Raw genomic sequence first — 57,547 nt, 5'->3', positions numbered from 1 at the left:
GCCGGAGGGCGGTTGGCCGATCGTCTCCATCGGCCATGGCACGACGGGTATTTCGGACGACTGCGCGCCGTCGGCCTCGCCGACCCTGTTCGGCACGATCGGCCTGGTCGCGCCGTTCCTCGACTCGGGATACGTGGTCGCTGTCTCCGACTTCGAGGGCCTCGGCACTCCGGACCCGCATCCTTACCTGCAACCGGACACCGCGGCGTTCAACGTCATCGACGCGGTTCGAGCGGCGCGCAACGTCGTTCCGGACACCTCGACTCGTTGGGCAACTCTGGGGCTGTCCCAAGGCGGGCAGGCATCCTGGGCGGCAGCCGAGGAAGCCGACACCTACGGCGACGGACTCGAATTCGTCGGTGCAGCAAACCTGTCCCCGGCAGCGGACATCTCGCCGATCATCTCGAGTGATTCCGAGGTGAATCTGTCACTGCCTCAGCAACTGCTGCTGCCCTATGTACTCGAAGGGCTGTCCCTCACCCATCCGGACCTCGAACGAACCGACTACGTGCGCGGCGCATTCGAGCAGAACTACGACCTGCTCACCTCGTGCCTGACCTCTCGGGCGACGGAGAAGTTGGGTCTGGTCGGAAAGGTGACGCCCGCCGACACGCGGCCGGCTACCGCCGAGGATGCGGACCGAATTCACGCGTGGCTCAGCGACGTTGCTCTTCCCCGTCAACGCGCGAGCGGTCCGATGTACGTAGTCGTCGGTACCAATGACAACCTGATCCGTCCGGAATGGACCGAGGCGGCGGTCGAACGCGCCTGCGCCGGCGGTGACGTCATCGAATTCCAGGCGCGACCGGGTGAAGGTCATGCGGACGGCGCCGCTGTGCCGGGAGCTGTCGCGTGGGTGAAGGATCGATTTGCAGGTGTTCCGGCACCGAACACCTGCGGGTCGTGAATCGATGAAGGCCTCGGCACGAATCCGCGCTCTTGCACTGGCATTGCCGGAGGCGACCGAGCGGGTCAGCCACGGTGAAGCGTCGTGGTTCGTGCGCAAGGCGCCGCAGTTCGTCACCATGGCAGATCACCACCACGACGATCGCGTCGCGATCTGGGCCGCGGCCCCACCTGGGGCGCAGGCAGATTGGGTCAGTCGTGATCCGTCGAGGTTCTTCGTCCCTCCGTACGTGGGTGGCCGGGGATGGATCGGCGTGTACCTCGACGTTCCGAGTGCCGACGAGACCGAGGACGAGAAATTCTGGAACGACGTAGCCGACGTCGTCGAAGATGCGTACCGCACGGTGGCTCCGAAAACACTGATACGGAAACTGGACGAGGACTCGCGTTGAGTCCGGCCGTGGTCGCGCTTCTCAGCGTGCTGATTCTCGCAGTGGCCGGGGCGCTGACGGCTGTGTGGATGCGCACCAGACGTGAGGTGACCACCCCCACCGAACGTGCCGTCCATGCCGCTCTCCATACGGCTTCGCTTGCCGCGCGGCCACTTCGGCGTGGACTCGACGAGAATTCGGCCGCCGAGGCGGCGCCTCACCTACGTGAGCTGACCGGCGGCTCCGGTCTGGGCCTGGCAGACGCGTCGGGAAACCTGTTGGCGTGGGACGGCCGTCACGAAGCGTTGTCCGAACAATTCCACGACGCCGCCATTCGTGCGATCGAAGGCGAACGCCGGGTACTCGTCACGCACTCGGACCTGGTGCGCGGACCGAGCGATCACCATGTGCGAGCGCTGATCGCTCAGCCCCTGCTGATCGAGGACATCGGCGTGGTCGGCGTACTGGGAATCGTCACCAGCGAGGACCCGTGGCCGGGAATGCTCGGAGCGGTCACCGAGGTGGCACGATATGCCTGCAGTCAGATCGAACTCGCCGACCTCGACGCGTCCAGAGCCCTGTTGGATCGAGCCGAAGTGCGTGCCCTGCGCGCACAGATCAGTCCTCATTTCATCTACAACGCGCTCAACACGGTCGCATCGTTTGTTCGAACCGATCCGGCGCGGGCCAGAGAACTGATCCTCGAGTTCGCGGACTTCACGCGGTACTCGTTCCGATCTGCGGGTGAGTTCACCCTGCTTGCCGACGAGCTGCGCAACATCGATCGTTACCTGACCCTCGAACGCGCGCGATTCGGGGAGGCTCTGAACGTCCGCCTTCAGATAGCACCCGAAGTGCTCAACGTGGTTCTTCCTTTCCTTGCCCTCCAGCCGCTGGTCGAGAACGCGGTTCGTCACGGCATTTCGAGTAAGCCGGAGGGCGGGACCGTGAGCATCGTGGCCGCGGACGAGGGACCGGACTGCATCATCAGCGTCGAGGACGACGGTGTGGGGATGGACCCCGAACTACTGCGCTCCGGTTCGCTCGACGCCATCGAGTCGGGATCGGGGCGACCCAGCGCACGAGAAGCTGCTCACGTCGGTTTGGCCAACGTCGACGACAGACTTCGTGCCGCGTTCGGCAACGACTACGGACTCGTGGTGGAGACAGCGCCGGGTGCCGGTACGAAGGTCAGCATGCGTGTTCCCAAGTTCAAGCAGGGTATTCACGTCTGATTCTCGCCTTCGATGATCAGGCTGAAACCGTCGTGGGAACATGGACCTGTTGTGAACGAGACTGACACTGATGCCCAGCTGACCGTCCTTGCCGTCGACGACGAGAAACCAGCCCTCGACGAGCTGGCCTTCTTGCTGCGCGCCGAGGACTCGGTGGCGCACGTTCACACGGCATCGGATGCGACGACAGCGTTGCGGATACTGCGCGGTGGAAGCATCGACGCGGTGTTTCTCGACATCAACATGCCCGGACTCGACGGTCTCGAACTGGCAGGCATCCTCTCCAATTTCGCGACGCCACCGCCCGTGGTGTTCGTGACAGCGCACGACGATCGAGCGGTTGACGCATTCGATCTCGGCGCCGTCGACTACCTACTCAAACCGCTCCGGGAGGAGCGTCTCGCTCAGGCCGTTCAGCGGATCGTGGGACTCGCCGGGCGCACCAAGAGTGAGAGCAAACCCGAAGCTGCGCCCACGGACGAGGTGATCCCGGTGGAACTGGGCGGTGTAACGACGCTCGTTCAGCGTTCCTCGGTGGAGTGGGTGGAAGCCGACGGGGACTACGCGCGTTTGCACACCGCTGGAAAGTCGCACCTGGTGCGCATCCCGATCTCGACGCTCGAATCACGCTGGGCCGACGCGGGCTTCTTGCGTGTGCACCGCTCCTACCTGGTGTCTCTGGCGCTGGTCACCGGCATCCGCACAGTAGGCAGCGGTTTGGTGGTCTGTCTGCGCCCGCACGGCGACAAGCCTCCCGTCGAGCTTCCGGTCAGTCGCAGACACACCCGTGAACTCAAGGATCGACTGGTTCGTGCGCCCAAGCAGAGTTGGTTGTCGCGGTGACGTCGCAGTCCGATCCTCCGCAGCGTGAGCGCGTTGTGTTGGCGCAACGTAGTGGCGCACGGATCGTGCGAACACGGGTGGAGGTGCAGGAACAGACCGAAGTCGGTGACGCCATGATCCGCGGTCTCGTTCGCGCGCAGTTGGGACTGGCGATTCGCCTTGCCGTCGTCGCAGCCGGGCTCCTGTGTGCGGTGCCGCTGCTGACGCATCTCTTCCCGACGCTCTCGGAGGTCGCGGTCCTTGGCATCCGGTTGCCGTGGCTCGTGATGGGCGGCGCCGTGTATCCCTTGCTGTTGACGACCGGTTGGGTGTTCGTGCGTCGTGCGGAGCGAAACGAGCAGGACTTCAACGACATCGTGGACGACTGAGCGCGGCACTGTGGGAGGACAACCTATCCCGGTGTTGACGGTGCTCGGCATCGTGGCAGCAGCTGTCGCGACGGTGGCTATCGGAATCTACGGCGTTCGGCTCGCTCGTACCACCTCGGACTTTCTCGTCGCGTCCAGAACCGTCAGTGCGCGGTGGAATGCGACGGCCATCTCCGGCGAGTACCTCTCTGCCGCTTCGTTTCTCGGTGTTGCGGGGCTGGTCGCCAAGTACGGCGCCGACGCACTCTGGTATCCCATCGGCTTCACCGCCGGATACCTCGCCCTGCTGCTGTTCGTCGCAGCGCCGCTTCGGCGTTCCGGTGCGTATACCGTCCCCGATTTCGCCGAGTTCCGTCTCGGCTCACCGCGATTGCGCAAGCTCGCGATGCTCGTGGTCGCGATGGTGTGCATCCTGTATTTGATTCCACAGTTCCAAGGCGCGGGACTGACGCTCAATATCTTGCTCGGGGTTCCCAGTTGGATCGGCGGCGTAGCGGTCGGGGTCATCGTCATCGCCAACGTCGTCGGCGGCGGGATGCGCTCGATCACCTTCGTTCAGGCCTTCCAGTACTGGCTGAAACTGACTGCCGTCGCGATTCCCGCTGTGGCACTGACCTTCTACTTCTTCGGCGATCACCACGACGTCGGCGCGTCGATGCCGCCGACGGTCACCACTGCGACGACCGTCGACATCACCACCGACGTCGTCGTCCAGGTGTCCGAGCCGGTGACGGTCAGCGGCGGCACAGTCGACGGGCGAGCGGTCGAAGGCACGATGACCCTGGGGCCGGGGGAGCACACTCTCGGTGAAGGCATGTCCATGGTCCTCGACGCGGGAGCCGCTGTCCCTGTCGTCGCCGGAGCGCCCGCGCAGAACTCTGACTGGATCACCCCGGGTTGGGGTTTCGGTGGGCCGCACCCGATGTACCAGGTGTACTCGCTGATGCTCGCGACCTTCCTCGGAACGCTCGGCCTTCCTCATGTTCTCGTCCGGTTCTACACCAACCCCGACGGCCGGGCAGCCCGTCTGACGTCGCTCGCCGTTGTCGGTCTGGTCAGCGTGTTCTACCTGTTTCCGACACTCCTCGGTGTTTTCGCTCGACTGTACGTCCCGCAACTTCTGATCACCGGCACCTCTGACGCGGCGGTGCTGCTGTTGCCGGGCTCGGTGTTCTCGGGGTGGGGCGGACAACTGCTGGCAGCCCTCGTGGCGTCCGGTGCCATCGCCGCTTTCCTGTCGACGTCGTCCGGATTGCTCGTCAGCATCGCCGGCGTCGTCAGTACCGATGTTCTCCGTGGTCGAGTTCGAGACTTCCGTATTGCAGCGCTACTGGCCGGGGTCGTTCCTCTCGTGCTGTCGCTGGCGGTGGTGTCGGTCGACCTCTCGAGAACCGTCGGTTTGGTGTTCGCAGTCGCTGCGTCGACGCTCTGCCCACTGCTCGTATTGGGTATCTGGTGGCGCGGTCTGACTGCCGTCGGCGCGGGGGCGGGGATGGTTGTCGGTGGATGTGTTGCGGGCACTGCCGCTACTGTCGCCGTCCTGGGTGGTTTGTCGGAGGACGTCCTCGGTGGCTGGCCGGCAGCCATTTTCGCGTTCCCGGCCGCGGTGAGCGTGCCGCTGGCGTTCCTCACGATGATCGTCGTGAGCAAGGTGTCGTCGAAGCAGATACCGGCAGATATTGCGCGAATCTTCACGCGGATGCACGCCCCGGAACGTCTCGGAATGGGCTCCGATCGCGAAGACGATCTTCGCCAACCCTGACTTTCACCGCCCGAACCCTCTGCCGTTGGTCGCGCCTGCCTGACCGTTCGGCGCAGCGCGCGACTGCTCACCGTGTGACTGACGCCACAGCGTCTTCATGTGACTCCGATCTCACTAACGTCTGTGCGTAGTTCACTTCACACGCGAGGCGAGGAGCCGGCAGTGTCCACAGCAGAAATCAGTGAGGGGTCGCCGCAAGAGCGACGCACCCCGGATGCCCAGGCATTCATAGACATGCAAGCGAGTCCCGAATTCCAGGAACTCCGAACGCGTCTGCGCAAGTTCGTTTTCCCCATCACTGCATTCTTCCTGCTCTGGTATGCGGTGTACGTCGTCCTGGCTACCTATGCCCACGACTTCATGGCCACCAAGGTCCTCGGCAACATCAATCTCGGCATCATCCTCGGCCTCGGGCAATTCGTCACGACCTTCGCCATCACCGCGTGGTACGTGAAGTTCGCCGGTCGTGAGCTCGATCCCCGCTCCGCCGCCATCCGTGAAGAACTGGAAGGTCCCGCACAGTGATCACCACACTCGCCGCGTCCGGAACGGACGTAGGAAACCCAGCCTTCAACATCGCGATCTTCCTCGCGTTTGTCGTCGTGACCATGACGCTGGTCATCCGCGCCAGCCGGACCACCAAGAAGGCGTCCGACTTCTACACCGGTGGTGGGCAGTTCACCGGCCCGCAGAACGGGTTCGCCATCGCCGGTGACTACCTCTCGGCGGCATCGTTCCTCGGTATCGCAGGTGCGATCGCCGTGTACGGCTACGACGGCTTCCTGTACTCCATCGGCTTCCTTGTCGCCTGGTTGGTTGCACTGCTCCTGGTCGCCGAATTGCTCAGGAACACAGGCAGATTCACGATGGCCGACGTGCTGAGCTTCCGACTCAAGCAGCGTCCGGTGCGCATGGCGGCGGCCCTGTCCACTCTGGCCGTTTCCCTCTTCTATCTTCTTGCCCAGATGGCCGGCGCCGGTGGACTTGTCGCGCTGCTGCTCAACATCGACGGCAAGGTGGGACAGTCGATCGTCGTCGCGATCGTGGGTGTGCTGATGATCGTGTACGTCTTGGTCGGCGGCATGAAGGGCACCACCTACGTACAGATGGTCAAGGCAGTTCTGCTGGTTGCCGGAGCCGGAATCATGTTCGTACTCGTTCTGTGGGCAGTGCGCGGCAACTTCTCTCAGTTGCTCGCCAATGCGCAGGACATGGTCAACAGTTCCACCACCAAGGGTGTGCAGGGACGTGACATCCTCGGGCCCGGTGCCAAGTACGGTCTTTCCGGAATGACGAAGCTCGACTTCATCTCTCTCGGAATCGCTTTGGTGCTCGGCACGGCGGGCCTGCCGCACGTGCTGATGCGCTTCTACACGGTGCCCACTGCCAAGGAAGCTCGCCGCTCGGTGACCTGGGCGATCGCGCTGATCGGTGCCTTCTACCTGTTCACACTGGTTCTCGGCTACGGCGCGGCCAGCATGGTCGGACCGGACAAGATCTTGGCAGCGCCTGGTAAGGAGAACGCGGCCGCTCCGCTTCTCGCCTTCGAGCTCGGTGGCACCATCTTCCTCGGCATCATCTCCGCGGTGGCGTTCGCGACCATCCTCGCCGTCGTTGCCGGTCTCGCGATCACTGCTTCGGCGTCGTTCGCTCACGACATCTACGCCAGTGTCATCAAGCGCGGCAACGCAACCGAGGAGCAGCAGGTTCGAGTTTCTCGAATCACCGTCGTGGTCATCGGACTCGTCTCCATCGTTCTCGGCATCATGGCGATGGGGCAGAACATCGCCTTCCTGGTGGCCCTCGCCTTCGCAGTGGCGGCCTCGGCGAACCTGCCCACCCTGCTGTACTCGCTGTTCTGGAAGAAGTTCAACACCACCGGTGCGCTCTTCAGCATCTACGGCGGTTTGGTCAGCTGCTTGACGCTGATCGTGTTCTCCCCGGCAGTGTCGGGCAAGCCGTCGTCGATGTTCCCGAACTCCGACTTCGCCTGGTTCCCGCTCTCGAACCCCGGCATCGTCTCGATTCCGCTGGCATTCGTCCTCGGCATCGTCGGTACGTACATCGGACGTAACAAGATCGAAGATCCGGCAAAGCAGGCGGAGATGGAAGTTCGCTCCCTCACCGGCGTCGGCGTCGAAAAGGCTGTCAGCCACTAAGAGGGGCAAAGCCCCGTGCGTCTTTCTGGTACCTCTGGTTACGGAAAAGGCGCACGGGGCTTATTGTTCTGCCATGGCAAAGCTCACAGTGAAAATCGACGTTCCGCTTCCTCCTCAGGAAGTGTGGGACAAGGCGTCCGATCTCAGTGGATACGAAAACTGGCTCGTGGTTCACGACGGATGGCGCAGTGAACTTCCCGAACAACTGGGTGTCGGCACCGAGATCAGGTCGGTCGTGACCGTGAAGGGCCTGCGCAACCGCGTTCGGTGGACCATCAAGAAGTACGACGTTCCGAAGGCGATCTCGCTCAAGGGAGACGGCAAGGGCGGGGTCAAGCTCGGTCTCGAACTCGACGTGAAGGCAAAGGGCGACGGGTCGGAACTCGCGCTGACAGTCGAGTTGGGCGGCGCGCCGTTGTTCGGCCCGATCGGTTCGAGTGTGGCGCGGGCGCTCAAAGGCGATGTGGAGAAGTCGCTGGCCCAGTTTGTCCAGATCTACACCTAGTTGTGGAGATTTCCACATCGAGCTACTTCACCGCTAACATGAGTTAGGATTCTTTTCGGCGGGATAAACCGGGCATCGGTTGGTTATTGATGCGGGTCCCGCCGGAAAGGATTCGATCAATGTCGTCTCGTCATGGGTACGGCGCACCACCTGCGTCCATGCCTCGATCCGTGCAGGTTCTGATCGGACTCTTGGCAGTAGTCGCAGTCGGTGGAACCGCAGCATTCGCCGTGACGTTCAAAAGCGTCAGCGACAAGGGAGAACTCGGTGCGAGTGCTGTCACAGCTGCGACGGCAACCAGCTGTGAGAACCCGGAAACCGTGACCGTGGCCGCCGATCCGTCGATCGCCTCGGGACTCGAAGCTGTCGCCGCTGCCATCCCCGCTACGGAACTCGGGTGCAGCTCGCTCAGTGTGACGCCGCAAGATCCCGTGCTCACCGTCGCGGCGATCGCCGACGGTTCGGCACCCGCACTGTGGATCCCTGATTCGAGCGAATGGTTGGACAAGGTTTCGGCTAGCGGGCAGGAGATTCGCCGGATCAGCAACTCGGTCGCGTCCACCCCTGTTGTCACTGTCTCGGCGCCGGGAAGCGAGGCACCCGCCGCTTGGACGGATGTCCTCGGCGCTCCAGCACTGCACATCGGCGATCCCCTCACCAGTGCCGTCTCCAGCGCACCGATCGTGGCAGCCTTTGCCGAGGCCCAGTCGCGGGGCGGGGACCTCACGTCCATTTCGGCAGCCCTGGTCCCGGTGGCGCAAGCGCAGTACGGAAATCTGAAGGAAACCGGTTCGACCGGACGCATCCAAACCGTGGACGCGGACGGCGGGACCGCGGTGACGACCGAGCAGACCTTCGAGGCTTATCTCGCCGCACATGCGGACAGTCGACTCACCGCGTCGGTACCGTCTTCCGGTTCGGTCTTCATGGACTACCCGATGGCAAGTGTGGGTGCAGACTCGTCGGCGGCGGACGACGCCGGCAAACTGCTGGCGGCAGCGCTGGCATCGGACACCGGGCGCTCCGTACTTGCCGGCTTCGGGTTCCGCGGCGCGGATCAGGCCCCGCCGGTCGCCGGTGGAGTGGGAAAGGTTGGCTCGCTGGTGCCGTCCGATCCGTCTGTGGTCACCAAAGCGCTTGCGCGGTACGAGATTCTGTCCAGGCCTTCCCGTGCACTGGCAGTTGTCGACGTCTCGGGGTCCATGGACTACATGCAGGACGGGGTCACTCGAATGGCCGCGACGGCGCAGGCCGGTGACATTGCGATCCGAATGTTTCCCGCCAACGCACAATTGGGTCTCTGGGCATTCTCCGTAGACCTCGGCGAGGGCACGGACTACCGCGAACTCGCACCTGTCGCCCGTATGGATGCAACTGAAGGCGACACGGATCATCGGAGCAAACTGCTGTCTCGGATCGACAGCCTCTCTTCGATCGTCGGCGGCGGAACAGGTTTGTACGACAGCGTTCTCGCCGCGTATCGGTCCATGCAACAGACTTACGATCCGGCCTCGATCAATTCGGTGATTCTACTGACCGACGGTGCGAACGATGATCCGTCGAGTATCTCGCTGCAGGAACTTCTCGACACCCTGACTCGCGAGCAGGACCCGACGCGGCCGGTACCGATCATCACCATCGGTGTCACCGATGACGCCGATACCGATGTGCTCGAGCAGATTTCGGCTCTCACCGGCGGCAACAGCCACTTCGCTCCGACACCGGCAGACATCCCGAAGGTCTTCGTCGGCGCGATCAGTGGGCGCGCCGGCTGAACTACTCGAGGACTGGCGCGTCGGCGCTGTCCGTGATCCATTCGGTTGCGAGTCTCTCGAGGGTGCCGTCGGCGTAGAGCGCATCCACGGCGGCAGAGACGCACGCCGTCAGAGGACTGTTCTTCTCGAGCACGAACCCGAAGAATTCGGTGACCGCGTTGGGCCGCGGAAACTGACCCACGATGACCGACCCGGGCAGTTCGTTCTCGGTGATGTGAAATCCGGTCGGGATGTCGACGACCAATGCGTCGATCTCGCCCGCGGCCAGCGCAGCTTTCGCGTCGTCCGTGGTCGCGAACTCGCGTGGCGCAGTGGTCGGAACAATCGTGTCGGTGATCGCCGCGAGGCTGGTGGAACCGGTCTGAGCGCCCAAACGGTAGCCGGCCAGATCCGCAAGATTCTTTGCCTCAGCGGCTTTGCTCCCGCGCGAGGCGATCACCGACTGCGCCACTGCGTAATACGGCGAGCTGAAGTCGACGTTCTCGCGGCGATCCCCGGAAACCGTGAACTGATTGACGTCGAAGTCGAAATCCTTGGGGCCTGGTTTCAGTGCGTCGTTGAAGGCGACCGTGGTGAAGCGAACCTGATCGGCGTTGTACCCGAGTTTGTCGACGACGGCCCGGGCCACCGCCCCCTCGAAGCCCTTGCCGTTGGACGGAGTGTTGTCGACGAACCACGGCGCGTACGCCGGCGAATCGGTGGCGATGGTCAAGACACCGTCTTCGAGGGTGGTCCCGCTCTGGGGTCCGCACTTGTCCACGGCGGTGGTCGAGGGCAGTTTGGTGAATGCCTCGGGAACCGTGGTCGTGGTGTCCGCTGCCGCAGGTGCCTCCGGCTGCGACGAACACGAGCCCAACAAGATCGAGCAAGCGAAGATCGCGGTCACGGCAACAGCGCGTCGTGTCATAGGCACAAGGCCATCTTGCCTGTTTGTCCGGTACGGACGTGACGGGGGTCTCGTGTGAGCGGAGTTCACGCAGCTGAGCGTCGTAGTGCAAGGCGCTCCGACGGTGTCGTCCCACCCCATACTCCGTGTGGTTCAGCGGTGTCGAGTGCAAAGGTCAGGCAGTCCCGAATGACCGGGCAGCGGAAGCACACCTGCTTCGCGGAACTCTCCCGTGCAGCCCGATTGCGTCCGCGCTCTTCACCCGGCGAATAGAACACCGCCGGGTCCACTGTTTTACAGGTGGCGAACACCCGCCAGTTGTTGTCCACCAACGGCTCCACGGAACTGCGAACTGTCATCGTGGTCTCCTCTCCCATCGAGAATCCAGTCTTGCCCGTGGCCTGGCGCAGCGGCAGGTTTCCGATCCATCAGATTTCTACTGCCAGACGCAGCGCTATCCAGCACAATGAGGAGATGGCAACGACGGATCGGGGTCAGATCACGCTCGATGGCACAACGGTGTCCGTGACCAATCTGGGCAAGATTCTCTACCCCGAGAGCGGCACCACGAAGGCCGAAGTCATCGACTACTACACCCGTATCGCCGCAGTCATGCTTCCGCATGTCGTCGGTAGACCGGGTACTCGAAAGCGTTGGCCCAATGGCGTGGACGGTCAGTCCTTCTTCGAGAAGAACCTGGCGTCGTCTGCCCCGCAGTGGCTCACGCGTGCGTCGCTGCAACATTCTGATCGTGTCGTCACTTACCCGGTCTTCGATTCCGTTGCATCCCTGGCGTGGCTGGGGCAGCAGGCCGCACTCGAATTGCACGTTCCCCAATGGCGATTCGACGGTTCCGAGCGTGGTCCGGCGACACGACTGGTATTCGATCTCGACCCGGGCGAAGGCGTCGGGTTGACCGAGTGCGCCGAGGTGGCGAGGTCGATTCGAGATCTGGTCGCAACTCTGGGGTGGACTGCCTATCCGGTAACCAGTGGTAGCAAGGGAATTCACCTCTACGTTCCACTGGATCGAGCCTTGGACGGCAGCGGTGCGTCGACTGTCGCCAAGCAGATCGCCACCGGACTCGAGAAGCTTCACCCGGATCTCGTCACCGCGACGATGGCTCGAAATGTGCGGGCAGGCAAGATTTTCGTGGACTGGAGTCAGAACAACGCAGCCAAGACAACCATTGCGCCGTACTCGATGCGCGGTCGCGATCAACCCTATGTTGCCGCGCCGCGCAGTTGGGACGAACTCGACGATCCGAAACTACGGCATCTGTTGTTCGACGAGATTCTGGAGCGCGTCGAATCCGATGGTGATCTGTTGGGCGATCTGGATCCGCCGGTCTCGGCGGCTGTAGCCGACACGTTGACGCACTATCGCAACAAGCGGTCGGCCGACCGGACGCCGGAGCCGATCCCTGCTGCGGTGACCAAGGAGACAGCGGGCAATACCTTTGTGATTCAGGAACATCACGCCAGACGATTGCATTACGACGTTCGCCTGGAGCGGGATGGTGTGCTCGTGTCCTGGGCTGTTCCGAAGGGCGTGCCGACCAGTGCCGGAGAGAATCGGTTGGCCGTGCACACCGAGGATCACCCGCTCGAGTACGCCACGTTCTCGGGCACGATTCCGAAGGGGGAGTACGGCGGCGGTTCGATGACGATTTGGGATTCCGGGACGTACGAGACCGAGAAGTGGCGTGAAGACGAGGTGATCGTGCGCCTCAGTGGGAAACGGGTGCAGGGACGCTTCGCGCTGATCCGGACGAAGGGTGACCAGTGGTTGATGCATCTGATGAAGGATCAGAACGCGAGTTTCGGAACGGAGTTTCCCAAGAATCTCGAGCCGATGCTTGCCACCGCTGGAACGCTCGAAGGTCTCGACTCGCAGGAGTGGGCTTTCGAAGGAAAGTGGGACGGGATCCGAGTGATTCTCGAATATCATTCGGGCACAATGTCACTTCGCAGTCGCGCGGGTAACGACAAGACCGGGGACTATCCCGCCCTTGCCGGGTTGGCCGAGGTGCTGGACGGTCATGACGTGGTTCTCGACGGTGAAGTGGTGGCGTACAACGACGCGGGGGTCACCGATTTCGGTCTTCTCCAGCGAGGTGGGGAGCCGGTGTTCCTGGCCTTCGATCTTCTGTACCTCGACGGAGTGTCTTTGCTGCGGAAGTCCTATTCGGACCGGCGCACCGTGTTGAATGCGTTGGCGGGCAAGGTCGGTGAGCTCGAGGTACCTCCACAGATCGAGGGCACGGCGGAGAACGCGTTGGAGGTGAGTACCGATGCCGGATGGGAAGGGATTGTCGCCAAACGTCGTGCATCGGTCTACCTTCCGGGGCGGCGTGGGTCGAGTTGGATCAAGGTGAAGAACTGGCGCACTCAAGAGGTGGTGATCGGAGGGTGGCGCACCGGGCAGGGCAATCGAGCACAGGGGATCGGGGCGCTGCTCATGGGAATTCCGGGTGAGGATGGATTGACCTACGTGGGGCGCGTCGGTACCGGCTTCAGTGATCGCGACTTGGAGTCTTTACTTGCGACACTGGAACCGCTGCGTCAGAAGGAAAGTCCGTTCGGGGAGGAACTTCCAGCAGATGACCGCAAGGGTGCGGTGTGGGTGAGGCCGGAACTCGTCGGTGAGGTGCGGTTCATGGATTGGACGAAGACCGAGCGTCTGCGTCATCCGAGTTGGCGAGGTCTGCGGGAGGACAAGAAACCGGGCGACGTGGTGCGGGAAACAGTGCAATGACGGCCAACGCACCGACGAACGCGACTGCGGCACAGATTTGGATTCCGGTACTCATCGCCGAGGTGTAAGCCTGGTTCGCTGCGTCGGTCAAGGCACTCGCGGGGGGAGCGCCGGCATGGATCTGCGCCGGATCGGCTGTGGAAGTGCCGACTCCGGGTTCGAAGCGGGACCGGAAAACGGTGGCTACGACCGTCCCGATGACGGCGACGCCCAGAACTCCACCCAACTCTCGCACGACGCTGTTGATCGAACTGGCCATCGAAGCCTGCTGGGGCGCAACCGAAGACATCGACGTGGTTGTGGCCGGAGCCATGACCAACCCCATCCCCGCGCCGACCAGTGCCATGATCGCAGCCAGGATTCCGAACGGTGCGTACCTATCTGCTGCGATCGACAGGACCAACAGTCCCGCGGACATGACTGCGAGACCGGTCGCGATCGAACTGCGCACGCCGAATCGGCCGACCATACGATCGCTGCTGGAGGCGACAGTCGCCATCACTATCGCAAACGGAACTGCACCGACGCCGGCGACCAATGGACCGTAACCACGAACTAATTGGAGGTATTGCGTGTACGTGAAGAGAACTCCGAAAAGGGCGAAGAACGTTGCGGCCAAGATGGCATTGGAGGTGCTGAACACTCGACTGGTGAAGATGCGCACGTCGGTCATCGGCGCCGAGGCCCGCAGCTCCCACCAGACGAATCCGGCGAGAAGTGCTGTTGCGCTGACGATCTCCAGCACCGTGACGGGCGACGACCATCCGCGAAGGCTTGCCTGGGTGAGGGCATCCACGATCAAAGCCAGTCCGCCGGCGGACAGCAGGAGTCCGGGGATGTCGAACGAACCCTTCGTGATCCCTCTTGCCGGGGGCACAAGAAAAACCGTCGCGGCGATCACACCGGCGACCAGTGGGACGTTTATCCAGAAGACGCTTCCCCAACTGAAATGTTCGAGAAGTACGCCACCGGCCACGGGGCCGATCGCGATTCCCAGTCCGGCGGTTGCAGACCAGATTCCTATCGCCCGGCCTCTCTCGTGCGGGGCGAACATCGAGACGACAAGTGACAGCGTCGCCGGCATGACCAGTGCGGCGGCTGCCCCCATCACTGTTCTCCATCCGATCAGCTGCATTGACGTGTGAGAGAGGGCAGCGAAGGCTGACCCGAGGGCGAACAAGGTGAGGCCGGTCAGAAGTATCCGACGGTGACCGAATCTCGCGCCGAGTCCACCTGCCGTGATGAGCAAGGCGGCGAACGCCAATGTGTATGCGTTGGTGATCCATTGCAGGTCGACGGTGGTCGCCCGCAGTTCGCGGGCAAGGGTCGGGATAGCGGTGTTGAGGATGGTGTTGTCGATCGTGACTACGACGAGGGATGTGCAGAGGGCGCCCAGTGCTGCCCATCGTCGCCGGTCAGTGGGTTCGAGGGAATTCATCATGTCCTTACGAATGTAACCTTACGAATGTTTAGTGATGAGAACGTACCCCTTCGCCTTACATGTGTAAAGTTTGTCGGGTGAGTGATGTTTCCGAAGATGCCGATGAAACTGGGACGAGTGGTTCTCGGAGTACTCGCGCCCGAAATCCGAGAGGAAGCGGCGCACGGCTCCGCGGAGAGATCGTCGCCGCAGCGGCGACGCTCATCGCCCGCACCGGATCGGATCAGGCGGTGACGCTCCGATCGGTCGCTCGCGAAGTCGGGATATCCGCACCATCTATCTACGGACACTTTTCCGATCGCGATGCCATTGTCGAAGCGGTGGTCTCCGAATCGCTGGAGCAGTTGCATCTCGCCGTGGCCGACGCCGTTTCCGCACACCCCGACCCGGTCGAGGGTCTGTATGCCGGGTGCTCGGCATACGTCGAGTTCGGCATTTCCGAGCCCGCTCGGTATCGGGTCTTGTTCGGGTGGTCCAGGCCGAAAGGTCAGTCACCACAATCGGATACGCGAGGACTGGCCGCCTTCAACACGCTGGTGACCAACCTCGACGCGTGCGTCGCCGCTGGGAGGTCGGCCAGCACAGACACTTTTGTCGATGCGGTATCGATCTGGACTTCGCTGCACGGACAGGTGATGTTGCGGGCCGATCTTCCGGAATTCCCGTGGCCGTCGACCGACACCGTCGGTGAGATGGTGAGGAGCCTTGCGCGGCTTGTGAACTGACGCCTCAACCGTTTGCTGATCGGCAACCAGGCGAGGTCTGATCCAGCATCGTGAGATAGGCATCGAGCTGAGCTGCGCCGGCGAGAAGGTTGCGACTGCGTGTGGCCAGCCGGTCTTGCCAGGATTCGAGGAACGCTGACAATGCGTCTGCTCCGCCGGCCTCGCGCAGCGAATCGAGAAACTGAGCGACTTGCGACAGCCGATAGCCACCGCGCCGCAGCTGCCGTGCGATCTCGGCGTCGCGCACACACTCCGAACCGTATTCGCGATAACCCGTTGCCTGTTCGCGCTCGGGGCGCAGGATGCCGTGCTCTTCCCATGTGCGCAGTGTCGCCGGGTGAACGCCGAGACGGCGCGCCAGCTCACCCACCGTCAGCGCTGGACCGTGCACCAGTGCCGGTGCCATGGTGGACAGAGTCCCCAGCGCTGTGGCTACCTCGGTGCGAGTTTTTCGCTCGGCGAGCAGCGTCACGTGCGCACTGTCGATCAGGCGGTAGGCGGACTCGGTGTCGCCCTGGTTGGTCGCCCGCATGATTTCCGTGGCCCGCTGGTGCCCGTGACCGCCGCGCAATGCGAGGAAAGTGCGCAGGGCTTGCGCGTGCACTGGGGTGTATCGCCGGTAGCCGTAAGTGCTGCGCTCGCTCGGAGGGAGGATGCCGGCATCGTCGTAGTTGCGGATCGCCTGTGCGGACAACCCGTGTTCACGGGCAAGGTCTATGGGCCGCACTGATCACCTCCGATTGAGGCTTTTCACGGTATACCCCAGGTAATTGCCAGTGAAAGTTTCACTCGAATCTTCAACGATACTGTCGAAGGCAGTCCACCTTCGAAAGGGATGATCATGTCCACTGCCCCAGCGCTGAGTGAGTTCGGCCGCCAACTCGAAGACGCGGCAAGTCTTGGTCGTGCGGTCGACGAACTGCTCGCAGCGCGAACCGAGGTGCCGGCTCTGCTCGCTCTCGGCGAGCCGACTCATGGGATCAAGGCTTTTCCGTTGCTGCGCAACGAACTTCTCGGCCAACTGGTCGAACGAGGATATCGGTCGATCGTGCTCGAAACAGATGTCTTTGCGGCTTTGCTTGTCGACGACTACGTGAACGGGGGAGAGGCGGACATCGAGAAGGTGCTCGCCACAGGCTTCAGCCACGGATTCGGTGCGGTACCGGGTAACCGCGAACTCGTCGAATGGCTACGCGAGTACAACCACGGCCGCGCTCCGGCCGACCGAGTTCGCTTCTACGGCTTCGACGCTCCGGTGGAGTATTCCGGCGCACCGAGCCCACGTGGCGCGCTGTCTGCAGCAGGTGACTTCCTGCCCGCTGCGATGCGGCCGCACTCGTTCGACGACATCGACCTTCTGCTCGGGCAGGACACCGACTGGACCAACCCGGCGGCGATGTTCGAACCGGCTGCGTCCGTCGGCAACTCCGATCAGGCTCGTGCCCTGCGCATCATTGCGGACGACCTCGCCAGCGTCCTGCGGCGCGCCGCACCTGTGCTGCGGCCCGCCGACCCGGCCGGGTACGACCTGGCCCTTGCACATTCACGCACCGCTCTGGGGCTCTTGCGCTATCACTCCGCGATGGCGAGTTCCGCTCCTGATCGCATCGGCACTCTGCTCAGTCTGCGTGCCGAGATGATGGCCGAGAACCTGTTGGCGGTCGTCGTCCAGGAGCAGCGACGCGGGCCGATCCTGCTCTTCGCACACAATGCCCATCTCCTGCGAGTGCCGTCCGACATGCCCGTCAACGGCGACGTGGTCAGCTGGGGGAGCGCCGGCTCACTTGTCGGACTTGTCCTCGGGGAGCGCTACGTATTCGTGGCAACCGACGCCAACCCCGACAGTGATCCGGGCACTCTGCAGGGAGCGTTGGCCGATGCGACCAGTCGGCGTGCCCTGTTTCTGGCGCCCGCACTTCGCGCAGCACTTGACCCGTCCGTCACCGCGGGAGAGGCGATCCTGCCCGGCCACCTGCCGCTGAAACCTTCGGAGTTGGACGGCGCCGACGCGGTCATTTTCGTCGCGGACACTGATGGAAAACGTTATCAATACTGGTAACAGCGTCAGGGGCAGAGTGCGTGCGAGAGTATCGCGACGGTGTCCGGCTGGTCCTTCGGCGTCGACGTCAGCGTCACAGTGAACGCGCGGTCCGGCGTCGCGCCGGACAGTGTGTAGTACCCGTAGATCCCGCCACTGTGGCCGGTATAGGTGACGCCGCAGGGAAGTTCGGTGGCGCCGACGCCCATCCCGTACCCGAGTCCCTCGGCTTCGGTGGCGGCGACCTGAGGGGTGGTCATCTCGGCAAGCTGCTCGGCCGGCACCACCTGCCCGTCGAGTAGTGCACGCCAGAAGGTGTTCAGGTCTGTGCCCGTCGAGACCATCGCTCCGGCAGACCAGGGGATCGACGGTTCCGTGCGGGAAACGTCGGTCAGGCCACCGTCGAGATCCTGATAGCCCGTCAGGTGATCGCCCCTGATGTCGAGCTCACCGGCCGGCGGGAGGTACGTGTCTTCCAAGTCCAGCGGATCGAGTATCCGAGACCGGAGTTCATCGGCGTAGCTGCGGCCACTCACGGATTCGACGAGCATTCCGAGAACGATGTAGTTGGTGTTGGTGTAGACGAACGACGTTCCGGGGACGAATTGCGCCGGTTTGCCGAGGGCGATGGCGACCGCGGCGGACGGCGTCAGCGTTCGGTTCTCGTTAGCTGCAATCCATTCGTCGGCGCCGGGTTCTCCGGCGAACTCGGGAAGGCCGCTGCGATGTTGCAGCAGTTGCCGCACGGTGATCGCGCTACCGTCGATGCCACTGCCGTCCATGTCACTGCTGTGCAGTAGGCCCGGGAGATACCGCTCGATCGGTGCGTCGAGGTCGACCTTGCCCTCGGCGACCAACTGCAGAACGAGTGAAGCTGTGAATGTCTTTGTCACACTTCCGATCCGGACGCGATCATTCTTGCCGATCGAATCGCCGTTGGTCCGGTTGGGCACGCCGCTGGTCATGACAGCCGTCGTGGTGCCGTCGTCGAGTGTTGCGATCGACCCGACGACACCCGACCTGGTGAGTCCGTCGAGATCCGATTGAATCTCCACTGCGCGCTGGAGCGTCGAGCAACCGACGAGTGCCGTGGTGGCTCCGATGATGACCGCGGCGACGAGCAGGTATGGGCGCATGAGTCGAATCTATGGACCTTGTCGTGCCGCGGGATCCAGGAAATCCCCCATCATTCCCTGATCTTCTGCCAGCCCGGGACGTAAGGCCCGTTTGTTCAAAACCGACAAATCGGATCAATCATTCCTGTCCGAACACCACGTCCACGCCGTTAACATCCGAACGAAGTGTGTTTTCACGTGTCTTACCAGTTCACGGCTATCGAGGTGCGCTGCCGCGCGCCGAAACGACTCCCACGAAGGACGGATGCATGAAGAAGTCGACACTCCGCACGGGAACGGTCGCGGCTTTGCTGACCGGAAGTGTCCTGTTGCTTTCCGCTGCCCCCGCCTCAGCCGACCCGGGAAGCCTCGGTAGCGGTGGCAGTAGCGGGAGTTCCGGAAGCTTGGGAAGCACGGGCAGCATCAGCAGCGGATCAGCCGCCCTTCCGATTCCGAGTCCGGCAGGGCTGATCGCGCTGGCAGCGGCGAGCACTCAGACCGGAAAGCCCTACCAGTGGGGCGGCGTCGGGCCGAACTCGTGGGACTGCTCCGGGCTGGTGCAATGGGCGTTTCGGCAGGCCGGCGTGAATCTGCCACGGACCAGCCAACAGCAGGCCAACGTCGGACAGCCGGTTCCCCGGTGGGCCCTCGCCCCCGGCGACGTCATCACCTTCTACCCCGGTGCGACGCACGTCGGCATCTACGCTGGGTTCGGAATGGTGTTCAACGCCTACGGAGTTGGTGTTCCGACCGGACTGACGCCGCTGGCGGATCTGCCGATCAACAACATCCGCAGGTTCTAGAACCTGCACAGAACCTTCACAAGTCCTCCCAGGTTCATCCACGAGGGCCGAATACAGTCAGTTCCATGAGTCAGCGAAGAGTGCTCGTGGTCGACGACGAGGTCAGCATCTGCGAGTCCATCGCGGCGAGGCTGCGTGCCGAGGGCTACGACGTCGAGCTGGCGTTCGACGGTCCCAGCGCGGTGGCCCGCTGCGAGCAGATGGACGCAGACCTGGTGGTACTCGACGTGATGATGCCGGGATTCGACGGACTCGAAGTCTGCCGCCGCATCCAGGCCGTGCGCCCGGTGCCTGTGCTGATGCTGACCGCTCGCGCCGATGAAACGGACATGCTGATCGGTCTCGGCGTCGGGGCCGACGACTATCTGAGCAAGCCGTTCAGCATGCGTGTGCTCGTCGCCCGGGTGCAGGCTCTGCTTCGGCGTGCGGATCGCGCGGAGCACGCTGCTCGCCCGGTGGCCGACCTCCTCGAGTTCGGTGACGTCGTGATCGACCTGACCGAACGTCGAGTGCGCCGTGATGCGCAAGAAGTTCACCTGACTCGCACCGAATTCGATCTCATCGCCTATCTGGCGGAGCGGCCGCGAGCCGCGATCCCGCGGGAGTCGCTGCTCGAGGAGATCTGGGGCTGGGGTGAGGGAGCGGGCAGTCGGACCGTCGACAGCCACGTCAAGGCGCTGCGACGCAAGCTCGGACCTTCCGTGATCCGGACCGTTCACGGCGTCGGGTACGCCTGGGACGTGCCGCGATGAGCGTCGTCGACCGTCTTTTTGCACGGTGGCCGCGGCCGCTGGACCCGATGCGGTCCTTCAAGGTGAAGGTCGGCCTCCTGGTTGTCGCAGCACTGGTGTTCGCCGCGGGTGGTTTCTGGCTGACGTCGCAACAACCGTTTCGTTTTGCTCTACTGACGGCGTTGGTTGTCGCTCTAGGCGTTACGCAGGTGCTCGCACACGGGATGACGTCACCGCTTCGCGAGATGACGGCCGCGGCGAAGGCGATGGCGCGCGGCGACTATTCGCGGCGAGTACGAGCGACTTCCAGAGACGAAGTAGGCGAACTCGCCCATGCGTTCAATCGGATGGCCGAGGACCTCGGGGCCGACGACCGGTACCGCCGCGAGTTGATCGGCAACGTCTCCCATGAACTGCGCACGCCCATCACCGCTTTGCAAGCCATGCTCGAGAACGTCGTCGACGGTGTCGAAGAACCGGATCCGGCGATGATGAAATCGGCGCTGCGGCAGACGGAACGACTGGGCGCGCTGGTAGCCGACCTTCTCGATCTCTCGAAACTCGAGGGTGGCGCAATGCCGTTGAAACGCCGCCGTTTCGAGGTCGAGCCGTTCCTACGTGAGCTGTCGAGTGTGAGTGCGGGCGACATCGAGATAGACGTCAAGCCTCCGCAATTGTCCGTGGTCGCCGATCCGGATCGCCTCCATCAGGTGGTGACCAACCTGGTGGACAACGCGGTTCAGCACGGGAACGTCGACACCAAAGTTGTGATCCGAGTACGTACCGGCAGCGCGGGGGAGTTGGTGCTCGACGTCCACGACGACGGCCCCGGCATCGAACCACAGGCCCGTGAGCGAGTGTTCGACCGCTTCATCCGCGGCGGCTCGACCGACGGGGGTACCGGGCTCGGCCTCGCGATCGCGAAGTGGGCGGTCGAATTACATGACGGCAGGATTGCCGTCGTCGATGCCCCGTCGGGTTGTTGCATTCGAGTAGTGCTGCCGCAGAACTGAATCAAAGTCCCTGACGAGATCGAGAGATCTCGCGATGGCGCATGTCTTCATCGGCATTCGTCTGTACTTCCGACCCTGAAAAATTGAACCAGACACATAGGAGATCACATGAGCGCTCCGATAGTAATTCCACCGAAACCGCCGATGCCGGCCGTAAAACCCAAGCGTTCCAGCCGGTTCTGGCGTCCCGATCGCACGTCGATGGCCACCCGCTCGATGCTCCTCGGCGCGGCCGCAGTAGGGGTGCTTGCGGCCCTGATCCTCGACCCAGGGTTCGCGAGTATCGCGTACGTGATCGTGGGTGCCAGTGTGGTGATCGTCTTCGGGATTCTGACGACGCCGCGGATGACCGTGACGCAGTGGGTCGCCGCCATCGGGATGCTCGCACTGCTGGGTGTTGCCGCCGTTCGCGGTGCGGAGTGGTTGGTGTTCCTCTGCGTCGTAGCTGCGTGGGTTCTGTTCACGTGGACTCTGATCGGCGGGCGGACGTGGACCGGAATACTTCTGGGAACGGTCGCTCCCTGGCGGGCACCCCACCGGACGGTCAACTTCGTTCGTCGTCGAAAACTTGCTACCCGCTCTGCTCCGCGGGTGCCGGCGGCGCGAGTTGTCGTCGTAAGCGCAGTATCGATTCTTCTCCTGCTGATTTTCGGATCTTTGTTCGTGAGTGCGGATCCGGAGTTCGCGAAGATCTTCGGCGGCTTCGCTCCTGCCATCTCGGTGTCGAACCCGGGAGCACGGATCTTTGCCGGCGTCGTGATGGCGTTCGGCACGCTGGTTGCGGTGTATCTGCGCCGCAGAACGCCGACGGTGGACGCGTTTGCACCTGCGCAGGCGACGCCGTTGCCGATGTGGGAGTGGGCGGTCCCGCTCGGAGTACTCAACGTGCTGTTCCTCGGTTTTGTTGCAGTACAGACGAAGACGCTGTTCGGGGGAGACGAGCACGTACAGGTGACCGATGGACTGACCTATGCGGACTATGCGCGTGAGGGTTTCTGGCAGCTCATGGCGGTTACCGTGCTGACGCTGCTCGTCATCGCCGTCGCAGTGCGGTACATCGACCGCCGCGACGCTGGATCGAGGCGTCTTGCCCGCGGACTGCTGGGTGCCCTGTGTGTTTTCAGCCTGGTGATCGTGGCGTCCGCTGTGCACCGGATGTGGTTGTACGAGAATCAGTACGGTTTCACGGTGCTCCGGGTCAGCGTCTTCGCGACCGAGCTGCTTCTTGGCTTCGTGTTCGTGTTGTTGCTCGTCGCAGGTATTCGGATGTCCGGGAAGTGGCTGCCCACAGCTGTTCTCGCCACTTCGGCCGTCGCGCTGCTGGCCTTCGCGGTGTTCAACCCCGACGCGTACATCGCGCAAAAGAACGTGGAACGGTTCGAGGGCGGCAAGAGCATCGACGTTTCCTACTTACGCGGGCTCTCCGTCGACGCGGTACCTGCCTTGGATCGTCTACCGGAACCGCAGCGTTCATGTGCCTTGAGCAGATATCGACTCGGAGTGCCGGGCACCACTGCGCCCTGGGAGTTCAACGCAGCGCGGGAGAAGGCCCGCGACATCCTGGAAGCTCGCCCGGTGGGGCCGTGCCTGCAGATGTACACGGTCGGATAGACGCAGGGCGATTGTGCAGCCGCACGGCAGATATCGCGCGCGGCTGCACAATCGGCGAGCGTCGCCTGGTCGATCAGTGCACGGCGAGTGAGATTTTCTCCCGTTCCTCTGCGGACACCACATCTCGGGTGGATCGTAAGTCGACGGTCACGCTGTGGAGTTTGCCGCCGTAGCGGAACGTGCCCTTGTCCGCGAACTCTTCCGCGACCGGGCTTCCCCGGTTGATGCCGACGTCGAGCTGTTCGTTCATGCTGAAGATCGCCCGAGTGGTCTTCTCGATCCGGCCTTCGGAGACCACCTCGTCGTCGACGCTCAGGGTTGCGGTTCCACCCTTGCCGATTCCGCCGCCGTCGTACTCGAAGTGGACGGACACCTCGCGTGCATTGGGTGCCAGCGGGTTGCGCCCACGCACGAAGGTCCGACCACCGCCGCTGAAGTTGTAGCAGTAGACGGGGACGGAATCGAGTATGTACAAAGCGAATCCGCCGAACCGGCCACCGAGGCTGACCAGCATGCCGTCGGCGACGCTACCCAGACTTGCGGTCAGCGTGTACGAGCGGTTGAAGAACGTCGGCGCGGCTTTCTCGACCAGACCGTTCATGTGTGGGTACAGCGTGAGGGTCTTGCGGCCCATCATCGGATGCGGGGGTCGTGATTCCGCGGTGGCGTGGCGACCGACCGTTCTGTCGTCCAGCGGCAGCACCTGATATTTGGCCGCCTCGACGAGGAACTTTTCCTTGAGCCGGGCGAGGATCTCGGGATGCTCGTCCGCGAGATCGCGGGCCTGCGACCAGTCGACCGAGGTGTCGTACAGCTCCCAACGGTCCTCGCTCATCGGTGTGAGCTCGAGGCCGTGAGTGGCCATCAGCCAGGGTGCGCGGTGGGCCGTGACTGCGGTCCAACCGTAATCGTAGACTCCGCGGTTGCCGAAGATCTCGAAATACTGTGTGGTGTGGCGCTCTTCGGCATCGGGCTCGGCGAAGGTGTAGTTCATCGCCACGCCTTCCAACGGTTTCTGGGTGACCCCGTCGACGCTGGTCGGTGCCGGAATACCGGCAGCTTCCAGGATTGTCGGCGTGATGTCGACGCAGTGATGCCACTGCTCCCTGATTCCTGGCTTGTCGATCCCCTTGGGCCAGTGGGTGATCAGACCGTTTCGGGTACCGCCGTAATGGGACGCAACCTGCTTGGCCCACTGGTAAGGGGTGTCGAGAGCCAGAGCCCACGACGCCGGATAGTGCGGGTAGCTGGTTTCGGTCCCCAATTCGTCGTAGCGCGCCAGTACGTCGGATGTCGCACTCTTGTAACCGTTGAGGCCGGCGAGGTAGTTGAACGAGCCCTCCATTCCGCCTTCCGCGGAAGCGCCGTTGTCACCCATCATGTAGAGCACCAGAGTGTTGTCGAGTACATCCATGTCCTGCAACCGGTCGACGAGCCTGCCTACCTCGTCGTCGGTGTGCTCGAGAAACGCCGCGTACAACTCCATCAAACGGGCCGAGACCTTCTTCTGGTCGTCGTCGAGTTCGTCCCAGTGTGGGAGCCCTGGAGCCCACGGGGCCAATTCGGTATCAGGAGCGACGACGCCCAGTTCCTTCTGCTTTTGGAGGGTGATCTCGCGTTGGCGATCCCACCCGTGATCGAATTCGCCGACGTACTTGTTCAGGTATCGGTCCGGAACCTGGAGTGGAGCGTGGCACGCGCCGAAGGGGAGATAGCAGAACCACGGCTTGTCGGGGTCCATCGTGTTGACGCCCTCGATCCATTCGATCGCGTGGTCGACGAGATCCTCTGACAGGTGGTAACCCTCCTGTGGTGTCTTGGGTAAGTCGACCATCGTGAAGTCCTCGTAGAGAACCGGGGTGAACTGGTCGGACTCGGCACCGAGGAAACCGTAGAACTTGTCGAAACCCTCACGGACCGGCCACCGATCGAACGGCCCGGCAGCGGTGGTCTCCCACGTCGGGGTCTGGTGCATCTTGCCGAAAGCACCTGTCGCATAGCCGTTTCCCTGTAGGACGCGTGCGACCGTGGCGGCAGAGGCGGGGCGGGTCCCGTTGTATCCCGGTGCCGCGTTGGCCATTTCGGAGATGACACCCATACCGACACTGTGGTGGTTGCGCCCGGTCAGTGTGGCGGCACGCGTCGGCGAGCACAGAGCCGTGGTGTGGAATCGGCTGTATTTCACGCCGGTTTCGGCCAAACGCTCGGCGGTGGGGGTGCGGCACGGGCCACCGAACGCGGAGGGTGCGCCGAATCCGACGTCGTCGATCATGATCAGCAGCACGTTCGGGGCCCCGGCCGGCGGGCGAAGCGGTTCCGGGCGGGTGTACGGGGGATTCTGATCGGGGTAGTACACGGCGGCCGCGACGTTCGGCGTCTCGGGAATGATCGGAATGGAATGGCGATTCACCAGCAGGCTCCTTGGCGTGTGCAAAACCGGGCGGATTAAGCAGTCGTCTTAATCTGGAGCGTATCGATCGGAATTCAGTTGGCGGCGCATGTCTCGTTGACTGGGACAACTACCCCCGTGAGTGGGTAAGGAGTCCCTGCACTCCCTAACCGCGCACAGGGGATGGGGCTTGCGGAATTAAGACAGTGACTTATATGGTCGGTGTATGCCTGCCTCGTTGGATGCCAAGAACGCCATGATCGCCGTCGCCGAGCGGATGTTCGCCGAGCAAGGTATTCACGAAGTGTCCATGCGGGACGTGGCGACTGCGGCCGGGCAGCGCAACAACTCTGCAGTTCAGTATCACTTCGGTGGGCGAGACGGTCTGGTGCTGGCCGTATTCCGGCATCGGATGGATCAGATCAACGCAGCGCGACTGACGTATCTCGACGACATCGACGCCAGTGGGCGGACCGACTTGGTCCGTGCTTTGGTCGAAGCCTTTCTGTACCCGCTGGCAGATTTTCTGGCGACGGTCGACGGTTCCAACTATGCGAGGTTCATTGCCCGAATCTCACCGTCGGTGGATACGCAGAGTGCTGAGTTCCGCGAGGTCAGCGAGGGGATCAACGAAGTTGTCGTCAGGTTGACGCGGGCGTTGCCGCATCTATCTCGCCGCGTCGCCGTCGAACGGATCGATCTGACGTTCAACATGAGCGTCTCCGCTCTGGCAATCTTCGAGCAGCGCCGCGAAGACGAAAACCCGGTTGTGCAGGCAGATTTCGATACGACAGTGGATCATCTGGTCGATCTCGCGGTAGGAGCACTGACCGCGCCCCAAAGCGCACACAAACGTACACGAGCAAAGCGGGTGCACGCGTCGACTGACGTGTGACCCCGCGACACGACACGACAGGACGGAGTCATTCGATGGCTACCCTTACATCCTCGCGAACAGTCCAAATCGGCAATCACACAATCGAATTCGGACCACGCGGAATGAGGCGAAACCCGGAAGGCGTTGAATCGAGGCCGTACGAGCGGTTCACTCTGACACCCGTCACACCGTTCATCGGTGCCGAGATCAGCGACATCGACCTGCATGATCCGTCGGAGGAGCAGATCGAGGACGTGCGTCGGGCCCTCCTCGAATGGAAGGTCGTGTTCTTTCGGGACCAGCCGATTTCGAGCGTGAATCATCGTGACTTCGCGGCCCATTGGGGTGAACTCGAGGTTCATCCACTTCTCCCGCAGGGAGAGGTCCCGGCAGTCGTCAGATTCGAACGCGGAGAGGACAGTCCAGGAACGGAGAACATCTGGCACGTCGACGTCACCTGGACGAAGACGCCGCCGCTCGGTTCAGTACTTCGGGCGATCGACGTACCGCCTGCCGGTGGTGACACGCTCTGGGCCGATATGGGTAACGCCTTCGACTGCCTCCCCGACGAGATCAAGGACTTGATCGACGGCAAGGACGCCATCCACGATTTTGTACCGTCCTTCGGACGCGGCATGAGCCCGGAGAAGTTGGAGCAGATGAAGGAGCAGTACCCGCCGGTTCTGCATCCGATGGTGCGTAAGCATCCGGAGACCGGGCGTAAAACTCTGTTCGTCAACAGCCTCTTCACCACCCACATTCCGGATATGGATCCTGTCGAAGGCAACGATCTGCTCAACCTATTGTTCGCGCAGGTCAAGGTCCCGGACTTTCAGTGCCGCTTCAAGTGGGCGCCGAATTCCATTGCCTTCTGGGACAACCGGGCCACCCAGCACTACGCTGCGAGCGACTACTTCCCGCATCGTCGCGTCATGGAGCGGGTGGCCATCCTGGGGGACGTGCCCTTCTGATCTACTCCTGCGGAATGCGGATGATGCACCGGAAGCCGACGTGGCAGGTCGAGGACTCCTCGGATTCGCCCTGCCGCGCGGCGGGGCGGTATCGCAAGCAGTAGTTCGGTGCACACAGATGTGAGCCGCCTTTGATCACCCGTCGTGCGTAGGGTTCGCCCACCAACGCCTCCGTGGCGAACTCCGCTCGGGGATTACGAGGAATGCAGCACGACGAGGCCGGCGCGACGTTCTTGGAACTGTGGGCGTGGTCGGACGTGTAGTGATCGGCCGTCCATTCCCACACGTTCCCGGCCATGTCGAACAGTCCGTAGCCGTTGGGCCGGAACTTTCCGACCGGAGCGGTGCGCTCGTAACCGTCCTCGAGCAGATTCTCCCAGGGGAACTGGCCCTGCCACACGTTGCCACCGGGCCGCCCGCCCGGAGAGTCGTGATCGCCCCACACGTACGCCTGGCGATCGAGTCCACCGCGGGCGGCAAACTCCCACTCGGCCTCGGTCGGGAGTTCCTTGCCGGCCCACGCGGCATAGGCCTGGGCGTCGAAGTACGACACGTGGGTGACGGGGTGCCGTTCACGTCCCCCGATGTTGCTGTCGGCGCCCTCGGGATGGCGCCAATCGGCGCCGGGAGTGAACGACCACCACTGGGTGTAGTCGTCAAGTGAAACCGGGCCGGGTGGCGAATTGAAGACCAACGATCCCGGGACGAGGAGGGCTGGATCGGCGTCGGGATAGTCGGCGGCATCCGGGGCGATTTCAGCAGTGGTGACGTGGCCGGTTGCCTTCACGAAGCGTCGGAACTCGGCGACCGTCACCGCCGTCGTGTCCATCCAGAATCCGTCGACTGTGACCTGGTGAACTGGGCGTTCTTCCGGATAGAAGTCTTCGGAGCCCATCCAGTACGTCCCACCCGGGATCAAAGACATGTTCTTCGGGGGAGTTGCCGTGGAGTGAGGCATCGTCATGAAGTCAAGAATGGCACGTTGGTGGCGCCGATGTGGGGAGAGTCCCACCTGGTGCCCTCGGCAGGATTCGAACCTGCGACCCTTCCTTTAGGAGAGGAATGCTCTATCCCCTGAGCTACGAGGGCGGGGAGCGTACCGACAAGCGCTGAAAACCCTGTGCTGCCGGGGTTTTCGCTTCCCGATACTGCTGTTGCATCCGCTCGACCTGTCGGCACGAAGCCTCGGGCGTCACAGCTGCGCTAGTCAGTGTAGCGGCCCGCCGACGAGGTCGCGAAGTCGACGGTATCGCCGGGTGCAAGCAGGAGCCGTACCGATCGCACTGATCGCAATGGTGTTCACCGCGGAGCAGGCACGGCATCGTGCGGGAATGACCCGCAGAATCCGCTTCAACGCCTTTGCCATGAACTGCGTCGCCCACCAATCGCCAGGTCTGTGGCGCCACCCGGAGGACCAGTCGTCCAGGTACACGGATCTGACGTACTGGACGGAGTTGGCGAAGCTCCTCGAGCGTGGACGATTCGACGGGCTGTTCCTGGCTGACGTGTTGGGAACGTACGACGTGTACGGCGGCAATCACGACGCAGCGCTGCGGCAGGGCGCGCAGGTACCGGTCTCGGACCCGCTACTGCTGGCGTCGGCGATGGCTGCCGTGACCGAGCACTTGGGCTTCGGGATCACCGCAGGTACAGCTTTCGAGCATCCCTACCCGTTCGCTCGGCGCTTGAGCACCCTCGACCACCTGACGAACGGGCGAATCGGGTGGAACGTGGTCACCGGATACCTCCCCTCGGCCGCGCGGAACATGGGCGAGGACGACCAACTCCAGCACGACGATCGCTACGACCACGCGGACGAGTACCTCGAAGTTCTCTACAAGTTGTGGGAAACGTCGTGGGAAGACGACGCGGTGGTGCGTGACAGAACCACCGGGGTCTACACGGACCCCGCCAAGGTTCATCCGATCGAGCACGAAGGCAAGCACTTCACGGTTCCGGGCATCCACATCTCCGAACCTTCTCCGCAGCGGACGCCGGTCATCTTCCAGGCCGGCGCGTCGCCTCGTGGGGTGCGGTTCGCCGCTGCGAATGCCGAGGCGATCTTTGTGGGTGCACCGACAAAGGCGATCCTCAAAGACACCGTTGCCCGAATCCGAAACGAACTGACGAAGGTCGGGCGAGATCCGTACTCGGCCCGCATCTACACACTGTTGACGATCATCACCGACCGAACCCCCGAGTTGGCCCAGGCGAAGCTCGAGGACTACCGCAGCTACGCGAGTAGTGAAGGCGCGCTCGTTTTCACCTCGGGGTGGATGGGAATCGACCTCTCCGGATACCGAGCGGACGAGCCGATCGGGAACGTCGAGAGCAATGCCATTCAATCCGCGGTCGCATCGTTTCGTCAGGCCGACGAGAAGGGCGGCGAATGGACGGTGGGGGACATCGCGGAGTGGGCGGGCATCGGCGGGCTCGGCCCGATCGTTGTCGGTTCCGGCGCGGAGGTCGCCGACGAGTTGCAGGAGTAGGTGTCCGAGACCGACGTCGACGGTTTCAATCTCGCGTACGCGGTGACTCCCGGAACCTTCGAAGACATTGTGGAGCATGTGATTCCGGAGCTGATCAAACGAGGTGCCTACCAGGACGACTACGATGAGGGAACGCTGCGCAACAAACTGTTCGGGCGAGGGGACAGGCTGCCGCTCGAACACCGAGGCCGGAGCTTCGACCGGATCCGCACTGCCGGCTGAGCGGGGACCTCAGGACCAACCGGACCCGGGTACGTGAACCGAGGTGGTGAGGTCGACGGCCTCGATGTCCGAAGACCTCAACTCTTCACCGCACACACTGCAACCCAAGCGTGCTTCGAACCGTTTACCGCAGGCCTTGTGATGGAGAACGATGTCCGGGCCGTCCGCGGATCTGAACCAACGCTGACCCCAGGAGATCATGCACATCACCACGGGGAAATACGCCGTGCCCTTGGCGGTGAGTCGATACTCCGACCACTGTGGGCGATCCGGAAGCGGACGCGTTTCCATCACACCGATCTCGGTGAGGTGCTTCAAGCGATCCGCGACTATCGCCGGTGGTGCACCGGTGATCTCGGCGAACTCTCCGTAACGGCGAGCGCCTCGGAAAGCTGCACCGATGATCGCCGCTGACCAGCGATTGCCGACAAGTTCCATCGTGTGAGCCAGAATCTCCGGACGGCGTTCGGACTTGGTGGAGCGTCGCCGCGATGTTGCTTCCGGGACACTGCGTGAGAAGTCCCCACTCGGACCCATTTGGGAGTCCAGGGATCGTACGTCCACGTCCTCGCCGCACTCCTTGCAGCGCAGGATCGGGGTGAAGTCGTTTCCGCAGGTGCTGTGCCGCAGTGGTGGAAGCGGCTGGGTTTCATTGGGCGCCCACTGCTTCTCCCACGACCACATGGTGATGAGGACGGGCCAGATCGACTGCCCTTTGCGGGTGACCGAGTATTCGTGCCTGGGCGGGTTCTGCTGATACTCACGACGCTCGAGCATTCCGCCGGCCGTCAGGACCGCCAACCGTGAGGACAATACGGAGTTGGAGATTCCCCCGAGGGCGAGCCAGTCGTTGTATCGCCGCGACCCCAACAGGGCGAATCGCAGAATCCAGAGGTTCCACTCGTCCCCCAACAACCCGAGCGTGACGGCCAGTGCGTTCGGACCGCCGGCAGGCAACTCGGTGACGCCCGCCGACGCGGTGGGTGTCGAAGATCCGGCTGCATTCACTCGTACCACCCCGAAATCATAGGCCGCGCACCCTGCGGCACCGCGAGACCGTACCGAATGGTCTGCAGAAAGAGTTGGGAATCACTCGGTGCGGGCAATGAGTAACGCTTCCTGAGTGATCTGGCAGATCTGGAGTCCGGATCGATCGAAGACCGCCGCATTCACTACTGCTCTGCCGGTGTGAGCTGTGGGGGTCGAGTGCTCGAAGAGTAGCCACTCGTCCGCCCGCACAGGGCGTTGAAACCACATCGTGTGATCGAGGGACACACCAGTCCAGTCCGTGTCGAGCGAGTGCTCCTGCCCGATGTCGTAGCCGTGCGGAGTCAGCGCGGTTGCCATCAGCATCAGATCACTGGCATAGGCGAGAGCAGCCACGTGAATCAGCGGATCGTCGCTCAGCCGCTGAGCCGAACGCATCCAGATGTTGCGCGGAGGCGCCGCCGAATGCGTCGTGGGGGACTGCGAATCGATGGGGGACACACGAATCTCGATGGCGGAGAACTCCTCCCACACCTCACCCAACCCACCGTCTGCCTCGGCCAACTCTTGCAACGTCACGCACTCAGTGGGCGGGAGTGCGGTAGGTACTGCGCGACTGTGAGTGATGCCCTCGTCGATCGAGGAGGCAGAGACCGTGGAACGGCAGACGAGTCGTCCGTCCTGGTGGACGTCGACGCCTCTGGTGGACAGGCGTTTTCCATCCCGAAGTCGATCTACCGAGAACTCGGTTGCATGCTCCGTCGATCCCGGGCGAAGGAAGTGGGTGTGGACGGAACTGATCGCTTTGCCGTCGGTAACCGTGTGCCCGGCTGCGAGAATCGACTGGGCTACCAGTTGGCCGCCGAACAATTGAGGTAGACGAACGCCGTCGTTCGACCCCTGCCACCGGTCCGGGCCGGTCGATTCCAGATCGAAGACGTCGGCGAGACCACTCGTGGGGGCGCTCACGACGCGTGGTTTCGTGTCGGACGGGGTGGACGAGGTAAGAATCCGCTGGTCCGGGCGACGTAGTCGTCGTAGGCCTGCCCCTTGCTCTTGCGCATGCCGCGTTCGAGAAGGGCCTTACCGCTGTAGCTCACCAGCAGTTTGATCATGACGATCGGAGAGACGATCGTGATCAGCGCCAATGGATCACCAAGCGCGAGGATGAACAGTCCGACCCAGACGCATGCATCACCGAAATAGTTGGGATGGCGGGTCCAGGCCCAGAGCCCACGGTCCATCACCTTCCCGGCATTGGCCGGATCAGCTTTGAAGCGGGAAAGTTGGTAGTCTCCAACCGATTCGAAGACGAAGCCGACGGTCCAGACCGCGATGCCGATCGCGCCGAGGACTCCGAGGGCGCGAAACTCGTACATCGCGAACTGGACGGGCAGCGACACCACGAGAATGAGGACGCCCTGGAGGCCGTAAATTTTGCGAATCAGGAACGGAACCAGCGGTCCCTGTTGATGTTTGAGCAGGGCAGTGTAGCGCTTGTCCTGCCCGTGCCCACGGTTTCGGAAGCCGATGTAGAGGCCGAGTCGCATTCCCCACACCACGGTCAGTGCCAGCACGACGAGGCGACGCAGATCGTTGCCGTCCGATCCGATGGACGTCAGGTACGAGACGGCGGCGACGACGGCAAAGCCAGGCCCCCAACAGATGTCGATGATCGAGTGATTGTTCATGCGGATGGCTACGGCCATCACGACTGCGATGAAGACGAGCACGGCGAGTGCGCTCACACCGAAGTTCAGTGCAAGATCGCCCAGTGGGATGTCGGTCATGCGCGCGCTTTCTGATTGTGGTGGTCGAGCAGTTCGGAAGCGAAGTCCGCGAAGGCTTCCTGTGCGCTCGGATAGGTGTGAGGAGTGCCGAGCCGGCTGGTCACGAGCAGTGCGTCGAGCGCTTTGGCATCGAGTTCTGTGGTGGTGGGCAAGAATTCGGTCGAGCCCTCGACGGCGTCGGCCGAACGCACTCCGTTACCTGCGGTGACGATCACCTGCCCGTTGGTCGTGGACTCGGGATCGACGAGGGCGGTGACCACCGGGGCTACCAGGTCGGCCCCCATGATGTCGATGAATCGTGGGTCCATTCCGGACTCGGTCATCTGCGTAGTGGCATAGGGCAGTACGACATTGGTGAACACATTGCGACTCGCGCCTTCGCCGGCCGCGGTGCGGCCCAGTGCGATGACGGCACCCTTACTGGCGGCGTAGGCGGACACGGTGGGTTCTCCGTGCAGTCCTGCGGTCGAGGCAATCATCACGATGCGCCCGAATCCGGCTTCGCGCATCACTCGGGAGGCTTCGGCGGCGACCAGTGCGGTTCCGACGACGTTTGTCGTGATGACGGTGCTGAGGTTCTCGGCGGTGGTGCGATGAAGCATCTGTGGACCGCTGACCGCGGCGCTGGTGATGCAGAAGTCGAGTCGTCCGAACCGAGTGAGAGCGTCGTCCACCAACTTTCGGCCGACCTCGGGGTCGGTGACGTCGTCGTGGTTGGCGACGGCCTGTCCACCGGCTTCGAGGATTTCGTCGACAACCTGATCTGCAGGGCCTCGGCCGCTCGAATCGAGTGTGCGATTTCGATTGTTGACGATCACCGTGACCCCTCGGCTCGCGAGATGCAGTGCGACGGCACGGCCGAGGCCCTTACCCCCTCCCGTGACGACGGCAACGCGGCCAGAGAGTGAACTGACGGTCATGAGGCGATCCGTTCGACGAGCACCGCGACTCCGACACCGGCGGCGCCGCTGACCGCGGCCACACCGTAGCGTCCGTCGCTCCGTACCAGTTCGTCGACACATGCGCCGACGAGAATTGCTCCGGTGGCGCCGAATGCATGGCCCATCGCCATCGTGCCTCCGTTGGGGTTCATGCGGTCCGGCCCGGCGTCAAGATCGCGGCGGAACCGTAGGCAGAGTGCGGAGAACGCCTCTGCGAACTCGAACACGTCGATGTCCTGTGGACGAAGCCCGGCTCGCGCGATGACTGCCTCCACGGCGCTCTGGCCCGCAGTGAGCATGAGGACCGGATTCACCGAAGTCGAGGCGGATCCGATGATCCGTGCGCGAGGGGTCAAGCCGGCTCTCGCCGCGGCTTTCTCGGATCCGAGGAGTAGGAGCGCTGCGCCGTCGGCCATGGCGGGAGAGGATCCGACGGTGTGCAGGTGTTCGATCTTGCCGACCTCAGGGTAGGCGGCGAGCGCGAGTGCATCCTGACCGGCGGCGCCGAGCCCTTCGAAGGCGGCAGGCAGCGCTGCGAGTCCCTCTGCCGTCGTCTCTGCCCTGACCAGTTCGTCGTGGGCTGTTCCCGCTTCTCCGTTTCTGCCGGGGACAGGCACAACGGACCGCTCGAATGCGCCGTTGCGCCAGGCCTCGGCAGCCTTGTGTTGGGTTTCGACGCCGTACGCATCCAACTCGTCGCGGGAGTACCCCTCGATCGTGGCATTCAAGTCGGCGGCAATACCCATATGGATGGAACCGATCTGCGCGATAGTTGCCGGATCGGTCCACAGCGGTCCGCGATCACTGAACATCGGAGTCCGGGAGACGCTTTCGACGCCACCGGCCACGACGAGGGACACGTCGTCGCCGCGAATGCGGGCCGCGCTCTGGCCGACTGCGTCGACGCCGGATGCGCAGAATCGATTGAGGGTTGCGCCGGGGACGGAGTCGCCCCAACCGGCAAGGAGTGCGGCAGTTCTCGCGATGTTCGCGCCCTGCTCGTCCACCTGCGATGCGCAACCGAGAACGACGTCGTCGATCTGTTCTGCGGCGAGGTTCGTTCTACCCTGCAGAGCCTTGGCCAGATGGACGACAAGGTCCACGGGGCTGTGTTCGTGGAGGGCGCCTCGCGCCGATGCTCGACCGCGCGGCGTGCGCACGTAGTCGAGGACAAAAGCATCAGTCATTTTCAACCCTTCAATTAGTAGAGTTACTCTGCTAGTTGTAGTACGGTTGCGGTGAAATTACAACCGCCGTTGCGCGGGTATCTCGGTGACGTCACCGAGGCCGGATCGGCAAGGGGAGAGGTCATGACTGTTTCGAACATTTGGATTCTCGGCGGGTACCAATCCGACTTCGCACGGAACTTCACCCGTGAGGAACTCGATTTCGCGAACCTTGCCGAAGAGGTGGTGAACCACACCCTGGACGCGGCGAAGGTTCCTGCCACCGACATAGAGGTGATCCACGTCGGTAATGCCTTCGGGCAATTGTTTGCCGGCCAAGGTCAGCTGGGCGCGATGCCCGCCACCGTGCATCCAGACCTGTGGGGTGTGCCCTCGTCTCGGCACGAGGCGGCGTGCGCATCGGGCAGTATCGCTGTACTTGCAGCGATGGCAGACCTGCGCGCCGGCAACTACGACGCGGCTCTGGTGATGGGTATCGAACTGGAGAAGACGGTTCCGGGTGATGACGCGGCCGGCCATCTGGGCGCTGCAGCCTGGGTCGGACACGAAGGTCAGGAAGCAAAATTCATGTGGCCGTACATGTTCGACCGTGTGTCGAAGGAGTACGGGCGGCGTTACGGGATCGACGAATCTCACCTTCGCACGATCTCGCAGATCAACTTCGCAAACGCGAAGAACAACCCCAACGCGCAGACACGCGGTTGGGCGGTACCCGATCTGCTCGGGAATGCAGGCGGCGACGACGCCACCAATCCTGTTGTGGAAGGCGGTGTTCGACGATTCGATTGCAGCCAGGTGACCGACGGTGGCGCCGGGGTGGTGCTGGTGACGGACAAGTACCTGCGTGAACACCCTGGTGCTGCGGCGACTCCGCTGGCCCACATCGCGGGCTGGGGTCATCGGACTGTTGGTTTAGGTCTCGAGCAGAAGCTGGCCCGCGACGCCGATAATCCCTACGTGATGCCACACGTTCGGGATTCGGTGATGGGTGCCTTCTCCCGGGCCGGAGTCGACCTGGCCGGGATAGACGGGATCGAAACACATGATTGTTTCACGGCGAGTGAGTATCTCGCGATCGACCACATCGGTCTGACCGCACCCGGCGAGTCGTGGAAAGCCATCGAGAGTGGTGACATCGCCATGGGCGGCAAGCTACCGATCAACCCCAGCGGCGGTCTGATCGGCGGTGGTCATCCGGTGGGTGCCAGTGGTGTCCGAATGCTTCTCGACGCGGCCCATCAGGTGACGGGAACGGCCGGCGGTTTCCAAGTCGAGGGTGCGAGCCGCTTTGCGACGCTCAACTTCGGTGGAAGTACGGCCACCACCGTCAGTTTTGTCGTCGACGCAGTTTCCTGAAAGTGCAGTCCAGCCTTTCCCCATCAGTCGAAAAGAGAATTCCATGGACGTCGAAATCGTAGGCAAGTTGTTGTCCACCCTTCCCGCCGATGACGATCACCCGTATCGCACCGGCCCGTGGCAACCCCAGACCACCGAGTTCAAAGCGGACAACCTCGAAGTCGTATTCGGTGAGGTTCCGAAAGACCTCGACGGTGTCTACCTGCGTAACACCGAGAATCCGCTCCATCCCTCGATGAAGGCGTATCACCCCTTCGACGGTGACGGCATGATTCACATCGTGGGCTTTCGCGACGGAGAGTCGTTCTACCGCAACCGATTCGTACGTACCGACGGCTTGGCGGCCGAGCAGGACGCCGGCGCTGCGTTGTGGGCCGGGCTTGCCGAGTCTCCCAAACTCAGTCGCCCCGAGGGCGGCAAGGGTGCGCGCACCCGTATGAAGGACGCGTCCAGCACCGACGTCGTCGTTCACCGGGGGACTGCTCTCACCAGCTTCTACCAGTGCGGAGATCTGTATCGTCTCGATCCGATGTCGGCGGAGACACTCGGCAAGGAAAGCTGGAACGGCAAGTTCCCCTTCGAATGGGGTGTGTCCGCGCATCCGAAGGTGGACGACAAGACCGGAGAAATGCTGTTCTTCAACTACAGCAAGGAAGCGCCGTACATGCACTACGGCGTCGTGGACTCGGCCAACGAGTTGGTCCACTACGTCGACGTCCCACTTCCCGGTCCGCGCTTGCCGCACGACATGGCCTTCACGGAGAACTACGCGATCCTCAACGACTGCCCCTTGTTCTGGGATCCGGTTCTGCTGGAGAAGGGCGCGCACGTCGCGAATTTCCATCCCGATATCCCGCTGCGTCTCGGAGTCATCCCACGCCGCGGAAATACCTCTGACATCAAGTGGTTCGAAGCCGATCCGACCTATGTCCTGCACTTCGTGAACGCCTACGAAGAGGGCGACGAGATTGTTCTGGACGGTTTCTACCAGGGCGATCCGGAACCGTCGGACAACGGTATGGGCAATCAGTGGGAGCGCGCCTTCCGTTTCCTCGCTCTCGATCGTATGCAGACCCGGCTTCACCGCTGGCGTTTGAACCTGGTCACCGGAGTCACGCGTGAAGAGCAACTCAGTGACTCGATCACCGAATTCGGCATGATGAACGGGAATTTCGCGGGCGAGAAGTACCGATACGCCTATGCGGCTTCTGGTAAACCGTCGTGGTTCCTGTTCGACGGCTTGGTCAAACACGACCTGCTGACGGGCAACGAGGAACGATTCTCCTTCGGTGACGGTGTGTACGGCAGCGAGACTTCGATGGCGCCGCGCGTGGGTGGTACCGCCGAAGACGACGGCTATCTCATCACGTTGACCACTGACATGAACGAGGATGCGTCCTTCTGCTTGATCTTCGACGCTGCCCGCGTCGGAGACGGACCGTTGTGTAAACTTCGCCTTCCCGAACGAATTTCGAGTGGTACGCACTCGACGTGGGCTCCGGGCGCCGAGCTCCGACGCTGGCAGAGTGCCGACACCGCCGCCGAAGCGGTCGGACTGTGACGGGCACGCACGACGCGGGCACGTGGGAGATCCTGCGACAGGTGGTGATCGGTGCACGAGACGTGGACAAGACCGGTCACCAATTGCGCGAAGCATTGAATCTGGCACCAGGATTCGCGGATCCACTGCTCGAAGACATCGGTTTGGCCGACGAGACCTTGGCCGTCGGGCCGCAGGCATTTCTCGAGATCGTCGCGCCGCTCGACGAGAAGGTCTCGCTGGCGAGATGGATCCGCAAGGGCGGAGGGGAGGGCGGCTATGCACTCTCGATCCAGGTTTCGAACATCGAGCCCTATCTGGAACGTGCAGCTGCGGCCGATGTTCGGACGGTGGCAGATCTCGAGGCCTACGGTCACCGGATCGTCCAACTTCATCCCGGTGATCTCGGACTGCTCGTAGAACTCGACGAGATTCCCGACGCCGACGAGTGGTTCTGGGATGAGACGGAGAAGGAGGTTTCCCTCGATCCCTGGGTCGACGACATCCTCGGCGTCGACGTGTCCTCGCCCGATCCGGCCAGGACGGCGACGCTGTGGGCCGAAGTGTTCGGAAAGAAACCGGTCTCGGCGCAACCACTCTCGATCAGGCTGGGATCACGCGTCGTGTCGTTCGTTCCGGGGGAGCGGTCGATGCTCACTGCAATCGATCTGGCGGCGTCGAGCGGCGCGTCTGCCGTCGAGCCCGGGCTGAGTGTCGGCGGCGTGGAGTTCCGGATTCACCCACGCTGAGCGTGCTTCACATCGAACGACAGAATTCGGGGCCGATCGCTCGAAGCGACCGGCCCCGAATTCGTGTCATGGACTCAAGCGAAGTCCTGTCGCAAACGAGTCTTGAGCAGCTTCCCGCTAGCGTTGCGTGGCAGCTCCTCGATGAACCGAACTGCACTGGGGCACTTGAAGTGAGCCAGTCGCTCGCGTGACCACTCGATGATCTCCGCTTCGGTTGCATCCGAATCAGCAGCTCGAACGACCACGGCAAGGGGAGTCTCACCCCACCGATCGGAGTGAACGCCGACTACCGCGACCTCGCGGATGCCGGGGTGCCCGGAGAGAACACTCTCCACCTCGGCCGGATAGACGTTCTCACCGCCGGAGACGATCATGTCCTTGAGGCGGTCGTGGAGGTAGAGATAGCCGTCCTCGTCGAACGATCCGCCGTCTCCGGTGCGAAGCCAGTCACCGTCCAACATGGTGGCCGCAGTGGCTGCTTCGTTACGCCAGTAACGCTTCATGACGTGAGCGCCGCCGATGACGACCTCGCCGCGGGTACCGACCGGGACGTCTTCGAGCGTCACGGGATCGACGATGCGGATGGGCACTCCGAACATCGGCTGCCCGACGGACTTCAACCGATGCGCGGTCGACTCGTCGGTCGCCCGATGATCTTCCGGGGTCAGCATGGTGACGCCGCCGGTCGACTCGGTGAGTCCGTATGCCTGCAGGAAACTACACCCGAAGACCTCGGTCGCGTCTTGCAACAGGGGCAGTGGCATCGGCGCGGCTCCGTAGACCAGGAACTGCAGGGCACTCCAATCTGCCTCGCGCACAGCCGGAAGGGAGGTCAGGACGCTGATCACCGCGGGAACGGCGACCGCATGCGTGACTTTGTACTCCTGCATCAGCGCGACGAGTTCGAGAGGTCCGGCGATGGTCTCGAGCAGTAGAGCGCCACCGCCGAGCGTCGTGACCAGGGCGAGACCCAGTCCGGCCACATGGAAGAACGGAACCGGGCACATAGCCACGGAGTCGGTGTCGAGATCGAGCAGGTGATACATGGTGGCGAGGGCACGGCCGAGGTTGGCGCCGGTGAGTTCGATTCCCTTGGGGTGACCGGTGGTTCCCGACGAGTAGAAGATCAGCGCTGTGTCGTCGGGGCGGCGCGACGACCCCGGATCGTCGTCGCCGACACCGGAAAGCCAGTCGTTCCACGAGATCGAGTTTCCGGAACCGTCCACCGTGACGACGGTCCGGACGCTACCGACCGCCGCGGCGACGTCGGAGAGGCCCTCATCGCCTGCTCCGAGTACGACGACGGTCGGCTCGCTGTTGCTCAGGATGTAGCCGACCTCGCCCGGTGCCAGCCGATTGTTGACGGCCGTCAGAATCGAGCCCATCTTCGAAGATCCGTACAGGACGGAGAGGAAAGACGGTGCATTGGCCCCGATGTACGCCACCCGGTCGCCGGGTCGAACACCATCGCGCAGAAGTGCATTCGCGACACGATTTGTTTCGATGTCGAGTTCACGGAAACTGGTACGCCCGTCATCGGAGATGACGGCGGTGCTCTCCGGACTGGCAATCGCCCGGCTGCGCAGCAAGTCTTCCAGATTCTGCACGGGGCGACCGTCGGGCAGGAGCGCGTTCACGGAAGGTTCACGGACGGCAGGTTCACGGGTGGCAGGTTCACGGGTGGCAGTCGAACCTACGGCCGTCGGCTGAGTTGTCATGCTGAATGCTCCAATCTGAAGGGGGCAAAGACAGGGGGTTCGAAAATGCCGGCGGGAGCAGCGAGTACATGCTCGACGGCGCGTAGTGCCGGGCCTGCAGTGATGAACTGACCGGCTGTCGTGCGACTGTTCGGATCTTGTGGTTCGACCAGGTTGACGGTCATCACGATCTCGGGTTTGCCGAAGAGGTGGACTTCCCATTGGTCCCGTCCCGCGTATTCGTCGCGAGCAGGTTCCATGGTCCAGATGATGGCGAGGGTGAGGAACTGCTTTCCGTCGACCATTGCGTGCCAGCGCCATTCGGTGGTTCCGACGGTTCCCGCGGCGATGCGTCCGGCGGCGACGTCGAGATCCGTACGTGCCGGAACGACCCTGTGATCGGACACGACCTCGTCGTAGGTGACGCCCAGGCGCTCGCACATGAACGCGATGGTCTCGAGGTACAGCGACGCGTACAGCGAGGGCAACGGCCCGGTTCCGTCCAGTTCCTCCGGGGGCGAACCCATTCCCATGACGGTGAACGCGAAGTCGGGGTCAGGCATGCCGCGAGCGTCGAGCACCTCGTCGATCGTAATTCGGTCGAGTTCGATCGATGTTCCCGTCAGCGCCAACGCCAATCGCTCGCCGATGACACCTGGGCTCACGCCGACCCCGAAGAGCGTCGAATCGCCTTCCTTGCATGCTTGGGCGAACATGTGCTCGCGTTCGGTGCCGTGTGCGCGGGGGAAGTGCTGCCCGGCCGTCGTGATCACGTTGATCCCGGCGCGAAGCAGACGGCACAGATCGTCGTCGTGGCGTTCGTACGGAATCTGCAACCGCGGACTGTGGATGAGAACCTGTGGGCGCGAGCGGATGATCTCGTCCACGTCGCGTGTAGCGATCACCCCCGTCGGTGCTCGTCTGGCGATGTCACCGGCGTCTCGACCCGCCTTGGCGTCGCTGTACACGTAGAGGCCGACCAACTCGAGGTCGGGACGATCGATGATTCCGCGTAGCGCCGTCTTGCCGATGGCGCCGGTCGCCCACTGGGCAACACGAATCGGATCGCTCATGATCGGGTGGTCAGTTCGCCGGCGAAGAGGAGCTTGCCCAGTCCGCGTTCGTACCGAATCGGGTCGCGGGCCAGGCGCGCACGCGCGTCGATTGCCATGAAATCGGTGTCGCACGTCCACTCGCCGCGTTGCATGGCGGCGAGTCCGGTTGCCGCGATGTCGAGAGGGTTTTCCTTGTGGCCCTGCACATGTGACGCCATGCGGGTGTCGACGCTGCCGACGATCAACGACGTGACGGTGATGCCGTGCGGTTCGAGTTCGGCGCGAGCGATGCCGCCGAGCGACAGAGCAGCCGCCTTGGCCGGTGAATAGCCACCCATGAAGGCGGTCGGAGCGATTGCGGCCACCGACAGGACGTTGACTATCGATCCTCCGCCGCGGGCGGCGAGTACCGGCGCGAAGGCGCGGATCATCGTCAGAGGCCCGAAGTAGTTGACCTCCATCTCGGCTCGCGCAGCCGCTTGGTCGTAGGCCTCGATCAACCGATTCCCGGTGAACAGTCCGGCATTGTTGACGACCACTGTGGTGTCACCGCACTCCCTGGCCGCTGCATCGACGAGTCCTGGATCGGTCACGTCGAGTTCGACGATGTGCGCTCCGGTGGATCGCAGCTCGGCGGGCGCCTCGTCGGGATTTCTCACCCCTGCATAAATTTTGGCGGCACCCATCGACTTCGCCTGTTGGACGAAGGCCAAGCCGAGCCCTCGATTGGCGCCGGTGACGAGGACAGTCGCGCCCTCTATCGGCGTTCCGCGAAACCTTGTCATGAGTGCTCCTGTGTCTGCCGGGTGTAGATGAGGTCGTCGGGAAATTTCTTGCTCTTCTTCAAGGACGTTTCAGGCGCGAGCATCCCGAAGATCCAGCCTTCGGCTGTGGCCATGTCGTGGTTCCAGTCCCACCGCAGGGCGCGGTGGCGGATTCCCCACCTGCCGTCCTCGTAGCCGAAGCGGTCGATCAGGCGCGCCGAGGTGAGTGTGCCGGCTATGCCGTCCGAGTGCTTGATTCGTGCGAAGGCAAGCACGTAGGACTCGACGTGTGCTGTGTCCCCGTCGAGTTCGATCAGGACGTTGGTCATTGCGTGGGTGGTCAGTGACCGTGGGTGAGTGATGGCCCCGGCGATGTGGTCGATGTAGTCGTCGGCGGTGCCGGTGAAGACACCCCCGTGGTCTTCGGTTGCGCCGGGTAGATAACACCGCCTGGCGTCCTCGACGTCTCCGCGATCGGCAGCTCGGAGGAAACGAGCCAGAACCTCGTAGATTTCCTGCTTGGCGACGAGAGCGTCGACCGGGCTGTAGTCCCTGACGTCTGGGCCCCCGCCGCTGTCGACTGCGTGAATGTTGTTGGACCTCACGATGATGTCCCTTCTCGGCTCCGGATTGGGGGCCGCACGTTGACGGAGTGCCTCTGTTTACTGTAGTAATCTCTATCACACTGTTAATTGAAGTGTCACGAGGAGGTGAAACCAATGCTTGGAAACACACCACCCGCACAACCCGCGAATGACCCGGTCGTACTCACGCTCTCCGATGTATCGATCGAATTCGGCGGAGTCACGGCTCTCGACGACGTCGGCTTCGACGTCCACGCCGGCCAGATCTGCGGACTCATCGGGCCGAACGGCGCTGGTAAGACCACGCTGTTCAACTGCATCACAAGGATTTACGAACCGAGTCGCGGTGTCATCACCTGGCAAGGAACCGACCTCTTGGGATTGCGGCCCTATGCATTGGCATCTGCAGGGATCGCTCGGACCTTCCAGAATCTCGCACTGTTCAGCGGCATGAGCGTCTTCGACAACACCATGGTCGGCGGATCGTCTCGGGGCCGCTTCGGACTGGCGAGCGGGGTTCTCGGCTGGCCTCCAGCGCGCGCCCGAGTCCGAGAACTGCGAGAGAAGGCCTGGTACCTGCTCGAACGCCTCGAACTCGTCGACGTCGCGAACGCGCCGGCAGCAGGCCTTCCGTTCGGAACACTCAAGCGCGTCGAACTGGCACGAGCATTGATGTCCGAGCCTTCGCTGCTTCTGCTCGACGAGCCCGCCGGCGGGCTCACACACAGCGAAGTCAAGGAGCTGGGAGAACTGATCGTCTCGCTCCGCGACGACTTCGGCTTCGGAGCGCTTCTGGTCGAACACCACATGGGATTGGTGCTGGGTATCTCCGATCACGTTGTCGCACTGAACTTCGGCCACAAGATCGCTGAAGGTACTCCGGCGGAGATCCAGCAGAACGACGCCGTGATCAATGCTTATCTGGGGCGAGCGGCATGATCCTGCTGAGCGTCGATGATCTGCATGCCGGTTACGGGCGAGGCAATGTACTGCACGGGGTTTCGCTCGACGTGGAACCCGGCGGGGTCGCTGTCGTTCTCGGCGCGAACGGTGCCGGCAAGACCACCATGATGCGTGCGCTTGCCGGATTGATTCCGCACCAGGGAACGATCACCTTCAACGGTTCGCCGCTCGGATCCAAACCTGAACGCGCCGTGGCCGCCGGCGTCAGCCTTGTCCCACAGGGCCGTGGAACTCTCGGTCAACTGTCGGTACGTGACAACCTGCTCGTCGGCGCTGCGCTTCGCAACGACAAGGCGGAGATCGAGGCCGACATCGAGCGGTGGTGTGAGACATTTCCGGTGCTCGCGAGGAGGTCCACACAGTTGGCAGGTTCGCTGTCAGGCGGTGAACAGCAGATGCTCGCGGTCGCGCGGGCATTGATGAGCCGTCCCACCCTGCTTTTGTGCGACGAACCGAGCCTGGGTCTGGCGCCCATCGTCATCGCCGAATTGTTCGACACACTCGGTGCTATCAACCGGAGCGACGGAACTGCACTGCTGATCGTGGAACAGAATGCCGATCTCGCGATGAAACTCGCGTCGAAGGTCTTCCTGCTCGACGTAGGCACCATCGTCGCTGCCGGCACGCCCGAGGAATTTCGTTCCGACGACGTCGTGCGCAGCGCCTATCTCGGGTACCAGGAGTAAACGGTGACACTCTTTCTCGAACGACTCATCTCCGGATTGACCAACGGATCGATCTATGCAATTCTCGCGCTGGCACTCGTGGTGGTGTTCCGTGCCACCGGCACGATCAACTTCGCTCAGGGCGAGTTGGCCCTGTTCACAACCTTCGTGGCGTGGTGGCTCACAACGATGTCCTGGCCGATCTGGGCCGCGATCGGAGCGGCTCTCGCTCTCGGCTTCCTGCTCGGGGCGTTGATGGAGCGTCTGCTCATCCGGCCGGTTCAACGTAGAAGTGACATGGCAGTGCTGATAGTGGCACTGGGATTGTTCACCGGGCTCAACTCGTTGGCCGGAATGTTGTGGGGGAGCGAAACGAAGATCATGCCGAGCCCGTTTCCCAACGGTCCCACCGACTACATCTCGGTGGGCGGCGCGCGCGTGTACGGCGACGCACTGGGCGTACTGGTTGCGCTCGTTGTCCTACTTGTGTTGATGTCCTTGCTCTTTCGCAAGACGAGAGTCGGTCTGCACATGCGTGCCGTCGCGGACAATGCCGAATCTGCCACTCTCGCCGGAGTTCCGACCAGCCGGATACTCGCAATCGGCTGGGGTGTTGCGGCAGCGATCGGCGCACTGGCCGGTGTCCTGGTCACTCCGCTCTCGCCGCAACAACTCGGCCTCACGACCATGTTCCCGATCTTCATCGCAGCATCTGCGGCAGCGCTGTTCGGCGGTCTGGACAGTCTTGTCGGCGCAGTTGTGGGTGGGTTGACGATCGGTGTTCTGGAATCGATGCTCAGCGGCTACATTTCGGTCATCGGCGGTTCGCTGCAGCAGACATCCGCGCTACTGATCATCGTGGTGATCCTCTTCGTCAGACCCAATGGACTGTTCGGTACCAAGAAACTGGAGCGGGTATGACGACGCTTGCCGAGAGAAATGAACCCGCGGTCGCCGAAAAGGCAGTCAGGCGACCGCGCGTGGTGGTTGCCGGATCGACGTCGTACCGGATACTCCAACTGGTTCTGCTGGTGGCTGCCGTCTGTGCCCTGCTCCTCGTGTCGCAGAGCGCGCCGTTTCGCGTAGGGCAGTTCACGAGTGTCTTCATCATCGCGATTGCCATCGCCGGACTGAATATCGTCAGCGGGTACACCGGACTTCTGTCGATCGGCCATTCTGCCTTCTTCGGCCTCGGCGCGTACACGACCGGCGTTCTGATCGTCGATCGCGGATACTCGCCGTTGACCACAATCCCGATGGCAGTCGTATTGTGTTTCGTACTAGGACTTCTCGTCGGGCTTCCCTCCTTGCGGATCAAAGGGCTGTATCTGGCTCTCGTTACCCTCGCCGTCGCTGTGGCGTTTCCCGAAGTGATCCGCAAGACCGGGGATCTCACCGGTGGCGCGGCCGGCATGGTCGTTCGTGCGAATCTTCTGGTCCCGCCGAAATGGACGGGTTTGACCCGCGCGGACACCTATCTCTGGATCTTCTGGGTTTCGGTAGTGACGCTGGCAGTGGTCATGCTCCTGATCCGCAATCTCGTCAAGAGTCGATTCGGTTTGGCAATGGTTGCGGTGCGCGACAACGAGATTGCGGCGAGTGCAAACGGCATCAACGTCGCGCGGGTCAAGATTCTCGCTTTCGGACTTTCCGGCGCGATCACCGGTCTGGCAGGTTCGCTGTTCACGATGTACATCGGCGCGCTCTCACCCGAGTCCTTTTCGTTGATGAAGTCGATCGAGTTCATCACCGGACTGGTGTTGGGCGGAATCGCAACGCAATTCGGCCCGATCGTCGGGGCGACGGCAGTGGTGTTCCTGCCGTACTACACCGGAAGCGTCACCGACGGCCCCGTGTCGGGAGTGGTGTTCGGCGCGGTGCTGATCGCGATCGTGTTCTTGATGCCGGACGGAATCGTCGGCCGGATCAACAGCGTTCTCCGACGGTTTGTCCTCGTGGTTCCCGCAGATCATCCCAAGTATCGCGAAGGTGAACCCCGCACCTGAGCGCCGTCTCCCTCGCCCACTCTCGTTTCTCTCAACTCACAGCAAGGAACTGGACGATATGAAAAGGCAGACCACGATTCCCGCAGTCATCGCCGCTGCGGCACTACTCCTTTCGGCCTGCGGAGGTAACTCCGACGCAGAGAGCAACACGTCGACCTCGGCCGGAGCAGTATCGGTCGACGACTGCAGCGATCCCAGTGGTGCCGCGGCGCCGATCACCGACAAACTCACGGTGGGGTGGAGTGGGCCGACGTCCGGCCCGCTCGCCGACGCGGTCGGCAACGTGATCGAAGGAATGCGAGCACGGTTCGAGGTCGAGAACGCGGCCGGCGGCGTCGGCGGCGTCAAGCTCGACGTCGTGGTCAAGGACGATGCCTTCTCCCCGGAGCGCGCCAAAGCCAATGTCGGAGAGTTCATTCAGAAGGACAAGGTCGACGTTCTGGGCACGTTCGGAGCAGGCCAGTTGAACGCCATCGCGGACGACCAGACCACTGCCTGTGTTCCACTGCTCTTCGCGCAGGCAGGCATGCCCGAGTTCCGGGTGATCGAAGACTTTCCGTGGACCACGGAGTATCTACCGGATCCGGGCGTCGAGATGGAGGTAGTGGTCGAAAGCCTGAAGAAGAAGTATCCGAGCGGCGCCAAGGTTGCCTTGGCCACGAACCAGACCGAGTCCGGACAAGGGATCGCCAACGGCTTCAAGTCCGCGATCGAAGGAACGAACTTCGAGATCGCAGCCGAAGAGGCGCTGACCGACCCCAAGACGGCGGCATCGACCCTCAAAGCCAGTGGCGCCGAGGTATTGGTGGTGGCCGGTGTCACCACCGATTGCCTCGCGATCACCCAGGCGATCGGACGTGTCGGATGGAAGCCCGACACCGTGATTCAACCGTCGAACTGCGTCGACGGTGCGACGCTGTATGCGCCCGCCGGTGATGCTGCCGACGGGCAGCAGGTGATGGTGTGGCTCAAGGATCCCAACAACGCCCTCTACAAGGACGACGCGGCGGTACGTGACTACCTGGCCGGTGCGGCTGCTCACGGTGCCGATTCCCCGACCAACAGCTACACCGTGAATGGCTGGGCCATCGGTGACCTGTTGGTGGACAACTTCACTCGGGCCTCTGAGTCATCCGACGGACTCTCACGCGCCAGCATCATGAGTGCCGCACGAACGCAGGACTACCACCCGCCGATGTTCATCGACGGAATCAAATTCACGATGACCGCGGACCATGCATTGGGAATCCTGGCATTCCAGCCGTTCGAGTGGAACGCCGCTACCCAGGCGTTCGAGAAGCAAGGCGACGTGATCGACATTTCCGGCCGTTACGAGAACTGAAACGAGTACGCGAATGAACAAGGCACACAGGGGATTGCATCCTCGCGTCAAGGTGGACGAATACACCTCGAAAGGATGGTGGTCCGACGAGACGATCGATCAGGTGTTCCGGGCGCAGGTGCGGGTACGCGGTGACGAACTTGCCGTGGTTGATCCGGCGAACCGGAGCGAGTTGTCCGGCGGAGATCCGCGACGCCTCAGTTGGAACCAACTGGAGAGCGAAGTCATCGCGCTCGCTGCCGGCTTCTCCGAGGTGGGTTTGGGCCGGGGAGATGTTCTGGGCGTGCAGATGCCCAATACCGTCGAATTGGTCGAGGTCTACCTTGCAGCGTGGTCTCTGGGGATCGTGGTCTCGCCATTGCCCATGCAGTACCGCGAACGTGAAGTGGAAGGAATGGCAAACCAGGCGGCGTTTGCAGCATTTGTCACCGTACCCAGTTTTGGTGACAGACTCCCTGCTACGGAGATCGCTGCAATCAGATCCCGGATTCCCTCTCTGAGATCGGTGTTCGCCTACGCTCCCGCATCCGAGCTTCCGGCCCAGTTGCCCGCCGGTGTCGTGGGGCTGAGTCCTCGGGCGGCCACCGAAACACAGCGCAGTGAATTGGATGTACGAATCACCGAAGATCCCAACGACCCCAACGATGCGATGACGATCTGTTGGACCTCCGGGACCGAAAGCGAACCGAAGGGGGTCCCACGTTCGCACTACGAGTGGCTGGCCATCTGCTGGGCCACGATCGACGCTCCCGACATCGGAGTCGGCGACGTCTTGTTGAACCCGTTCCCGATGGTCAACATGGCCGGAATCAACGGAATGTTCCTGCCGTGGCTCCGCACGGGATGTGTACTGGTACAGCATCACCCGTTCGACCTTCGAGTATTCCTCGGGCAGATCGAGGCCGAGCGCGTGACGTACACGGTAGCGCCGCCTGCGCTGTTGTGGATGCTGCTCGCCGACGAGTCGATGCTCGCGGCGGTCGACCTGTCGAGCTTGACTCGGATCGGTTCGGGTTCGGTGCCACTGCAACCTCCGATGGTGCGGGGATGGCAGGAGCGATATGGAATCGGAGTCATCAACTTCTTCGGGTCCAACGAAGGCATCAGTCTGCTCTCCTCGCCTGCGGACATGCCGGATCCGGACGACCGCGCACGGTACTTCCCTCGTTTCGGTGTCGAGAACTTCCGCTGGAGCACCAGAATCTCGGACTGGATGGACGTTCGCTTGGTCGACGTGGTCACCGGCGAGGACATCACGGAAGTCGGGCACCCGGGTGAGTTGCGAATCAGCGGACCGACGGTCTTTGCCGGCTATCTCGGCGATCGGCCGTCTCCGTTCGACGAGCGCGGATTCCTCTGCACCGGAGACATCTTCGAGATTGCCGGGGATCACGGGCAGTTTCTCCGCTACCTGGACCGGGGGAAGGACCTCGTGATCCGCGGCGGAATGAACATCGCCCCAGCCGAACTGGAGGGATTGATCGCCGAGCATCCGGCCGTTGCGGATGTGGCCGTCATCGGCGACCCCGACGAAGTACTCGGTGAGCGCGTCGCAGCAGTGGTGACACTTCGACCCGAGACGGAACTCGAACTCGATGCTCTGGTTGCGTTCCTGAAGGACAAGCGCATCGCGTCGTACAAACTTCCCGAGCGGCTGGAGATTCGGAAAGAACTGCCGCGCAATTCGACCGGAAAGATCCTCAAGCGTGAGCTTCGACAGAAGAGTGTGGCATGAGTGTGATGAACGACAGTGACAAGCTTGCGTTGGCGCGTGAGATGTTCCAGGCGTGGGACGTCATGGACTGGACACGCGTCGTCGACTTGTTCGCCGAGGACGGTGTGCTCCACAGCGTCATGCAGGAACCTCTTGTCGGCAAGGAGGCCGTTGCGGGCCGAATTGCGTTACTGGCAAGCAAGTGTGAACGGATCACACTGAAGATCGAGTCTCTCGGCGTGATCGACGGAAGGGTATTTGTGCAGCGAGTGGACGACTTCCACTTCGACGGTACCCATGGCGTCGTTCCTGTTGTCGGAATCCTCAGCATGGCAGACGGACGGATCACCGAGTGGCTCGAGTACTACGACCGTCCGACACTGTTGGAGGGAATGGGTCTTGTCTCCGACTTCGAGTAGAGGTTTGCCGACCATCGACATCTCCCTGGGGTTGTGGCAGGACCGTCCGCCGCGGGAGGTGACCACTACCGCGCGCCTCGCCGACAAACTGGGGTTCGGCCGAGTGTGGGTGGGGGAGATGGCGACGTACGACGCCTTTGCGCTGGCGACGTCGGTCGGCGTCGGCTTCGAGTACTCCGAACTGGTGGTCGGCCCACTCGCGGTGACGGTTCGTGATCCGGCGATGATCGCGATCGGGGCGGCGTCGGTGGCCGATCTCACCGGGCGCCACGTGTCGATCGCCTTGGGTACGTCCAGCACTGTCGTGGTCGAAAAATGGCATGGACGAAGCAGGTCCGGGGCAGCTCGGGCGCTCGCGGAGTCCGCCCGCGGTGTACGAGCGCTGATGGACGGTGAACGGGGCGAAGTCGCCGGAACGGTGATGCGGACCAGCGGATATCGGCTGCGACTTCAGCCGCCAGGTGGGCGGCTGATCGTTGCGGCATTCGGGGACAAGGCGCTTCGGGCCGCGGTGGAGTTGGGCGACGAACTGGTGCTCAATCTGGTCAGCCCGGAGCAAGCGGGGCGCCTGATCACACGGTGCAAGGAAATCGCTGCCGAGTTGGAAACCGGCATGCCTTTCGTGTCGGTGTGGGCACCGGCTGCCGTCGCCGAGAATGGACCGTCACAGGTGTCGATCGATCAACTTCGACGCGGGCTCGTACCGTATCTGGCTGCTCCGGGGTACTCGGACATGTTCGTCCGCGCGGGCTTCGCTGATGTGATCGAGGCAGCCAGGGCCGGGGCCGCGCCGCGCGAGCTCTTGAGCCAGGTCTCGGACGCGATGGTGGCAACGGTGGGAATCGTCGGGACTCCGGCCGATGCCCGCGAGCAACTCGAGGCGTACCGAGCGGCGGGTGTGGACTCCGTCGTGGCCGTGCCTTCATCCACTGATTCGGATCCTGCCGGCAAAGTGACCATGGAACTTCTTGCGGAGATGGCATGACGGACCCCCGACGAACTTACTCTCAGGTAAGTTCGTCGGGGGTATGTCTAACCGAAGGAGTTGCCGTGAGTGATCGCGTTCGTGTCGAGGTAGTGCAGTCGGTGGCGTACGTGACGCTCAGCCGACCGGAGAAACTCAACGGTCTCGATCTGGACATGCTCGACGCCCTGGTGGACGCCGCTCGAACTATCGAAGCCGATCGTTCGATCCGGGGCGTGATTCTTCAAGGCGCGGGTGACGCGTTCTCGGCCGGGTTGGACTTCGCCTCTGCGGGTAAGCAACCGAGGCGCATGGCGAAGGCCTTCGCGAAATTTCCCGGTCAGAAGACCAACCTCTTTCAACGCGCGTGCTGGGTGTGGCGCGAATTGCCCGTGCCGGTCATCGCGGTCGTTCACGGGCACTGCTTCGGTGGGGGACTGCAATTGGCGCTCGCCGCAGACTTTCGATTCACCACCCCCGATTGCACGTTCTCGGTGATGGAGGCGAAGTGGGGATTGATCCCCGACATGACCGGAACGGTCACGATGCGCGAACTCGCGGCAATGGACGTCGTGAAACGCCTCGCCATGACTGCTGAACTGTTCGACGGAAATCAGGCTCTCGAGTGGGGGTTCGTGAGCGGAGTCAGCGACAATCCGATCAAGCCGGCACAGGAACTGCTGTCGCAGATCGCGGTTCGCTCGCCGGACGCCGTCGCAGCGACGAAGACGTTGCTGCACAAGACCTGGAACCGCTCGCCTCGCGGCGCGTTCTGGATCGAATCGCGGATCCAACTGGCGCTGATGCGAGGCAAGAACCACAAGATCGTGCGTACAGCGAATGCTGCGAAGAAGTTGCCGGAGTTCGCCTTTCGAAAGTTCGGCTGACAAACTCCGGCATCGCGACGCCGTTGGGCGTCCACATTCAGGTCGATCACACCATCAGGTCTCGTCCTGATCGATCCTTGATGAGCATCGTGGCGACGAACGAGACCGCCGCCAGCAGGGCGAGGTAGATCGAGATGGCAAGGGTGCCACCGGTCTTGCCGAGGAGCCACTGTGCGACGGTGGGAGCAAAGGCGCCGCCGAAGATGGTGCCTACCGCGTAGGAGATCGACGCACCGCTGTAACGGATCGAAGCCGGGAACAGTTCGGCGAACAACGCGGGTTGAGGTCCGTACGACAGCCCGAGTCCGACCGAGAACAGGATCATCGCCACGTAGATCCAGCCGAGATTCCCGGTGTCGATGAGGAGGAAGAACGGCACCGCGAAGAGGACCATTGCGAGGTTGCCCACGTTCATCACCGTGGTGCGGCCGCGTCGATCCGACCAGTAGGCGCCGATCATGGTGAAAACGCCCCACGTGACGGCACTTGCGAGCGTGGCAATCAGTAGTTCGGTCTTACCCAGGCCATAGGTCTTGGTTGCGTACGCGACGATGAATCCGCCGATCACCATGTAGCCGTTGCCGTTTGTGCCGATGAAGGACAGCGCCGCGAGTACGACCTGCTTCGGGTGTTTCTTGAACAGAGTTCGGATAGGCGTGTTGCTCTCGGTGCGGCGTTCCTTGAGTTCGGCGAATACGGGTGACTCGCTGACCTTGCTTCGAATGTAGAAGCCGACGCCGATCAACACGACGCTGAGCAGGAACGGCACTCGCCATCCCCAGGTGGTGAACTGTTCGTCCGTGAGGGTGAACGTGCACAGTGCCAAAACGCCGGTGGCGAGCAACATTCCGAGCGGTACTCCCATCTGTACGAACGCTCCGAAGAATCCTCGACGCTTGGTGGGTGCGTGTTCGACGGCAAGAAGAGCGGCCCCGCCCCATTCGCCGCCCGTCGAGAATCCTTGGACGACGCGAAGCAGGATCAACAGGATCGGTGCCCAGATTCCGATCGAGGCATACGTCGGCAGCACGCCGATGAGAACCGTCGCGGCACCCATCATCGCCAACGTCGCGACCAGGACACGTTTGCGGCCGAGCCTGTCGCCGAGATAGCCGGCCACGATGGCACCGAGAGGACGGAAGACAAAGCTGATGCCGACCGTGACGTAGGAGACGATCTGGCCGGCCGAGCCCATCGGCTTGAAGAACAGGTCGGCAAAGATCAGGGCTGCAGCTTGGGCGTAGATGAAGAAGTCGTACCACTCGACGGTGGTGCCGACCATCGACGCCATCGCGGCGCGGTCGTATTCCTTCGCGGCGGGCTTGGTGCCAGTTCTGGTTGTGGTCATCGAGCTACTTTCTGCCAGTCACGTGGTTCACCGACACGGTGAAACTGCGAAGTCGGAACAGGGGAGAAACGCTGTTCGATCTGCGACGTTGCCGGTGTGCTCGGTGCATGCTTTTGGCTGACTCGGAGCGTTCCTGCGCGATCTCATCGTCGATATCGGCAACCGAATGATCGGTAGGTAATGAATTATGCAGAAGTGTGAGCGTCAACACAAGCGATGCCGGAAAAGTCTGATTGTTTGATGCGGAGCGTGCGAGAAGTCAGCGACTCACGTGTGGAGTGACGCCGCGATCCGCAGATCGATTTCCCTGGCGCTGAGCAGATGGTCGAGGACGAGAACCGCACAACCGAGGATGCCGGATTGTGCGCCGTGGCTGACCGAAGCGATCTGAAGCTTTCGGGTGGCAAGCGCCGTTGCGTTGCCGTAGACGGACTCCCGAAGCCCGGCGAGGAAGAGTTCGTCCGCCTCGGCCATGTCGCCGCCGATGATCAGGACCTCGGGATTGAGGAGATTGACCGCGCCGGAAATGACGTCGCCGATCAGTCGGCCGCTGCTTCTGATGAGCCGGCGGGCTTCGCTGTCGCCGTCCAGGGCGAGGCGGACGACATCACGCACGTGACCGACGCTTCGGCCCTGATCTCGGAGGGCATGCACGAGAGCCCAACCGCTGGCGACAGTTTCGACGCAGCCGACGTCGCCGCAGCGACACTTCATGCCCCGCGCTGCAGCGGTTTTGGTATGCCCGATCTCGCCGGACGCTCCGAGTGAACCGCGTTGGAGGACTCCGCCCATGACGATTCCTGCGCCGAGGCCGGTTGACGCCTTGATCATCAGGAGGTTGGGCGCACTCTCGCGTCGCTCGCTCAATTCGGCCAGAGCCATCACGTTGGCATCGTTGTCCGCGAACAGCGGAGCCGTGGTCACCGATGCCAGATAGGGGGCAAGCGCGACTCCGTCCCATCCCGCCATCATCGGAGAGTCGAGGCTTGCTCCCGCGGCGACGTCGACCGTTCCGGGAATGCTCAGTCCGATTCCGATGACCTCGGTAGACGCGCGGTGGACCTGGGCCAGTAGTGACGAAAGATGCTCGGCAATTTCGGGCATCAGTTCGTCGGGGCCGACCCCGACCGACTTGTCGATGTCTTCTGCCGCGAGGATCGTGCCCGCCAGGTCGGTGACGGCAAGTTGTGCCCGCGATCGACCGATTGCCACGACGAGAACCACGCCGGACGAGTTCGCGAAGGTGAGAGTGGACGGCGGCCGGCCGCCCGTCGACGGGCCCTCGTCGTCATCGGCGATCAAACCAAGCGATTGAAGTGCTGCAACCCTGGCCGATACCGCCGTCCTGGACAGGCCGGTGAGCTTCCCGATCTCGCTGCGCGTGGTCGCGGAACCGCTGCGTATCAGCGTGAATACCTCTCCCGCGGTAGCCGGAGTCGTGGACGGTCGGGTCATTGTCCTATTCAAGCATTCCTCGTCGGTAACTTCAGCGTGCGAAAGTTCGCATACTTTGTCCACAAAAAGACGTAAGTAGGTCTTGTGAAAAAGCAGAAGTAGGCATAGTCTGTGTCTTGACTCACTGCCACGGGCGTCCGAGGAGACGAGTCGCAGTTTCTGTGAAGCAGGGCGCACAAACAGGGGAGAACCTGATGAGCCGCACGGATACACAAGAGATCGTCGAGTTCGCACGTAAGTGGCAGCAGTTCGACGGTGGACCTGACGAAGAGATCTTTGTAACCTTCGGCCTCGCCCCGGACGAGTATTTCCGCAGGCTGCAGGCAATTCTCGACGACGGCGTCGTAGCGCTGACTCCGCCGGTCACCGGCGAACTCGCAACGGTCTGTGCACATCGACTCGGCCAATCGGTCAGGCGTCGATAAGTCCGACCCGGCGTCAGCCCAGAGTCACCCGAATCCGTGTCACCCGAGTAAGGAATTGAGGTCGCCATCATGCACAAGCACCTTCCGATGCCGTACCCGACCGCCGAAGTGTGGGACTGGCAGCTGCAGGGAGCGTGCCGCGGGCACGATTCCGCGGTGTACTTCCATCCGGACGGCGAGCGTGGACACGCCCGCGAGAACCGTGAACGCAACGCCAAGAAGGTCTGCGCGACGTGCCCTGTACTCCAGCAGTGCCGCGAACACGCACTCTCCGTCCACGAGCCGTACGGCATCTGGGGTGGAATGACGGAGACCGAGCGCGCAGAATATGTGCGATCGCTGCGTAAGCGCAGCAACCGGATGCCCGCGGTCGCCAACGCGAGCTGACGGTCCTTCGGAAAGGACGCCAGTGTGACCCTCGTAGCCGGTATCGATTCGTCTACCCAGTCGTGCAAAGTCATTGTCCGTGATGCCGATTCGGGAGAGCTGGTACGAGAAGGGCGGGCGGCGCACCCCGTCGGTACCGAGATAGATCCGGCATGCTGGCTCGAGGCGATGGACAGTGCAATCGCCGCGGCGGGTGGGCTCGGCGACGTCGCAGCCGTATCGGTCGGAGCTCAACAGCACGGCATGGTGTGTCTGGACAGTGGCGGCGAGGTTGTCAGACCGGCGTTGCTGTGGAACGACACTCGGTCGGCGAAGGCTGCGACCGATCTGGTCGAAGAGTTCGGCGGACCCAAGGCGTGGGCCGACGCAGTTGGTGTAGTTCCGGTCGCCGCGGTCACGGCAAGCAAGCTTCGATGGCTGGCAGATCACGAACCCGGCAATGCCGATCGCACTGCCGCGGTGTGTCTTCCGCATGACTGGTTGTCCTGGAAGTTGGGTGGGTCCGGCTCGATCGAGGAGCTTGTTACCGACGCGGGCGACGCCAGTGGAACCGGCTATTATGCTGCCTCGACGCGCGAATATCGTAAAGATTTGCTGGCGTTGGCATTTCGCGGTCGAACCCCGCATGTTCCCCGAGTTGCATCGCCGAACGAAAAGATCGGAAGTACACGTTCCGGAGGTATTGTCGGGCCTGGCACCGGTGACAATGCCGCAGCCGCACTGGGTTTGGGAGCAGTTCCCGGTGACGTGATCATCTCGATCGGAACATCCGGCGTCGTCTCGGCTGTATCGGCCACCCCCACGCACGATCCCGGCGGGAACGTGGCAGGATTCGCGGACGCAACCGGCCTGCACTTGCCGCTGGTGTGCACTCTCAACGGCGCGCGCATTCTTGATGCGACGGCGTCCATTCTCGGTGTCGATCACGCCGAACTGTCGCGGTTGGCGTCGACGGCGCCCCTCGGAAACGACGGGCTGGTCATGATTCCGTACTTCGAGGGTGAACGGACGCCCAACCGCCCTGACGCCACGGGGGCCATGCACGGATTCCGGCTGCAGAACTCGACGCCTGCGCACTTTGCACGAGCCGCAATCGAAGGGCTCCTGTGCGGCTTGGCCGACGGCGTCGACGACCTGGTTCGTCAAGGCGTCGAGGTGAAGCGAGTTCTCCTCGTGGGAGGCGGAGCGAAGTCGCGCGCTCTCTGTGAGATCGCGCCGGCAATTCTCGGAGTGCCGGTCGTGATCCCTGCTCCGGGTGAGTACGTCGCCGAAGGGGCATGCAGGCAAGCAGCATGGGCACTGTCCGGGGACACGCAGCCGCCGGTGTGGCCGAAACCGGAAGAGCGACGATTCGACGCCGAACCAGCTCCCCACGTGCGCGAGCGCTACGCGTCGTTGCGCGAACTCACCGAAGGTGTCTGAGCGCTCCCTACAGAAGCCCGAACTTCCGCACTGCGTCGAGTAGCGCGTGCGGGCGTTCGGTCGTCGGCAGGGGATCGACGAGTGCGAACTGGCAACCGACGTCACGGGCAGCGCCGTCGGCGATGTCGCTGTCACCGACCATCAGAGTCTGCGCCGCATCCACATCGAGTTGTGCGAGGGCGTACTCGAAGATCGCCGGTTCAGGCTTGACTGCACCCACCTCGAACGAGAGAACGAACTCGTCGACCCAGACGTCCCAGCCGCGGTCGGCGAACGCCGGACGGATGTCGAAGGCGATGTTGCTCAAGACGGCAGTGCGTATGCCCTTCTCCGACAGTGACTTCAGGACCTCGCCGGTATCCGGGTACGGCGACCACTGATCCGGATCGACCAGCAGGGCGTAGAAAGCTTCGGCCCGAACCGGATCGGGCACCCCGGACTTACTCAACACGTCGAGGTAAGCCTGACGATGCAACTTCGGATCCCGGTCGCGGTTCTCCCACGCGTAGATCTCCGCTTCGTCCATCTCCACGGTTCTGCCCACCGGCGCGGTCATCCGACGCATCAGCTCGGCTTGAGCGTGCACGTCGAGCGGATCGCCTTGGTGATCGACGAGGTGCTCGGTCCAATCGTCGCTCTCCTCCAAACGGAAGAGGGTTCCGGAGAAATCGAACAGCGTCGCGGCGATATGTCCGTCTTGATGGGCCGTGCTGTCAGTGTTCACCTCGACAGGTTATCGGCGTCCGCTTTCCGATGCGTGATGTGAGCCAGTGCACGCGTACTTTGAGAGAGCACATTTTCCGAGGTTCCCCCGACGGGCACGATTTCGATGCCCCGGATGAACCGAACGACGAGGGGGATCCTCCGTGTCCGACCACGCGAATACACCAGACCTGACGAAGCCGTCC

At 62.8% G+C, this 57,547-nt stretch carries 54 protein-coding genes, 1 tRNA gene and 1 pseudogene (2 of these 56 running past the window's edge); 36 read left to right on the top strand and 20 right to left on the bottom strand.

All coding sequences use genetic code 11. The features are described 5' to 3' along the window. The 10 genes from M0639_RS22080 to M0639_RS22035 form a co-directional block, all read left to right on the top strand. Window positions 1-907 carry the 3' portion of a lipase family protein gene (locus M0639_RS22080; protein WP_064074002.1) on the top strand. 311 nt of this gene lie to the left of the window's left edge, so 907 of the gene's 1,218 nt are visible here — the last part of the coding sequence; its start codon lies off the left edge, out of view; the stop codon is at window positions 905-907. A gap of 4 nt (window positions 908-911) precedes the next feature. Continuing rightward, the gene (locus M0639_RS22075) at window positions 912-1,298 is read left to right on the top strand and encodes an MmcQ/YjbR family DNA-binding protein (protein WP_064074074.1); all 387 of its coding nucleotides are present in this window, start codon (window positions 912-914) and stop codon (window positions 1,296-1,298) included. Further along, window positions 1,295-2,512, top strand: a complete 1,218-nt coding sequence (locus M0639_RS22070) for a sensor histidine kinase (RefSeq protein WP_030534943.1) — start codon at window positions 1,295-1,297, stop codon at window positions 2,510-2,512. Before M0639_RS22075 ends, M0639_RS22070 begins: the two co-directional genes overlap by 4 nt. A gap of 51 nt (window positions 2,513-2,563) precedes the next feature. Continuing rightward, on the top strand, window positions 2,564-3,355 hold the full coding sequence (locus tag M0639_RS22065) for a LytR/AlgR family response regulator transcription factor (RefSeq protein WP_003939723.1): 792 nt from the start codon (window positions 2,564-2,566) through the stop codon (window positions 3,353-3,355). Continuing rightward, window positions 3,352-3,723, top strand: coding sequence for a membrane protein (locus M0639_RS22060; protein ID WP_003939880.1), 372 nt, complete (start codon window positions 3,352-3,354; stop codon window positions 3,721-3,723). Before M0639_RS22065 ends, M0639_RS22060 begins: the two co-directional genes overlap by 4 nt. Before the next feature lie 10 nt (window positions 3,724-3,733). Further along, complete coding sequence (locus tag M0639_RS22055) at window positions 3,734-5,485, top strand: sodium/solute symporter (protein WP_030534942.1); 1,752 nt, start codon at window positions 3,734-3,736, stop codon at window positions 5,483-5,485. 162 nt (window positions 5,486-5,647) lie between these two features. Beyond that, on the top strand, window positions 5,648-6,010 hold the full coding sequence (locus M0639_RS22050; protein WP_003939976.1) for a DUF485 domain-containing protein: 363 nt from the start codon (window positions 5,648-5,650) through the stop codon (window positions 6,008-6,010). Then, window positions 6,007-7,644 carry a solute symporter family protein gene (locus tag M0639_RS22045; RefSeq protein ID WP_003939876.1) on the top strand — a complete coding sequence of 546 codons (1,638 nt, stop codon included), beginning with the start codon at window positions 6,007-6,009 and terminating at the stop codon, window positions 7,642-7,644. The genes M0639_RS22050 and M0639_RS22045 overlap by 4 nt, the downstream gene beginning before the upstream one ends. 73 nt (window positions 7,645-7,717) lie before the next feature. Beyond that, complete coding sequence (locus tag M0639_RS22040) at window positions 7,718-8,149, top strand: type II toxin-antitoxin system Rv0910 family toxin (RefSeq protein ID WP_064074003.1); 432 nt, start codon at window positions 7,718-7,720, stop codon at window positions 8,147-8,149. Window positions 8,150-8,268: 119 nt separating this feature from the next. Further along, on the top strand, window positions 8,269-9,924 hold the full coding sequence (locus tag M0639_RS22035) for a substrate-binding domain-containing protein (RefSeq protein WP_064074004.1): 1,656 nt from the start codon (window positions 8,269-8,271) through the stop codon (window positions 9,922-9,924). A gap of 1 nt (window position 9,925) precedes the next feature. Here M0639_RS22035 and M0639_RS22030 read toward each other — a convergent pair whose 3' ends face one another. Both M0639_RS22030 and M0639_RS22025 read right to left on the bottom strand, forming a co-directional pair. Further along, window positions 9,926-10,831, bottom strand: coding sequence for an ABC transporter substrate-binding protein (locus M0639_RS22030; protein WP_030534940.1), 906 nt, complete (start codon window positions 10,829-10,831; stop codon window positions 9,926-9,928). A gap of 65 nt (window positions 10,832-10,896) precedes the next feature. After that, window positions 10,897-11,169 carry a WhiB family transcriptional regulator gene (locus M0639_RS22025; RefSeq protein WP_082893143.1) on the bottom strand — a complete coding sequence of 91 codons (273 nt, stop codon included), beginning with the start codon at window positions 11,167-11,169 and terminating at the stop codon, window positions 10,897-10,899. 115 nt (window positions 11,170-11,284) lie between these two features. Between M0639_RS22025 and M0639_RS22020 the strand changes: the two genes are divergently transcribed. Next, on the top strand, window positions 11,285-13,567 hold the full coding sequence (locus M0639_RS22020) for an ATP-dependent DNA ligase (protein WP_064074075.1): 2,283 nt from the start codon (window positions 11,285-11,287) through the stop codon (window positions 13,565-13,567). On the opposite strand, the gene M0639_RS22015 is transcribed toward M0639_RS22020, so the two are convergent. Then, complete coding sequence (locus tag M0639_RS22015; RefSeq protein ID WP_064233780.1) at window positions 13,467-15,008, bottom strand: MFS transporter; 1,542 nt, start codon at window positions 15,006-15,008, stop codon at window positions 13,467-13,469. The two genes, M0639_RS22020 and M0639_RS22015, sit on opposite strands and share 101 nt — an antisense overlap. 77 nt (window positions 15,009-15,085) lie before the next feature. Here M0639_RS22015 and M0639_RS22010 point away from each other — a divergent pair, with 77 nt between their 5' ends. Then, complete coding sequence (locus tag M0639_RS22010) at window positions 15,086-15,733, top strand: TetR/AcrR family transcriptional regulator (RefSeq protein WP_003940096.1); 648 nt, start codon at window positions 15,086-15,088, stop codon at window positions 15,731-15,733. A 4-nt stretch (window positions 15,734-15,737) separates the two neighbouring features. Here the strand turns inward: M0639_RS22010 and M0639_RS22005 are convergent, their stop codons facing one another. Beyond that, entirely contained in the window at window positions 15,738-16,460 is a 723-nt protein-coding gene (locus M0639_RS22005) for a MerR family transcriptional regulator (protein ID WP_042451099.1), read from the bottom strand. A 108-nt stretch (window positions 16,461-16,568) separates the two neighbouring features. On the opposite strand from M0639_RS22005, the gene M0639_RS22000 reads away from it, so the two are divergent. Beyond that, on the top strand, window positions 16,569-17,792 hold the full coding sequence (locus M0639_RS22000; protein ID WP_082893144.1) for an erythromycin esterase family protein: 1,224 nt from the start codon (window positions 16,569-16,571) through the stop codon (window positions 17,790-17,792). A 5-nt stretch (window positions 17,793-17,797) separates the two neighbouring features. Here the strand turns inward: M0639_RS22000 and M0639_RS21995 are convergent, their stop codons facing one another. After that, window positions 17,798-18,907: a serine hydrolase domain-containing protein gene (locus tag M0639_RS21995; RefSeq protein WP_064074005.1), complete on the bottom strand. Its 1,110-nt coding sequence runs from the start codon at window positions 18,905-18,907 to the stop codon at window positions 17,798-17,800. A gap of 248 nt (window positions 18,908-19,155) precedes the next feature. On the opposite strand from M0639_RS21995, the gene M0639_RS21990 reads away from it, so the two are divergent. From M0639_RS21990 to M0639_RS21975, 4 genes are all read left to right on the top strand, one after another. Continuing rightward, on the top strand, window positions 19,156-19,689 hold the full coding sequence (locus M0639_RS21990; protein WP_020970417.1) for an NlpC/P60 family protein: 534 nt from the start codon (window positions 19,156-19,158) through the stop codon (window positions 19,687-19,689). Between the two features lie 65 nt (window positions 19,690-19,754). Beyond that, on the top strand, window positions 19,755-20,441 hold the full coding sequence (locus M0639_RS21985; RefSeq protein ID WP_003940586.1) for a response regulator transcription factor: 687 nt from the start codon (window positions 19,755-19,757) through the stop codon (window positions 20,439-20,441). Further along, window positions 20,438-21,433: a HAMP domain-containing sensor histidine kinase gene (locus M0639_RS21980; protein ID WP_007727705.1), complete on the top strand. Its 996-nt coding sequence runs from the start codon at window positions 20,438-20,440 to the stop codon at window positions 21,431-21,433. Before M0639_RS21985 ends, M0639_RS21980 begins: the two co-directional genes overlap by 4 nt. Window positions 21,434-21,541: 108 nt before the next feature. Beyond that, window positions 21,542-23,044: a DUF4153 domain-containing protein gene (locus M0639_RS21975; RefSeq protein ID WP_306669952.1), complete on the top strand. Its 1,503-nt coding sequence runs from the start codon at window positions 21,542-21,544 to the stop codon at window positions 23,042-23,044. A gap of 73 nt (window positions 23,045-23,117) precedes the next feature. Here the strand turns inward: M0639_RS21975 and M0639_RS21970 are convergent, their stop codons facing one another. Beyond that, a complete protein-coding gene (locus tag M0639_RS21970; RefSeq protein WP_064074007.1) occupies window positions 23,118-25,454 on the bottom strand; it encodes an arylsulfatase in 2,337 nt (778 codons plus the stop codon). Window positions 25,455-25,659: 205 nt separating this feature from the next. Between M0639_RS21970 and M0639_RS21965 the strand changes: the two genes are divergently transcribed. Together M0639_RS21965 and M0639_RS21960 are read left to right on the top strand one after the other, a co-directional pair. Further along, the gene (locus M0639_RS21965) at window positions 25,660-26,328 is read left to right on the top strand and encodes a TetR family transcriptional regulator (RefSeq protein WP_030534932.1); all 669 of its coding nucleotides are present in this window, start codon (window positions 25,660-25,662) and stop codon (window positions 26,326-26,328) included. A 35-nt stretch (window positions 26,329-26,363) separates the two neighbouring features. Further along, window positions 26,364-27,281 carry a TauD/TfdA dioxygenase family protein gene (locus M0639_RS21960; RefSeq protein ID WP_030534931.1) on the top strand — a complete coding sequence of 306 codons (918 nt, stop codon included), beginning with the start codon at window positions 26,364-26,366 and terminating at the stop codon, window positions 27,279-27,281. Window position 27,282: 1 nt separating this feature from the next. Here the strand turns inward: M0639_RS21960 and M0639_RS21955 are convergent, their stop codons facing one another. Both M0639_RS21955 and M0639_RS21950 read right to left on the bottom strand, forming a co-directional pair. Then, entirely contained in the window at window positions 27,283-28,245 is a 963-nt protein-coding gene (locus tag M0639_RS21955; RefSeq protein WP_054825266.1) for a formylglycine-generating enzyme family protein, read from the bottom strand. 49 nt (window positions 28,246-28,294) lie between these two features. Next, window positions 28,295-28,370 (bottom strand) — tRNA-Arg (locus M0639_RS21950). A 242-nt stretch (window positions 28,371-28,612) separates the two neighbouring features. Between M0639_RS21950 and M0639_RS21945 the strand changes: the two are divergent. Beyond that, window positions 28,613-29,992: pseudogene (locus tag M0639_RS21945) on the top strand (LLM class flavin-dependent oxidoreductase). A 9-nt stretch (window positions 29,993-30,001) separates the two neighbouring features. Here M0639_RS21945 and M0639_RS21940 read toward each other — a convergent pair. From M0639_RS21940 to M0639_RS21920, 5 genes are all read right to left on the bottom strand, one after another. Then, window positions 30,002-31,000 (bottom strand): winged helix-turn-helix transcriptional regulator, encoded by a 999-nt coding sequence (locus tag M0639_RS21940; RefSeq protein WP_003940366.1) that lies wholly within the window; start codon window positions 30,998-31,000, stop codon window positions 30,002-30,004. Between the two features lie 81 nt (window positions 31,001-31,081). Beyond that, window positions 31,082-31,948 carry an acyl-CoA thioesterase gene (locus M0639_RS21935; RefSeq protein ID WP_064074008.1) on the bottom strand — a complete coding sequence of 289 codons (867 nt, stop codon included), beginning with the start codon at window positions 31,946-31,948 and terminating at the stop codon, window positions 31,082-31,084. Next, the gene (locus tag M0639_RS21930; RefSeq protein WP_064074009.1) at window positions 31,945-32,769 is read right to left on the bottom strand and encodes a DUF1295 domain-containing protein; all 825 of its coding nucleotides are present in this window, start codon (window positions 32,767-32,769) and stop codon (window positions 31,945-31,947) included. The genes M0639_RS21935 and M0639_RS21930 overlap by 4 nt, the downstream gene beginning before the upstream one ends. Next, window positions 32,766-33,689, bottom strand: a complete 924-nt coding sequence (locus M0639_RS21925; protein WP_064074010.1) for an SDR family NAD(P)-dependent oxidoreductase — start codon at window positions 33,687-33,689, stop codon at window positions 32,766-32,768. Before M0639_RS21925 ends, M0639_RS21930 begins: the two co-directional genes overlap by 4 nt. Continuing rightward, the gene (locus M0639_RS21920; RefSeq protein WP_054827293.1) at window positions 33,686-34,897 is read right to left on the bottom strand and encodes an acetyl-CoA C-acyltransferase; all 1,212 of its coding nucleotides are present in this window, start codon (window positions 34,895-34,897) and stop codon (window positions 33,686-33,688) included. The genes M0639_RS21925 and M0639_RS21920 overlap by 4 nt, the downstream gene beginning before the upstream one ends. 123 nt (window positions 34,898-35,020) lie before the next feature. On the opposite strand from M0639_RS21920, the gene M0639_RS21915 reads away from it, so the two are divergent. The 3 genes from M0639_RS21915 to M0639_RS21905 are packed head-to-tail and all read left to right on the top strand — an operon-like array spanning window position 35,021 to window position 38,542. Continuing rightward, window positions 35,021-36,253 carry an acetyl-CoA acetyltransferase gene (locus tag M0639_RS21915; protein ID WP_064074011.1) on the top strand — a complete coding sequence of 411 codons (1,233 nt, stop codon included), beginning with the start codon at window positions 35,021-35,023 and terminating at the stop codon, window positions 36,251-36,253. A 43-nt stretch (window positions 36,254-36,296) separates the two neighbouring features. Then, window positions 36,297-37,814 carry a carotenoid oxygenase family protein gene (locus M0639_RS21910; protein WP_063315938.1) on the top strand — a complete coding sequence of 506 codons (1,518 nt, stop codon included), beginning with the start codon at window positions 36,297-36,299 and terminating at the stop codon, window positions 37,812-37,814. Continuing rightward, the gene (locus tag M0639_RS21905; RefSeq protein ID WP_021345221.1) at window positions 37,811-38,542 is read left to right on the top strand and encodes a VOC family protein; all 732 of its coding nucleotides are present in this window, start codon (window positions 37,811-37,813) and stop codon (window positions 38,540-38,542) included. The genes M0639_RS21910 and M0639_RS21905 overlap by 4 nt, the downstream gene beginning before the upstream one ends. Before the next feature lie 74 nt (window positions 38,543-38,616). On the opposite strand, the gene M0639_RS21900 is transcribed toward M0639_RS21905, so the two are convergent. Genes M0639_RS21900 through M0639_RS21885 form a run of 4 tightly spaced genes read right to left on the bottom strand, consistent with a single transcriptional unit; the run spans window position 38,617 to window position 42,663 of the window. After that, window positions 38,617-40,260 carry a long-chain-fatty-acid--CoA ligase gene (locus M0639_RS21900; protein WP_082893145.1) on the bottom strand — a complete coding sequence of 548 codons (1,644 nt, stop codon included), beginning with the start codon at window positions 40,258-40,260 and terminating at the stop codon, window positions 38,617-38,619. Then, window positions 40,257-41,312: an NAD(P)H-dependent amine dehydrogenase family protein gene (locus M0639_RS21895; RefSeq protein WP_064074012.1), complete on the bottom strand. Its 1,056-nt coding sequence runs from the start codon at window positions 41,310-41,312 to the stop codon at window positions 40,257-40,259. Before M0639_RS21895 ends, M0639_RS21900 begins: the two co-directional genes overlap by 4 nt. Next, on the bottom strand, window positions 41,309-42,079 hold the full coding sequence (locus M0639_RS21890; protein WP_021345218.1) for an SDR family oxidoreductase: 771 nt from the start codon (window positions 42,077-42,079) through the stop codon (window positions 41,309-41,311). The genes M0639_RS21895 and M0639_RS21890 overlap by 4 nt, the downstream gene beginning before the upstream one ends. Further along, the gene (locus tag M0639_RS21885) at window positions 42,076-42,663 is read right to left on the bottom strand and encodes a nuclear transport factor 2 family protein (RefSeq protein WP_064074013.1); all 588 of its coding nucleotides are present in this window, start codon (window positions 42,661-42,663) and stop codon (window positions 42,076-42,078) included. Before M0639_RS21885 ends, M0639_RS21890 begins: the two co-directional genes overlap by 4 nt. 114 nt (window positions 42,664-42,777) lie before the next feature. Here M0639_RS21885 and M0639_RS21880 point away from each other — a divergent pair, with 114 nt between their 5' ends. The 9 genes from M0639_RS21880 to M0639_RS21840 all read left to right on the top strand — a co-directional run bounded on the left by M0639_RS21880 (window position 42,778) and on the right by M0639_RS21840 (window position 51,602). After that, complete coding sequence (locus tag M0639_RS21880) at window positions 42,778-43,581, top strand: ABC transporter ATP-binding protein (protein WP_021345217.1); 804 nt, start codon at window positions 42,778-42,780, stop codon at window positions 43,579-43,581. Next, a complete protein-coding gene (locus M0639_RS21875) occupies window positions 43,578-44,291 on the top strand; it encodes an ABC transporter ATP-binding protein (RefSeq protein ID WP_054801342.1) in 714 nt (237 codons plus the stop codon). Before M0639_RS21880 ends, M0639_RS21875 begins: the two co-directional genes overlap by 4 nt. A gap of 3 nt (window positions 44,292-44,294) precedes the next feature. Then, on the top strand, window positions 44,295-45,191 hold the full coding sequence (locus tag M0639_RS21870) for a branched-chain amino acid ABC transporter permease (RefSeq protein ID WP_003940241.1): 897 nt from the start codon (window positions 44,295-44,297) through the stop codon (window positions 45,189-45,191). Then, window positions 45,188-46,276 carry a branched-chain amino acid ABC transporter permease gene (locus M0639_RS21865; RefSeq protein ID WP_021345215.1) on the top strand — a complete coding sequence of 363 codons (1,089 nt, stop codon included), beginning with the start codon at window positions 45,188-45,190 and terminating at the stop codon, window positions 46,274-46,276. The genes M0639_RS21870 and M0639_RS21865 overlap by 4 nt, the downstream gene beginning before the upstream one ends. A gap of 58 nt (window positions 46,277-46,334) precedes the next feature. Further along, window positions 46,335-47,618, top strand: coding sequence for an ABC transporter substrate-binding protein (locus M0639_RS21860; RefSeq protein WP_003939841.1), 1,284 nt, complete (start codon window positions 46,335-46,337; stop codon window positions 47,616-47,618). 13 nt (window positions 47,619-47,631) lie between these two features. Beyond that, window positions 47,632-49,353 carry a class I adenylate-forming enzyme family protein gene (locus M0639_RS21855; RefSeq protein WP_030534908.1) on the top strand — a complete coding sequence of 574 codons (1,722 nt, stop codon included), beginning with the start codon at window positions 47,632-47,634 and terminating at the stop codon, window positions 49,351-49,353. Beyond that, a complete protein-coding gene (locus M0639_RS21850; RefSeq protein ID WP_021345212.1) occupies window positions 49,350-49,751 on the top strand; it encodes a nuclear transport factor 2 family protein in 402 nt (133 codons plus the stop codon). The genes M0639_RS21855 and M0639_RS21850 overlap by 4 nt, the downstream gene beginning before the upstream one ends. Then, complete coding sequence (locus tag M0639_RS21845) at window positions 49,732-50,736, top strand: LLM class F420-dependent oxidoreductase (protein ID WP_228232790.1); 1,005 nt, start codon at window positions 49,732-49,734, stop codon at window positions 50,734-50,736. The genes M0639_RS21850 and M0639_RS21845 overlap by 20 nt, the downstream gene beginning before the upstream one ends. 65 nt (window positions 50,737-50,801) lie before the next feature. After that, entirely contained in the window at window positions 50,802-51,602 is an 801-nt protein-coding gene (locus M0639_RS21840) for a crotonase/enoyl-CoA hydratase family protein (RefSeq protein ID WP_042451070.1), read from the top strand. Window positions 51,603-51,648: 46 nt separating this feature from the next. Here M0639_RS21840 and M0639_RS21835 read toward each other — a convergent pair whose 3' ends face one another. Beyond that, window positions 51,649-52,950 (bottom strand): MFS transporter, encoded by a 1,302-nt coding sequence (locus tag M0639_RS21835; protein ID WP_007727683.1) that lies wholly within the window; start codon window positions 52,948-52,950, stop codon window positions 51,649-51,651. A gap of 267 nt (window positions 52,951-53,217) precedes the next feature. Then, complete coding sequence (locus tag M0639_RS21830) at window positions 53,218-54,405, bottom strand: ROK family transcriptional regulator (RefSeq protein ID WP_003946405.1); 1,188 nt, start codon at window positions 54,403-54,405, stop codon at window positions 53,218-53,220. Window positions 54,406-54,599: 194 nt separating this feature from the next. Between M0639_RS21830 and M0639_RS21825 the strand changes: the two genes are divergently transcribed. The 3 genes from M0639_RS21825 (at window position 54,600) to xylB (ending at window position 56,639) form a co-directional block, all read left to right on the top strand. Further along, window positions 54,600-54,830 (top strand): DUF3263 domain-containing protein, encoded by a 231-nt coding sequence (locus tag M0639_RS21825; RefSeq protein ID WP_030534904.1) that lies wholly within the window; start codon window positions 54,600-54,602, stop codon window positions 54,828-54,830. 69 nt (window positions 54,831-54,899) lie between these two features. Then, window positions 54,900-55,217, top strand: coding sequence for a WhiB family transcriptional regulator (locus M0639_RS21820; protein WP_003946343.1), 318 nt, complete (start codon window positions 54,900-54,902; stop codon window positions 55,215-55,217). Between the two features lie 24 nt (window positions 55,218-55,241). Beyond that, on the top strand, window positions 55,242-56,639 hold the full coding sequence (xylB, locus tag M0639_RS21815; RefSeq protein ID WP_047272588.1) for a xylulokinase: 1,398 nt from the start codon (window positions 55,242-55,244) through the stop codon (window positions 56,637-56,639). Between the two features lie 7 nt (window positions 56,640-56,646). On the opposite strand, the gene M0639_RS21810 is transcribed toward xylB, so the two are convergent. Beyond that, complete coding sequence (locus tag M0639_RS21810) at window positions 56,647-57,363, bottom strand: HAD family hydrolase (RefSeq protein ID WP_047272587.1); 717 nt, start codon at window positions 57,361-57,363, stop codon at window positions 56,647-56,649. A gap of 142 nt (window positions 57,364-57,505) precedes the next feature. Between M0639_RS21810 and cycA the strand changes: the two genes are divergently transcribed. Then, window positions 57,506-57,547: the beginning of a D-serine/D-alanine/glycine transporter gene (gene cycA / locus M0639_RS21805; RefSeq protein ID WP_030534902.1), read on the top strand. It continues 1,422 nt past the right edge of the window; the window shows 42 of its 1,464 coding nt (coding positions 1-42); the start codon lies at window positions 57,506-57,508; its stop codon lies off the right edge, out of view.

Source organism: Rhodococcus qingshengii JCM 15477, assembly GCF_023221595.1.
GTDB lineage: Bacteria > Actinomycetota > Actinomycetes > Mycobacteriales > Mycobacteriaceae > Rhodococcus_F > Rhodococcus_F qingshengii.
This window is presented reverse-complemented; position numbering and strand designations above follow the sequence as displayed.

Coding starts and splice junctions, on each gene's coding strand:
- M0639_RS22075 (WP_064074074.1), top strand. CDS start 912: ATGAAGGCCTCGGCACGAATCCGCGCTCTTGCACTGGCATTGCCGGAG.
- M0639_RS22040 (WP_064074003.1), top strand. CDS start 7,718: ATGGCAAAGCTCACAGTGAAAATCGACGTTCCGCTTCCTCCTCAGGAA.
- M0639_RS22035 (WP_064074004.1), top strand. CDS start 8,269: ATGTCGTCTCGTCATGGGTACGGCGCACCACCTGCGTCCATGCCTCGA.
- M0639_RS22030 (WP_030534940.1), bottom strand. CDS start 10,831: ATGACACGACGCGCTGTTGCCGTGACCGCGATCTTCGCTTGCTCGATC.
- M0639_RS22025 (WP_082893143.1), bottom strand. CDS start 11,169: ATGACAGTTCGCAGTTCCGTGGAGCCGTTGGTGGACAACAACTGGCGG.
- M0639_RS22020 (WP_064074075.1), top strand. CDS start 11,285: ATGGCAACGACGGATCGGGGTCAGATCACGCTCGATGGCACAACGGTG.
- M0639_RS22015 (WP_064233780.1), bottom strand. CDS start 15,008: ATGATGAATTCCCTCGAACCCACTGACCGGCGACGATGGGCAGCACTG.
- M0639_RS22000 (WP_082893144.1), top strand. CDS start 16,569: ATGATCATGTCCACTGCCCCAGCGCTGAGTGAGTTCGGCCGCCAACTC.
- M0639_RS21995 (WP_064074005.1), bottom strand. CDS start 18,907: ATGCGCCCATACCTGCTCGTCGCCGCGGTCATCATCGGAGCCACCACG.
- M0639_RS21990 (WP_020970417.1), top strand. CDS start 19,156: ATGAAGAAGTCGACACTCCGCACGGGAACGGTCGCGGCTTTGCTGACC.
- M0639_RS21985 (WP_003940586.1), top strand. CDS start 19,755: ATGAGTCAGCGAAGAGTGCTCGTGGTCGACGACGAGGTCAGCATCTGC.
- M0639_RS21980 (WP_007727705.1), top strand. CDS start 20,438: ATGAGCGTCGTCGACCGTCTTTTTGCACGGTGGCCGCGGCCGCTGGAC.
- M0639_RS21975 (WP_306669952.1), top strand. CDS start 21,542: ATGAGCGCTCCGATAGTAATTCCACCGAAACCGCCGATGCCGGCCGTA.
- M0639_RS21965 (WP_030534932.1), top strand. CDS start 25,660: ATGCCTGCCTCGTTGGATGCCAAGAACGCCATGATCGCCGTCGCCGAG.
- M0639_RS21960 (WP_030534931.1), top strand. CDS start 26,364: ATGGCTACCCTTACATCCTCGCGAACAGTCCAAATCGGCAATCACACA.
- M0639_RS21955 (WP_054825266.1), bottom strand. CDS start 28,245: ATGACGATGCCTCACTCCACGGCAACTCCCCCGAAGAACATGTCTTTG.
- M0639_RS21930 (WP_064074009.1), bottom strand. CDS start 32,769: ATGACCGACATCCCACTGGGCGATCTTGCACTGAACTTCGGTGTGAGC.
- M0639_RS21925 (WP_064074010.1), bottom strand. CDS start 33,689: ATGACCGTCAGTTCACTCTCTGGCCGCGTTGCCGTCGTCACGGGAGGG.
- M0639_RS21920 (WP_054827293.1), bottom strand. CDS start 34,897: ATGACTGATGCTTTTGTCCTCGACTACGTGCGCACGCCGCGCGGTCGA.
- M0639_RS21915 (WP_064074011.1), top strand. CDS start 35,021: ATGACTGTTTCGAACATTTGGATTCTCGGCGGGTACCAATCCGACTTC.
- M0639_RS21910 (WP_063315938.1), top strand. CDS start 36,297: ATGGACGTCGAAATCGTAGGCAAGTTGTTGTCCACCCTTCCCGCCGAT.
- M0639_RS21900 (WP_082893145.1), bottom strand. CDS start 40,260: ATGACAACTCAGCCGACGGCCGTAGGTTCGACTGCCACCCGTGAACCT.
- M0639_RS21895 (WP_064074012.1), bottom strand. CDS start 41,312: ATGAGCGATCCGATTCGTGTTGCCCAGTGGGCGACCGGCGCCATCGGC.
- M0639_RS21890 (WP_021345218.1), bottom strand. CDS start 42,079: ATGACAAGGTTTCGCGGAACGCCGATAGAGGGCGCGACTGTCCTCGTC.
- M0639_RS21880 (WP_021345217.1), top strand. CDS start 42,778: ATGCTTGGAAACACACCACCCGCACAACCCGCGAATGACCCGGTCGTA.
- M0639_RS21875 (WP_054801342.1), top strand. CDS start 43,578: ATGATCCTGCTGAGCGTCGATGATCTGCATGCCGGTTACGGGCGAGGC.
- M0639_RS21865 (WP_021345215.1), top strand. CDS start 45,188: ATGACGACGCTTGCCGAGAGAAATGAACCCGCGGTCGCCGAAAAGGCA.
- M0639_RS21860 (WP_003939841.1), top strand. CDS start 46,335: ATGAAAAGGCAGACCACGATTCCCGCAGTCATCGCCGCTGCGGCACTA.
- M0639_RS21855 (WP_030534908.1), top strand. CDS start 47,632: ATGAACAAGGCACACAGGGGATTGCATCCTCGCGTCAAGGTGGACGAA.
- M0639_RS21850 (WP_021345212.1), top strand. CDS start 49,350: ATGAGTGTGATGAACGACAGTGACAAGCTTGCGTTGGCGCGTGAGATG.
- M0639_RS21835 (WP_007727683.1), bottom strand. CDS start 52,950: ATGACCACAACCAGAACTGGCACCAAGCCCGCCGCGAAGGAATACGAC.
- M0639_RS21830 (WP_003946405.1), bottom strand. CDS start 54,405: ATGACCCGACCGTCCACGACTCCGGCTACCGCGGGAGAGGTATTCACG.
- M0639_RS21825 (WP_030534904.1), top strand. CDS start 54,600: ATGAGCCGCACGGATACACAAGAGATCGTCGAGTTCGCACGTAAGTGG.
- M0639_RS21820 (WP_003946343.1), top strand. CDS start 54,900: ATGCACAAGCACCTTCCGATGCCGTACCCGACCGCCGAAGTGTGGGAC.